Source organism: Candidatus Fusobacterium pullicola (genome assembly GCA_018883725.1).
Lineage (GTDB): Bacteria > Fusobacteriota > Fusobacteriia > Fusobacteriales > Fusobacteriaceae > Fusobacterium_A > Fusobacterium_A pullicola.
Genome location: JAHLFN010000012.1, coordinates 1 through 46,746, shown reverse-complemented (window position 1 = coordinate 46,746; position 46,746 = coordinate 1). Strand labels below are relative to the sequence as shown.

Genomic DNA, 46,746 nt, shown 5'->3' with positions numbered 1-46,746 from the left:
AGTATATTTGATTTATGCGAAATTATGTTACCAGTAGTTGAATAGAAAGGGAGCCTTCAACAAAAATGTTGAAAACTCCCTCTATTTGGCTATTTTTATTTTTTGTAAAAACTCATAGCTGAGTAGTTACCCTCTCCTTTTTAAATTATTTTATAAAGAATAACTTATTTTCTGTAGAGTTTTCTGGAGAGAATCTATAGCCATCTTCAGAGAATTTTTTTATTTTTTCTATGTCTTCAATAGAGTTTAAAGTCATATAATTAAGCATCATTCCTCTAGCTTTTTTCCCTTCAGTACTAATATTTTTTAATTTTTCATCAATTTTCTGCCTAAATTCAATATCAATAACCTTAAATTTTTTATAATCTAAAATTTTAGAAAACTCTTTAGAGGCAAGATTAATAAAAATTTCTGTGGAATAATTTTCAAGAAAATTATTAATATCTTTACTCCAAAATTTGTACATACTCTCTTCTAAAATATTTATAGTCATATCTAAACGATAAGGCTTAATTTTTGTATTTGGTGATATGACTCCATAAAGAGCTGAAAAAATAAAAAGGTTTTTATTTAGATATTCGATCTCTTTATCAGTAAATTTTTCTATCTCTAATTGTCTAAAGGTAACTCCTTCATAGAGAGAAAGAGCCTCACATTCAGAAAGAATTTCAAAATTTTGAATATTACTATATGTTTCTTCTAGAAGTTTACCTTTTAATTTAAAAAAACTACCAACCTCTTCTATTGAAAAAGTTTTTAATTTTTTAATCAAAGTTTCAGTATGATTAGAAAACTCAATAGCTTTAGTTACTTTAAAATTTATATTTTTATATTTCATTGTCTTACTAGGTGAAAAAATCATTTTCATAAATAACCTCACTTTTTTATAATATTTTATCTAATTTTAAAAAGAAGTTCAAGAAATTTATTTACTTGATATAAAATAGTTGGTACAATGAAAGAGAAAATAAAGTGAAGGAGTAAATTATGAATATAATTATAAGAAAAGAAGAAGAAAAAGATTATAGAAAAGTTGAAGAGATTGCAAGAGAAGCTTTTTGAAATCTATATTTTCCAGGAACAGATATACATATAGTAGTAAATAAGTTACGTAAAAGTCCAGATTTTATAAAAGAATTAACTTATGTTATTGAAGTAAATGGAGAAGTAGAAGGAGCTATTTTTTATAATAATTCTAAGATAGTAGATAAAATGGGAGTAGAATATCCTATAATTTCTTTTGGACCTGTATTTATATCACCACAATTTCATAGACAGGGATTGGGAAGAAAGTTAATAAATTATACAATAGAAAAAGCTAAGGAGATGGGATATAGAGCAATTATAACTTTATAAAGAAAAGGGATTTCAAGCAAGTCAATTAGAGTATGAAAAAGCTTGTACTGAATTAGATGAATAATAAAAAAAGAGTTTTTGAGTAATATATTACTTGAAAACTCTTTTTATTTTTTAAAGAGAATTAATTTCTAATAATTTCATCTAATACAATATTGGGATTATGATATTTTCTTCTATTTTTGATTGTAAAATTTTTCATTGAGATAGCTTCTTTTGGACACCAATGAAAACAGGATAAACAATGTGTACAATTAGAACCGAATAAAGGTCTCTTATTATTAAGTTCTATATTTTTACAGGGACATACTTGTTTACAGATTCCACACCCAATACAGTTACTATTTACTTTAAATTTTTTAGGTGAAAATTCCCATTCAGAAAAAAGTTTCATAAAGAATGTTTGAAGTATTTGAGTGTAAGTTGTAGGTGTATTTGGAGTAATAATTCTATTCTTAATATCATTAAGAATAGGTAAGATAGTTTTTTCAATTTCTTCAAGTTTTTCCTGATCTTTCTCTATAGGAAAAAGTATCGCATTATCAGGCATAAATAAAACATTTCTATAACTTATATTTTTATTTTTAGATTTTAAAAGTTTTTCAAAAGTGAGAAAAGTTTTTCCAAAGATACTATAGCAATTAGGAATAACAAAAATATAATTAACAGTTGAGAAATTAAACTTTTTTATTGTAGATTCTACAATCTTTGGAATATCTCCGAAGTATACAGGAAAAATAAAACCAACTTCAGAAGAGAGTGGCTTTATCTCATTAAGTTGTGAAACATTTTCGATAGGAATGAGTACAGAATTATCAATATATTTCTTTACTCTTTTAGCAATATACAAAGAATTACCAGTTCCAGAAAAATAATATATTTCCATAGTAACACCTCACTTATTATTTAATAGGTAACCATCCCTTATAGTACCAGTGTCTACCTTTTTTTACAAAATAGCTTCTTTCATGATGAATAATCTCTTCACCAGTAGCCATATCAATATATTTAGCCTTAAATTCGACAATTCCCTCTTTATCAAATTGAGTTCCAGCAATAGTTTCAACAATCTCAAGACCCAACCATTTAGAATTTTTAGACCACTCCTCTGCCTCTTTCCAATCTATTCCTCTAGCAGTTTTAGGGTCGTGAGTTTTTTTTATAAATTCAATATCTCCTTTGGTATATGCTTCATATCTAGCTTTCATAAGTTCAAGTGCTGTTTTAGGATTGCTCATTTTTACCTCCCAATTAATTTAATAAAATAAGAAAGAACCCTAATTTGGGGTTCTTAATAAATTTATTTTGCTTCAAATGTAGCAATCACAGGAAGATGATCACTTATAATTCTCCAATCTATTCCTGTTTCATTTCTATACTCTTCAGTTGACGGAACAAAAGCATTTATATTCCATTGTTTTTCAGGACTAACAAATATAAAATCAATACCTTTAAAAGGCTCAGTAGCAGAATAAGTATATGTTTTAGAAGTTTCTTCATCAAATACACATTTCCAATTATATTTAAGTAGTGTCATTGAATCAGAATTAATTCTATCATTCATATCACCAACCAAAAATTTAAGCCCTTTTATTTTAGTAGCATAATCATTAATAACCTTAGCTTGTCTAACTCTAATTGAACTATCTCTAGCTAATTCTTCATCAGTTTTAGCATTCAAAACTATTCCAAGATGTGTATTTATGAAATTCACAGGTTCTTGGATAGTAGGAACTTTTACTTGAGCCATTAAAGCAACTCTAGGTTCTTCATTTGGTTCATTTGGTAAATCAATTTTTTCTGCTTTTAAGATTGGATGTTTAGTTAGAATTCCTATTCCATATTCACCACCATCAAAATCAATAGTTTTTCCAAAAACAAAATTATATCCTGTTAAATCTGCTAATACTTTAATTTGATCAACATAACCACTACGTTTTGTAAGTCTATCAACTTCTTGTATTCCAATAATATCTGCATCCAAAGCTTTAATTGCATCCGCAGTTTTATTTAAATCTGCCTTAAAATTTTTAGCTCCAGCTGCAATATTGAAAGATACAACTTTAATTTTTTCTTCTGCAAATGTTATAATGGATAAAATTAATGTGAAAATAAAAATAAGTTTTTTCATACTTTCCTCCTAAGAAAATGTTTTTTTAATTCATATAATGATATTAACACGAATTTTTAAAATTGTCAATATGAAAATATGAATGTTATTTATTAAAAAAATATTAATATAATACATTTTAAACTGAAATAATAGTGTAAGTGTTATGAAAATAAAAAAGAAATAAATAGTTGAATATATGTTATAATAAAAAATATAAAATGAGAAAGGAAGTGAGGAGATGATATACAGTAAAATATATTGGCCATTGGAAAGTATTGAATTGGGGATAGATACTAAAAATATAAAGAGGTTAGAAAAATTAGGGATAAACTCCATAGCTGATATGCTTTACTACTTTCCAAGAGCTTATGATGATAGAACTAATATAAAAAAGATAGGAGAATTAAGAGGAGAGGAGTATGTAGTATTAAAGGCTACTCTTATGACAGTTTCAGCACCTCCTACTCGTAGTGGGCTTAAGATGGTAAAGGCTACAGCCACAGATGGAAGTGGAGTAATAGAGTTAGTTTGGTTTCAGATGCCATATCTTAGAAAGAGTTTAAAGATAGGAGAGGAATATATATTCATAGGACAGGTAAAGAGAGGGTATATATTTCAACTTGTAAATCCAGAGTTTAAGTTAAGTAGTAATCAAAAGAGAGTAGATGAGGGAGAGATTTTACCAATATATAGCTCAAGTAAGGAGTTACCTCAAAACTCTTTGAGAAAGTTGATGGAATTAACTTTAAAAAATACTCTTGCAATTATAGAGGAGAATATTCCAGAAGAGATTATAAAAAAATATAGGCTTATAGGGAGAAAAGAGGCCCTTAGAGAGATTCATTTTCCAAGAAATAATAAAAACTTAGAGGAGGCTAAGAGACGTTTTGCTGTAGAAGAATTATTAGTTCTGGAGATGGGAATACTTCAAAAAAGATTTGAAGTAGACAATCAAAATATAGAGAGATATCATCTTGAGGATAAAAAGACGTTAGTAAAACAATACTTAGCTTCTCTTCCCTTTGAACTAACAAATGCCCAAAAGAGAGTGATTACAGAGATATATAGAGATTTAGCAAATGGAAGAATAGTAAATAGATTGGTACAAGGAGATGTTGGGAGTGGAAAAACAGCAGTATCAATGGTACTTCTTCTCTACATGTTAGAAAACTCTTATCAAGGAGTTTTAATGGCTCCAACTGAAATTTTAGCGGTTCAACATTATTTATCTGTAAAAGATAAGTTTGAAAAACTGGGAGTGAGAGTTGAATTACTCACAGGAAGCTTTACTGGAAAGAAAAAGCAAAAACTTTTAGAGGATATAGCTAATGGTGAAGTAGGAATAGTTATAGGAACACATGCTCTTATAGAGGAGAGTGTAGTTTTTCATAAATTAGGAATGATAATTATAGATGAACAGCATAGGTTTGGAGTTTTACAAAGAAAAGCTTTAAGAGATAAAGGAGTACTAGCTAATCTTGTAGTAATGAGTGCTACCCCTATTCCACGTTCATTAGCTCTCAGTATATATGGAGATTTAGATGTATCTGTAATAGATGAGTTACCACCTGGAAGAAAACCAATACGTACAAAATGGATAGCTACAGATGAAGAGATAGAAACTATGTATGAATTTATAGAGAAAAAATTATCTCAGGGAAGACAAGCTTATTTTATAGCTCCTCTTATAGAAGAGAGTGAGAAACTTTCAGCAAAATCTACACAGGAGTTAATGGAAGAGGTGGAGAAGTTTCTACCTAGCTACAAGATAGGTGTACTACATGGAAAGATGAAAAATTCTGAAAAAGATGAGATTATGAGTAGATTTAAAAATAGAGAGTTAGATATTTTGGTATCTACAACAGTAATAGAAGTAGGAGTAGACGTACCAAACTCATCTATAATTGTAATCAACAATGCTGAAAGATTTGGACTCTCAGCTTTACACCAACTTCGAGGAAGAGTTGGAAGGGGAGAGCATCAATCTTATTGTTTTTTAGTTTCAAAGACAGAGAATGCTACTTCAAAGGCTAGACTTCAAGTTATGGAAGAGACTCAAGATGGGTTTAAGATAGCTGAAGAGGACCTAAGACTTAGAAAATCTGGAGAGATTTTTGGAACAAAACAAAGTGGACTTAGTGATTTGAAGTTTGTAGATATAGTACACGATGTAAAAACTATAAAGTTGGTTAAAGATATATGTTATGAGTATCTAAAGGAGAATAACGGAGAGATAAAAAATGAGTATCTAATTGAGGATATCTCACAAAAATTCAAAGAGGTAAAATAATATTAAGAAAATTAAAAACCTTTAGACAAAGTAAGAGACAATATGATAAAATATATAGTAAAATAAATTTTAATACGGAGGAAGAGATGAGATTCAGTAAGAGTTATATTAAGACACTTAAAGAAACTCCAAAAGAAGCAGAAATAGCAAGTCATAAGCTTCTTTTGAGAGCAGGAATGATTAAAAAATTAACTAGTGGAGTGTATACTTACCTACCATTAGGATTAAAAGCTCTTAAGAAAGTAGAGAATATTGTAAGAAGAGAGATGGATAGAGCAGGAGCTCAAGAGATATTCATGCCTGTATTACAACCAGCTGAACTTTGGAAAGAGAGTGGAAGATGGGAAGTAATGGGACCATTAATGATGAAATTACAAGATAGAGCAAAGAGAGATTTCGTATTAGGGCCAACACATGAAGAGGTAGTAACTGATGTAATTAGAAACGATGTTGCTTCATACAAACAATTACCATTAAACCTTTATCAAATCCAAACTAAATTCAGAGATGAGATAAGACCAAGATTTGGACTTATGAGAGGAAGAGAGTTCATAATGAAGGATGCTTACTCTTTCCACTCTACAAAGGAGTCTTTAGATAAAGAGTTTGATAATATGGAAGCTACTTATAAGAGAATTTTCTCTAGCTGTGGATTAAAATTCAGACCTGTTGAGGCTGATTCAGGAGCAATAGGTGGAAGTGGATCAAAAGAGTTCCATGTATTAGCTGATTCAGGAGAGGACGAAATCATCTACTGTGAGAGCTGTGATTATGCAGCAAACGTAGAAACTGCTGTAAGTAAAATATTCCATGCTGAGAAAGAGGAGTTAAAGGCTACTGAATTAGTAGATACTCCAAATGTATCAAAAATAGAAGATGTAGTTGAATATCTAAATGTCCCTGTAGAAAGAACAGTTAAAGCTATGATGTACAGAGATATGGGAACAGATCAAGTATATATGGTTTTAATCAGAGGAGATTACGAAGTTAATGAGACTAAACTTAAAAATGCTGTAGACGCAATAGAAGTTGAGCTATTAACTGATGAGCAATTAGAAAAATTAGGACTAGTAAAAGGGTTTATTGGACCATTTGGAAAAGATTTAGGAGATATAAAAATTGTAGCTGACGATACAGTTTTAGAAATCACTAACCATACAGCTGGTGGAAACAGATTAGATACTCACTATATCAATGTAAATTATGGAAGAGATTATAAAGCTGATATAGTAAAAGATGTAAAAACTGTAAAACCAGGACATGTATGTGAAAAATGTGGAGGAACACTTGCTTCAGCAAGAGGAATAGAAGTAGGACATATATTTAAATTAGGAACTAAATATTCTGAAAAGTTAGAAGCTACATTTATAGATGAGAAAGGTGTAACTCATCCAATTATAATGGGATGTTATGGAATTGGAGTTTCAAGAACACTTGCTTCTGCTATTGAGCAAAACAATGATGAATTTGGAATTGTTTGGCCTACAGCAATAGCTCCATATGTAGTTGATGTAATTCCAGCTAATATGAAGGATGAAGCTCAAGTTGCACTTGCAGAAGAGCTATATAATTCATTATTAGATAATGGAATAGATACAATGATAGATGATAGAGATGAGAGACCTGGATTCAAATTTAAAGATGCTGACTTAATTGGATTCCCATTTAAAGTAATTTGTGGTAAAAAAACTAATGAGGGAATTGTAGAGTTAAAAATAAGAAAAACAGGAGAAACTTTTGAAATCTCTAAAGATGAAGTTATCTCTAAAGTAAGAGAATTAATGAAGCAATATTAATAAGATAATTTAGTAAAAGTTATAAAATAGGCTCAAGAGTGGTGAGTTAATCATTCTTGAGCTTTTTATATTTAGTTTATCAACCTTCTAAAACTTTATTTACAGAGAAAATAAATTATGTTAATATAATAATATTAGTAAAACTTTTAAAAAACTAGAATTTAATAGTGGAAAGGAGTAAGATGAAGGATTACTTAACAATAGGAGAGATTTCAAAAATTACAAACTTACCAATTTCAACTTTAAGATACTATGATAGTGAAGGGATAATATCTCCTGATTACAAGGATGAGAAAACTAACTATAGATATTATAGATTTTTTCAAATACCAATTATTAAGATGATCGTACATCTAAAAAAATTGGGATTTAGTAATTTAAAAATAAAAAGTCACTTAGAAAATTTGAGTTATAGTCATACATTGGAATTAATGAATAAGATGATAGAACAGACTCAAGAAGAGATAGAGAGATTGAAAAAAATTGAGTTAGAACTTAAAGAGAATGCACTACAGATGAGATATTTAATAAATCTTGAAAATAATATAGATAAATTTTTTATAGAGGAGGAGGAGATAAGAGGAATATATGCAAAGATAGCTCCAAATACAAGAGATAATGGAATTTCTAAAGCTTTTAAAGAGATTGATAAATTTTTGATATCAGTTAATCAAAATAGTATTCCAATTGGAATGTTTGCATTTGCAATGAAGGAAGAGAATATTAAAAAAGAAAATTATGAATATGATAAACTGATATATCTAAAAGATTATATAAACTATGAAAAGAGATGCAACTATTCTAAAAGAGAGTACGCTAGTATGATATGCCAAGGTAAATTTGCAGAGATGGGGGATAATATTAAAAAAGTTATCAAATGGTCAGAAGAAAAGGGATATATTATGGAAGGAGATACAATTATTCATATTTTATCCGGACCAGCTTTTGAAAAAGATCCTTCAGAGGTAATGTACATACTAAGAGTTCCTATAAAAAGCATAAATTAATAAGATAAATTAGGATTTTAGAAATTTATTAAGGTGAATTTCAAAATCCTTTTTTCATTAAAATGAATAATTTTATTTTTTGTATTATTATTATAAATTTGCTATAATATTCAAGGAGGTATTATATTTTATGAATGATGGAAAACAATTTGAAACAGTAATAGATTTACTAGAAAAGGGTATGAAAATTACACAGAGAGCTGATCACTTCTCTTTTTCAATAGATTCTTTATTAGTAGCAGAGTTTGCTACAATCACAAGAACTACAAAGAATATTATAGACTTAGGGACGGGAAATGGTGTTATTCCTCTATTTCTTTCTAAAAGAACAAAGGCTAATATTATAGGGGTAGAAATTCAGAAAATTTCAAGTGAGTTAGCACAAAGAAATATAGAGTTAAACGGCTTAGAAGAGCAGATAGAAATAGTTAATGATGATATGAAAAATTGGAAAAACCATTTTAAAAAAGGTAGCTTTGATTTAGTAGTTACCAATCCACCTTTTTTTAAATTTCATGGAGAGGATAAACAATTAAATGATTTAGATCAATTATCTTTAGCTAGACATGAAATAACTATAAATTTAGATTCACTATTAGAAACGGCTTCTAGCCTTTTAAAAGATAAAGGATACTTTGTAATGGTACATAGAGTGGATAGATTGATTGATATAATAGAAACAATGAAAAAATACTCCATTGAACCAAAAAGAATCCAGTTTTGCTATACAAAATTAGAAAAAGAAGGAAAAATACTTTTAATAGAAGGAGTAAAGAATGGAAATTCAGGATTGAGAGTATTACCACCACTTATTGCTCATAATGAAGATGGAAGTTATTCAGATACGATTTTAGAGATGTTTAAATAAAATGGGGGAGCTATGGTCAACGAGAATAGAATTTTAACACTTGCCAATTTAACAGGAAAAATAGCTCTACAAAGTGGAGCTGAGACATATAGAGTAGAAGATATTATCTCAAGAATTTGTAAACATTATGGTCTCAATGCCCAGTGCTTTGTTTCTATAACTTGTATTATTACTTCTGTTAGAAATTATAAAGGGGAGCTATTTAGCTCTGTAGAAAGAGTAGCTTCAAGAACAACAAACTTAAATAAAGTTCATTCAATAAATCAGTTAGTTAGAGATCTCAAAAAGTATAGTTTTGAAGAGTTTTATAGTGCTGTAATTGCTATAGACAAAGAGATCCCCTATAATAAATTTATTTATTTTTTAGCATATAGTTTTGGAGCTTTTTTCTTTGCACTATTATTTAGAGGTGGAATTAGAGATGCTATTAGTGCTTTTATAGGTGGAGGGATTATCTTTTTAATCTCAGATTTTGCAAATAGGTTACAGACAAATACTTTTTTCTTAAATACATTGGGAGGTTTTTTCTGTACTTTATTTTCATATTTAAGTGTAAAGGTAGGATTTACAGAAACAGTTTCATACTCAACAATAGGAACTATTATGCTTTTAGTTCCTGGAATTGCTTTAACAAATGCAATTAGAGATTTAGTAGCTGGAGATTTACTTTCTGGGATGTCTAGGGCAGTAGAGGCCTTTTTAGTAGGTGCAGCCCTTGCTTCTGGAACAGGATTTGCCTTATTTATAATTTTAAAATTAGGAGAGATATAGTATGGAGCAGGTATTAATTGAAATTATTGCTGCTGCTGGAAGTACTTTAGCCTTTGGAATTATTTTCAATTTAAAAGGGAAAAAGCTTGTTTTTGCTAGTATAGGAGGAGCCTTAGGTTGGGCTATTTATATATTATTTAAGTATTATCAATATTCTGAGCCAGCATCTTTTTTCTATTCAGCTGTAGGGATTACAATCTATTCTGAAATAATGGCAAGAATTTTAAAAACTCCTGTAACATCGACACTTATAGCTAGTCTTATTCCATTGGTTCCCGGTAGTGGGGTATATTTTACTATGTCTTATTTTATAGAAAATAAGAGTGTTGAAGCAGCACAAAGAGGTATTGCAACATTGATGATAACAATAGCTATAACTTTAGGAATAGTTATGGTTTCAACATTTTCTCAAATATATTATAAATTTAGAAGATATCAGACTATAAAGAAGAAATATAAAAGTAGAAAAAAAGGATTGCTGTAATTTTAGCAATCCTTTTTATAAAAATAAAGATTAAGCAGATGGTTGTATATATTTACTATTTGCAAAGTAATTTTCATCATTTCCATTAATATATAAAACTGTACCACCCTTTATATAATCAATAACCTCTTTTGAAATCTCTTCTGGAATAGCAGGGCATCCAAGACTTCTTCCTAAAAATCCATATTTATCCATAAACTCCTTTGTAGCATAATTAGCTCCATGTACTACAATATGTCTATCCATAGCATTAGAGTTTATTCCAGGTTCTAGTCCTAATAATCTCAAAGAGTAACCATTACTTCCTTCATAGGTATTTTTAGTGACATAAAATCCTAGTGAACTTTGATAGGAATTTATATTGTTAGAAAATTTTACTGCTGTTCCAAGTCCAGTATTTTTTCCATGACTTACATAAGTTGCATAGTCTACTTTTTTATTTTCAAGGTCAATTACAAAGAATCTCTCTTCATTAGATGGTTTAGAAAAATCTATGATAGTTATATATCCAGGTTTTTTATCTTCAATTTTATTATAACCTTGAATAGCTTTAAAAAAAGTAGAGTACTCTAACTTATTTTCTATTCCTAAATTTTTGTATATCTCTTTTATATCTTCTTCAGTACTTAAGTCAGCTCCAAACAGTATACTACCACATAGGGTAAGTCCAAGAAATAACTTCCTTAACATCTTTTTGAATCACTCCTCGTATAATATTTATATAATATGAATTATAGTTACTTTTAATCAAAAAGTCAATGAAAATAGAAGTTATCATATCTTTTTCAATATTATATGATATAATAAAACTACTAGAATAGGAGGGTTAAGATGTATTTAAAAGAATTAAAAATTAAAAATTGGCAATGTATAGAGGAAACTGATATAAAATTTGAAAACTTAATGCTTTTTATTGGACAAAGTAATAGTGGAAAATCAAGTATAATGTCAGCAATTATGTTTTTTTTAAAATATAGAAATTTTAGAAGTAGAGATTTAAGAAATGGTACTAACTTTTTATCAATAGAAGGATCTTTTTATAATTATTATAAACAAAGTTTTCAAGTGGCAGATATGACTATTACAGGAAAAAATATTCATTTGAAAGTAACTAAGACATACGATGGGGATATCTATTATTTTGTATTTTATAATAATATTTGGAATAGAATAACAGAAGAGGAATATCAGAGTATAACAGAACATGTTTCTATTTTATTTATTCCATCATTTTCAGAGAAGGAACAAACAGAATTTTTTATTTTATCTCTTTTAAAAATATTAGAGAAGAGGAAGATTAATCAACCGAAAGCTTTAAATAAAATAGTAGCTACTTTTAATGAATTACAGAGTGAGTATACAAGTAGAGGATTATACAGAAATTTACTATTTGAGATTTTTGGAGTATTAGCTCAATATTCAAGAGATACAGGACATTCTGTATTAGATAATACCTTGATATTATTTGAAGAACCGGAGCTGTATCTTCATCCTCAAAAACAAAAAGAGCTATTTTTTAATATCTGTGTATTAACAAAACTCGGAACTCAAATATATGTAGCAACGCATTCAAATAATTTTATAAATTTACATATGTATAAATCTATCTGTATAGTAAGAAAGAGTGAAAATAGTGGAAGTAAAGTATTTCAATTTAAAGGCTATCTTTTTTCTGGAGACGAGATAAAAAATTTTAATATGAACTATTGGATAAATCCAGATAGAAGTGAGTTATTTTTTGCTAAAAAAGTTATACTTGTAGAGGGACAAACAGACAAGATAGTATTGGGATACCTTTCAAAAAAATTAGATATTTACAAATATGATTACTCTATTTTAGAGTGTGGAAGTAAAAGTTTAATTCCACAATTTATAAAATTATTAAATGTTTTTAAAATCCCTTATGTAGCTGTATATGACAAAGACAACCATCTTTGGAGAACTCCTGAAGAGATAGAGAATTCAAACCAAAAAAATAGAATAATAGAAAATAGTATAAAGAAGGATATTGGAAGTTGTATAATGTTTGAAAATGATATTGAAGAGGAGATATATCAGGAGAATAGAGAGAGAAAAAACTATAAAAATAAACCATTTTATGCCTTGAAAACAGTAACAAATAAAGAGTTTATTATTCCTGAAAAACTGGAGGAGAAAATCAGATTTATATTTAAATAAAAATGGGGGTTATAGCCCCCATGGAACAACTCTTATTTCAACACCTTTAGAATGCTCTATAATTTTGTTGATTACAGATCCCTTAAAAAAAGTAGTTAATTTATTTCTCTTACTATGACCTAAAACTATTTGAGTAATTCTTTTTTCTTCTGAAAACTTCAAAATCTCTTTTACAATATTTTTACCTTGTAATCTGATTGTTTCTGCTCCTAAACTTCTAGCTAATTCCTCATGTTTTTCAATGACTTTCCAATCTTCTGGAGAGTATCCCTTAGCCAAAAATCCTATTTGTTCAACACAGATTACATAGAATTCACACTTATATTTTTGAGCAATTCTAGCTCCATATCTTATAACTTTATTAGCTTTTGGACTTGAAGAGATAGAAACAAGTACTCTTTCAGCTGTATACCAGTTAGTTTTGATATTTTTATTATTCAAGTACTCATTGAGATTATTATCTACCTCCTGTGCTATTTGACGTAAAGCAATCTCTCTTAAGGCACTTAAATTTCCTTTTCTAAAAAAATTTCGTAAAGCTTGAGAAGCTGTTTTTAAATTGTATATCTCTCCCCTTTCTAATCTTTCTTTTAAACTTTCAAATGAGATATCAATTACCTCCACCTCATCAGCTTCTGCCAAAATAGTGTCAGGAACTGTTTCTCTTACAGCTATTCCAGTGATAGTCTGAACTACATCATTTAAGCTTTCAAGATGTTGGATATTAACTGTGGTATGCACATTTATACCAGCATTTAAAATTTCAAGAACATCTTGATATCTTTTCTCGTTTTTGCTGCCTTTTATATTTGTATGGGCTAGCTCATCAATTAGGACTATTTCTGGTCCTCTCTCAATAATTTTTTCAATATTGACTTCTTTATATATTTTACTAGCATACTCAATCTCTTTTACAGGAATTTGTTCCAAAATTCCAATTTGTTCAGTAGTAGCTTTTCTATCATGTGGTTCTATATATCCTATACAGATATCTTCTCCTCTTTTGACTCTAATATTAGCCTCACGAAGCATTGTATATGTTTTTCCTACTCCTGGAGCATATCCTAAATATATCTTTAATCTTCCTTTTTTCTCCTTATTATATATTTTTAATGCTTCTTCAGGTGTAAGTCTCTTTTCTTCTGACATAGATATCTCCCTAAATTAAAAAATTTAAATAAAACTTAGTTTTTAAGCTAAGATAGGAGTAAAATAAACAAACTCTAAAACATTTAAATAATATCATAAATTACCTCTAGACTTTGTAAAAAAATAACACCATAACAAAAAGTCATGGTGTTGATACTATACAAAACCAGGCTCTTTTCAATGCTGACGAGGTTAGCTGTCGGGCTCGGATTGAAAAGTATCCTATTCTCTAAAAGAGAAATACGCCCCAAGAAGGTTGGGTCCCCCGCTCTATTTAAAATAGATTAAGCGAATCGGTAATATTCTTTTACAGGTAGATTATACTCTTAAATAACAAAAAGTCAAGTATTATTTTTTTTTAAAATTTTGTTGACAAAAAAATAAAAAAGTGATATGATTCAAAATCATAAAACAAAACCTCTAGACATTTAAGATATATTACAAAAAAATATAATTTTGATATATTTTATAAAAATTAAGTTTATTCAGATATTTATTTATCCGAGTTAATTTATGAAGGGGATTTATTCTGAAAATTTATACCTATGTAATAAACTGTTTTTTAATATTCTTAGAATAAGGATATTAGGAGCAGTTTTTATTTTGCTTTTTTTTAAGTTAAAAGCCTAAAAGTTGAATAATTTAGGAGGGAGAAATGTTAATTTTAGGAATTATTGTATTTTTACTTTTTATTTATTTAATTTATGCACTATTCAATCCAGATAAATTTTAAGGAGGAAATTTTATTATGAATTTATTAAGTTTAATACTTTTTTTATGTGCGTTCATTATTTTAATAGTTCCAATCGGAAAGTATCTATCTAAGCTAATAGCACATGAAAAAACATTAGGAGAAAGATTATTTACAACTATAGAGGTTCCAATTTTTAAATTATTAAAATGTAAAAATGAAAATATGGGACTGAAGAGCTATATTGTATCATTTTTAAGTGTTAATTTTATTATGTTTATCTTTACATATATAATTTTATATATACAAGGTGATTCTCTGTCTCTAGCTTTTAACACAGCAATAAGTTTTATAACAAATACAAATTTACAACACTATTCTGGCGAGGTCTTAAATAGTACTATTTCAAGATTGATATTGATAAACCTTATGTTTACCTCAGCAGCAACTGGGATGGTAATTTGTATGGCTGTAATAAGAGGAATTATGGGAATTAAGCTTGGTAACTTTTATGAGGATTTAGTGAAGGTGGTTATAAGATTATTACTTCCTATCTCATTAGTAGTGGCAATACTTTTAGTAATTTGTGGCTTACCTCAAACATTTGATAATCAAGTAATAGTAAGAACTTTAGAAGGAAAATATCAAGCCATAGCTTTAGGACCTGTAGCAGCATGGCAAGCAATAAAGCATTTAGGAAATAATGGAGGAGGATTATTCACAGCTAACTCTGCTCATCCATTTGAAAATATTTCAATATGGTCTAACTATATAGAGATGTTATCTATGATGGTATTTCCAGGGGCAACAATAATAGCTTTTGGAATTGTAGCTAAAAATAAAAAGCAAGGTTGGTATATTTTTATCTCTGTATTTATTTTATTTATATTATCATTCTTTATGATATATCATTTTGAAAAACAAGGAACACCAATTTTAAAAGAATTAGGGATATCAGGAATAAATATGGAGGGAAAAGAAGTAAGGTTTGGATTATTTGCTTCTACACTATTTACTAATATAACAACTTCATTTACAACAGGAAGCATAAATAATATGCATGATTCACTTACACCATTAGCCGGTATGTTTGCACTAGGAAATATGATGCTTAACTGTATTTTCGGTGGTAAGGGAGTTGGATTTATAAATATACTAATGTATATGATTTTAGGAGTATTTTTATGTGGACTAATGGTAGGAAGAACTCCAGAATTTTTTGGTAAAAAAGTTGAGGCTAAAGAGATTCAAATTATAACATTTTTAATACTATTACATCCATTAATTATATTATTACCAAGTGCGATATCATTGATGGTGAGATATGGATATGAGGGGATATCAACTGCAGGTTTTCACGGAATAACTCAGGTATTGTATGAATATGTATCAAGTGCAGCTAACAATGGTTCTGGATTTGAAGGGTTAAAAGATAATACTTCTTTTTGGAATATTATGACAGGAATAGTTATTCTCTTAGGAAGATATGTAAATATGGTATTAATGACAATCGTTGGATACTCTTTTTATAAGAAAAAAGTTGTACCTACAACTGAGACAAGTTTCAGAACAGATAATATAATATTTTCATTGGTGTTAATATTTATAATATTAACAATAGGTGCTCTTACATTTTTACCAGCTTTAGCATTAGGACCTATTGCAGAGCACTTAAGTATTTGGAGGTAATTAAATTATGAGTAAACAAAAATCAAAAAGTATAGATAGTACTATTTTAAAGCAGGCATTTATAGAAGCTTTTAGAAAATTAAATCCCAAAATTCTTATGAAGAATCCAGTTATTTTTATAGTTGAAGTAGGTTTTTTCTTAACACTTCTTTTAAGTATAAAACCTGATATTTTTAGTGAGAAAGAAGCAAATTTAAGATTATTCAATATAATAATTTGTTTAATATTATTTGTAACAGTTCTTTTTGCTAATTTTGCCGAAGCAATAGCTGAGGGAAGAGGAAAAGCACAAGCAGACAGTTTAAAGAAAACAAGAAAGAGTACAGTTGCAAATCTGTTGAAAGAAGATGGAACAACTGTTCAAGTTGACGCAAGCTCATTAAAGAAAGGTGATATTGTAATTGTAAATACTGGAGAGATAATTCCAAATGACGGGGTTGTAATAGAGGGAATAGCTTCAGTAGATGAGTCGGCAATAACAGGTGAATCAGCACCAGTTGTTAAAGAGGCTGGAGGAGATTTTTCAGCAGTAACTGGAGGAACACGTGTAGTAAGTGATAAGATAAAAATAGAGATATCTGTTTCAGCTGGAGAATCATTTTTAGATAAGATGATTAACTTAGTAGAGGGAGCAGAGAGAAAGAAAACTCCAAATGAGATTGCGTTAAATACTTTATTAGTTGGCTTGACATTGATTTTTTTAGTTGTTATAGTTACTTTACTTCCAATGGGGCTTTATGTTGGTATACATCTTCCACTTTCTACTTTAATTGCTTTACTTGTGTGTTTAATACCTACAACAATAGGAGGTCTACTTTCAGCAATAGGAATAGCAGGAATGGATAGAGTTAATAAGTTTAATGTGATTGCTATGTCTGGAAAAGCTGTTGAAAATTGTGGAGATATTAATACTATAATTTTGGATAAAACAGGGACAGTTACATTTGGAAATAGATTGGCGAGTGAATTTATTCCAGTGGAAGGAGTAACTTCTGAGGAAATAATGGAGTACTCAGTTATTTCATCTTTAAAAGATTTAACTCCTGAAGGACGTTCAATAGTTGAATTAGGAAAGAGATTAGGGTATATTGCAGATGAAAGTAAATATACAAAAGCAGAATTTTTAGAGTTTTCTGCTCAAACAAAAACAAGTGGAGTTAATTTAGAAGATGGAAGAAAGATTAGAAAAGGTTCTGGTTCATCAATTAAAAAATTTGTAGAAAATGAAAATGGTGTAATACCAAGAGATTTAGATGAAAAAGTAGATAGAGTTTCTAGGTTAGGAGGAACACCATTAGTTTTAGCTGTGGATAATAGAGTTTTAGGAGTTATCTATTTAAAGGATACAGTAAAACCAGGATTAAAAGAGAGATTTGATAATATAAGAAGAATGGGAATAAAAACTATAATGTGTACAGGAGATAATGCTCTTACAGCTGAAACAATAGCTAAAGAGGCTGGAATTGATGAATTTGTTGCTGAATGTACACCAGAAAATAAGATAGAAGTAATTAGAAGGGAGCAGGAACAAGGAAAACTTGTAGCTATGACTGGAGATGGAACAGATGATGCTCCAGCTTTAGCCCAAGCTGATGTAGGAATAGCTATGAATAGTGGAACAATAGCAGCTAAAGAAGCAGCTAATATGGTAGACTTAGATTCAGACCCAACTAAAATTTTAGAGGTTGTAGAGATTGGAAAACAACTTTTAATAACTCGTGGAGCTTTAACAACATTTAGTATAGCTAATGATATTGCAAAATATTTTGCAATAATACCAGCAATATTTATAATTGCTATTCCTCAAATGGAGATTTTAAATATTATGAAACTATCATCACCAACAACTGCTATTATATCAACTTTGATATTTAATGCTATCATAATTCCATTACTTGTACCAATCGCCTTAAGAGGAGTAGCATATAAACCTATGAAGGCAGAATTAATGTTGCTTAAAAATCTAGCTATTTATGGAATTGGTGGATTAATAGCTCCATTTATAGGAATTAAATTAATAGATATAATTATTACTCCAATATTAAGAGTTCTAGGAGTATAGAATAGGAGGAAATATAGATGGAAAATTTAAAAAAAGGGATACTTATAACATTAGTATTATTTTTAATAACAACTATTTATACCTATATGATAAATGGTTTTGCTCAAGTATTTTTCCATGAAAGTGCAAATGGAAGTATTATTTTAAAAAATGGAGAAGGGATAGGAAGTAAATATATAGGTCAAAATTTTGAAAGTGATAAATATTTCCATGGAAGAGCTTCAATTTTGAACTATAATACATATTCAACATTGAAAGAAGCTCAAATGATCCCAAGTTCTGGTGGAAGTAATTTAGGAGGAAGCAATTTGGAATATAATAAAAATATAAAGGAAAGAATAGAGAAGATATTATCTGAAAATCCAAGTATTGAAATAAAAGATATTCCAGTAGATATGGTTACAGCTTCAGCCTCTGGACTTGATCCACATATTACTACACAGGGAGCCTTAATTCAAGTTGAAAGAGTGGCTAGAGTAAATAGAATTACAAAAGAAGAGGTTATTAATCTAGTTAAAAAAATGGAGAAAAATGGAATAATAAATGTATTAGAACTTAATTTAGCTTTAGAAAATTTAATTAAATGAGCAATAATAATATAAATATCTGAGTTTATTCAGTTATTTATAAGTATTCATGAGTATTTTATTTTAAAAAAAAATTATCCATTAATAAAAATTAATAGCGGAGTAGTTACAAAGATTGTAACTATTCCGCTAAAATTTTAGCTAACTCTTTTTCTAATTTTTTTAAAGCATTAGCTCTATGACTTATCTTATTTTTAATTTCTGGCATTTCAGCTAGAGATTTTTTATACTCAGCTACATAAAAATATGGGTCATAACCAAATCCATCTTTACCTTTTGGTTCATATAGCAACTCTCCTTCAATCTCCCCTCTAAAAGAATATACCCTTCCATCTGGCTTACCAAGAGTAATTACACTTACAAAGTGACATTTTCTATTAGGTTCATCTTTCATTACTTCCATAAGTTTAGCGTTGTTTGATTCATCAGTAGCATTTTCTCCAGAGTATCTAGCTGAATATACCCCAGGAGCTCCATTAAGAGCATCTACACATAGTCCAGAATCATCAGCTATAGTTATCATTCCAGTAAATTTTGCTATCTCTAAGGCTTTTTTAGCTGAGTTAGCTTCAAAAGTTTCACCATCTTCTATAACTTCTGGAATCTCAATTCCATCTTTTATAGAAAGTATCTCTACATTCTCAATATTACTAAATATAGCTTTAATTTCATCAATTTTATGTTTATTTCCAGTAGCTAAAAATATTTTCATAGTATCCACTCCTATTATCCCTCAATTATTCTATTTTGTAGCTCCATTATCTCTTTTAGTCCTTTTTCAGCTAAATCGAGCATATCGTTTAACTCTTTTCTAGTATAAGTTGCTTCTTCACCAGTCCCCTGTACTTCAACAAATTTTCCTTCACCATTCATTACAACATTCATATCAACTTCAGCAGCAGAATCTTCAGTATACTTAAGGTCTAATACAGGAGTACCATTTACAATTCCAACACTTATAGCAGCAACATTAGAGATGATTGGATTTTCTGCTAACACTCCATCAGCTACAAGTTTTTTCATAGCAAGGGCAAGGGCAATAAATCCACCAGTTATAGAAGTAGTTCTAGTTCCACCATCAGCTTGAATAACATCACAGTCGATAGTGATAGTTCTTTCACCTAGTTTTTCTAAATCTACAGCTGTTCTTAAAGTTCTTCCTATTAATCTTTGAATCTCCATAGTTCTACCAGTTAATTTTCCCTTGGCAGATTCTCTTTGGTTTCTTTCACCAGTTGCTCTAGGTATCATAGAGTACTCAGCTGTAAGCCAACCTTTACCTTGATTTTTTAAGAAAGGAGGAACTTTATCACTGACAGTAGCAGTACATATTACTTTAGTATTTCCACATTCCATAAGTACAGATCCCTCAGCATATAGGTTAAAATCTTTAGTAGCTTTTAAAACTCTAAGTTCATCAACATCTCTACCATCTTCTCTAAGTTTTCTTGTCCTCATATCAGCTTCTATTATCATCTCTTTTATCATATTCATACATCTCTCCTATATCTTCATTTCATCTCTTTGTTTTACTTCTTTTCCAAATTGGATATCATAAAAATGTTTATATAGACCATTTTTATCCAATAGCTCTTGGTGTCTTCCAACCTCTTTTATTTTACCATTTTCCATAACAACAATCTTATCAGCATTAATGATAGTAGAAAGTCTGTGAGCTATTACAAAAGTAGTTCTATTAACCATTAATCTATCAAGAGCATCTTGCACCAATCTTTCTGATTCGGTATCCAGTGCTGAAGTGGCTTCATCAAGGATTAATATTTCAGGATTTTGTATCAATGCTCTAGCAATAGCAATTCTTTGTCTTTGTCCTCCTGAAAGCATAACTCCTCTCTCTCCCACTTCTGTTTCAAATCCTTCAGGTAAATTTTTTATAAATTCATAAGCATTTGCCATTTTAGCAGCTTTTATTATATCATCTATAGTTACATTTTCTTTACCAAAAGATATATTTTCAGCAATTGTTCCAGAGAAAAGGAAGCTTTCTTGAGGTACAATACCAATTAAATCTCTATATTTTTTAAGAGATATATTCTTAATATCTTTTCCATTTATAAGAAGTTTTCCTTCAGTAGCTTCAAAAAATCTAGGAATAAGGTTTACAATAGTAGTTTTTCCACTTCCACTCTTTCCAACAAAGGCAACAACTTCTCCAGCTTCAATATCTAAATTTATATTTTTTAAGGCGTTACTTTTACCATCAGAATAAGTAAATGAAACATTTTTAAAATTAATATTTTGTATTTTTCCACCTAACTCCTCTTCAGGTTCACAGTGATCTACTTCAACTGGGATATCTAATATCTCAATAACTCTATCAGCAGAAGGGATAGCTTCTTGTACATCATTATTTTTAGAAATCAATCTTTTTAAAGGTTGGCTCATAAGCCCCATAGCAGTTACAAAGGATATCAAATCTCCAGGAGACATAGTTTTTGTAACAACGATTTGATAACCACCATAAGCAGCTACTAAAACTACCATAAGAGTAGTTATAACTTCGTTTATAGGTGATACCTTGGCTTTAATCTTTGTACTTTTATAAGACTTTTGAAATTCATCCATACTAATCTCTTTGAATCTATCAATAATCATATCACTATTATTGAAAGCTTTAATTACAAAAATACCAGATAAACTCTCTTGAATAAAAGCAGTTACTGCTCCTGATGTATCCTGTCTGATTCTACCAGATTTTCTAATTTTCTTAGTATATTTCTTCACCGTTGAAATAATAAGTGGCATAACTGTTAAAGATATTAATGCTAACAACCAATCAACTTGAAACATTCTAAAAATAAGAGCTACAACAGTGATGAACTCTTTTAACATATCAAATAGCATAAACCCTATTCTTCCCAATGTAGAAGAATCTCCAGAAAGTCTAGCCATAATATCTCCTAATTTATTTTTTCTAAAATATGAGATAGGAAGTTTTTGTAGATGATTAAAAACATCAATTTTGATATCTCTTTTTATTGTTTCAGTTACATAGTTTGATGAAATACTAGCATAGTAAGCTGAGATCACCTTTACAACTGTAGATAAAAAGATAGCTGATATTACAATAACCATCATTTTGGGATCTTTTTTTACAAGTACATCATCAATGAGATACTTACTAAGCCATGCTGGTACAGCTCCCATTGTTGAAGTTAATATGGACATAAGTATTACTGCAACCATAGCCCATTTATATTTAAAACTATATTTTAAGAATGTATTTAATGATTTATTTTTAAATATATTTAGTTTCATCTCTCTCCTTTTACAAGAAAGTCTCCATAACTTTCTACCACATTTTTTCCTGAAAGTTTATCTCTTACCTCTTGAATATCTCTATCTATTCTTTCTCTCTCTTTATCCAATTTAATAAGATATTTTTTTATCTCCTCTACATTACATCTCTCTTGTAGAAGTTCTGGAAATACCTCTCTATCCAAAGTAAGATTTGGAAGAGAAACAAAACCAATTTTTAAAATATGTCTAGCGATAAAAGCATTGATAAATCCAGTTTTATATATCACTATTGTAGGAAGTCCCATAAGAGCTAACTCTAAAGTTACAGTTCCAGAAGCAGCTATTGCAACTTTGGAGTTTTTAACACACTCTGGAAGCTTTTTTTCAAACTCTAAATAGAGATTAGGATATTCACATAGATTTTCAGATATCCACTTTAAATGCTCTTCACTAGAAAGTTTTAGTAAGAACTTACTTTCTTTACTCTCTTTAACTAATTCTAACATAATTGGAAGAAGAGTTTTTATCTCTTGTTTTCTACTTCCAGGTAAAAGGAGTATATACTCTTCCTCTCTTTTTTCTACAATATATTTATCCACAAAGGGATTACCAAAATATATTGCATCTACTCCATGTTTTTTATAAAATTCAACTTCCCAAGGAAAGATAACCATAATATGGTCAGCTTTGACTAATTTTTTTATTCTTTTTTCTCCCCAAATCCATAATTTAGGAGGAATATAGTAAAAAACTTCAATATTTGGTATCTCTTTTTTTAAAAGTTCTAAAAACTTTAAATTAAATCCACCATAATCAACAAGAATAACCTTTTTTATATTCTCTTTTTTTATAAAATCTATATACTCATTAGCTTTCTTTTTAAGAAAACTATATTTTTTCAACACTTCAGTAAATCCCATAATTGCAAGTTCATTAATATCTTGGATAACTTCTACTCCAGCACTTTTACTATGTTTACCTGCAACTCCATAAAACTTAACATCTTTATATTTTTTATTAATAGCTTCTACTAAGTAGGAAAGATGTAAGTCTCCAGAAACCTCTCCAGTTGATACAAAAAATTTCATAATAATCTCCTATCAAACTTTTATTCCAAGGATAAATAGAGAGTTTTCTTCTGCTAATTTTATAGCTTCATCTCTATTTAGAAAAAGCATTCTACCTGCTTCTCCAACAATTCCTTTAGCTCCTATCTCTATAGCTCTTTTTATTGTTTCTATTCCTACAGCTGGTATATCAACTCTCATATCCTGTTGAGGTCTAGACATTTTTACAATGATACAACCTTTACCAGCAAGCTCTCCAGCTCTTTTTATTGTTTTATCAGTTCCTTCAATTCCTTCTAATGCAACAACAGATGAGTCTTTACAAACAACAGTTTGTCCAGCATCTACTTCACTTAGAGCCTTAGCAGCTTCTATACCTATTTTTATAGTCTTTTTATCCTCTTCACTAGGTTTAATATTTGTATAACACTCCTGTTGAAACATAAAATTTTTTAGTAAATGATTTTGAGGAAGAACCTTTATTCCATTTAATCTAAAAAATGCTATAACTGCAAAAAGGAGAGTTTCATCTTTTCTATCTGGTAATCTTTTCAGAAGTTCCTCTCCATATCTATCAAATTTTATATTTTTAAATATTATATCTTTTTCTACCTTTCCCAACATAACTATCTCTGTAATACTATTGAGAAGGAAGTATTTAACAATACTTCCTACCTCTCCAATATTAAAAGCTATAAAATTTTTATGAGCTTTTATTTTATCATCTATAGTATCAAATAGTCCTAAGGGAAAAACTTCTATATTTTGTTTTTCAGCCTCTTCAAGAAAATAGAGGGGTAATTTTCCATTACCAACTATTATACCTATTTTTTTCATTATCTAGCTATACCTCTATCACTATTTTTTATAAAGTCTACAAAGTATGATACATTTTTATCAAGTTCTATTTCAGCCTCAATCTGTGCTAAGGCATCTTTTAGGGATAATCCACTTCTAAAAACTATTTTATAAGCTTTTTTAAGTCTGCTTATCTCTTCATCTGTAAAACCTCTTCTTCTAAGTCCAACACTATTAAGTCCTCTAGGAATAGCTTTATTTCCTTCAGCTAGTATAAAAGGACAGATATCTTGGTTTACAGCACTAGCTCCTCCAGTCATAGAATACGAACCTATTCTACAGAATTGGTGTACAGGAGTTAGTCCACCAACTATTGCGTAACTATCAACTACTACGTGTCCAGCTAATGTAGCATTATTTGAAAAGATACAACCATCTCCTATGATAACATCATGAGCTACATGAACATAAGACATAATAAGATTTCCATTTCCTATTCTTGTTTCCCATCTATGATCAGTACCTCTATGAATAGTAACAAACTCTCTGATTGTATTATTATTTCCAATAATAGTTTTAGTTGGTTCACCTTTATATTTTAAATCTTGAGATGCTTTTCCAATAGAAGCAAAAGAGTAAATAGTATTGTTTTCTCCAATTTCAGTAATACCCTCTATTACAACATGAGATTGAATTGTAGTATTTTTTCCAATTTTTACATCCTTACCAATTATACAGTATGGACCTATTTTAACTCCATCTTCTATGATAGCACCCTCTTCAATTATAGCAGTATTATGAATATCTATCATAATTGCCTCCCATCTCTTATTTATCTGCTATACAGAAAGTAAAGCTTGCTTCACAAGCAACATTTCCATCTACTAAAGCTTTTCCATGAGCTTTTACAAAGTTTCTTTTGATTTTTTCTACTTCAACTTCATATATTATTTGGTCTCCAGGTCTTATAGGGCTTTTAAACTTAGCACTTTCTACTCCAACAAAGTAAGGAACTTTTCCTTCAAGTCCTTCCATAACAAGTACACCTAAACATTGAGCCATTCCCTCTACTATTAATACTCCTGGCATAATTGGGTGTCCAGGGAAGTGTCCATTAAAGAACTCTTCATTTATAGTAACATTTTTAAGACCTCTTATTTTTTGCTCCTCTTTATTTACCTCAATGATTCTATCCACTAATAAAAATGGATATCTATGTGGTATTCTTTCCATTATTTCTAAAGTATTTAACATTCTGTTTTCCTCCTCAAATAGTATTATCTATATTTTACATGTTTTTTAATAATTTTGCAAACTCTATATCTAAAGCATGTCCAGCTTTTATAGCTATGATATGTGCTTTTATTGGTCTATTTAATATTTTTAAATCACCTATTATATCAAGCATTTTATGTCTTACAAACTCATCTTCAAATCTGAGACCATCTGGGTTTAAAACACCATCTTTTTTTACTACAATAGCATTGTCAAGAGTTCCACCTAAAGCAAGATTATTTTTCTTTAAGTATTCAATCTCATAATCAAATCCAAAAGTCCTTGCAGAAGCAATCTCTTTTTTATAATTTTCTAAATTTACTTCAAATTCTGCTAGTTGTGATTTTAAAAATGAGTGTTCAAATCTTATAGCATAAGTCAGTTTATAGCCATCATAGGGAAGAGCTACAATATTTTTTTCTCCTATTGTTAAGTAAATAGGCTCTTTCACTACTAAAGGCTCAATATCCATATCTAACTCTCTTAATCCAGCTTCTTCAAAAATATCAATAAATATTTTTGCACTTCCATCACAGATAGGAAGCTCATTACCATCTAGCTCAACTGTTAAGTCAGTGATATCTAAAGCATAAAGAGCAGATAAAAAATGTTCTATTGTATGTACTTTTGCCCCATACTCATTCTGTAAATTAGTACCACGAGTTAAATCAAAAGTATTAGCTATATCTAGTGTAATCTCATTTTTTCCCTCTTCTAAATCAACTCTTTTAAAGATTATTCCATTTTCACTAGGAAGTAATCTCATTTTTATATTTTCACCTTTATGAAGTCCAATTCCGATATATTCAATCTCTTTAGCTATAGTTTTTCTTTTCATACCTACCTCCTAACACTTTGTAAGAAATTTTTCAGCTACTGCCATAGCTATCTCTCTTTTTCCATCTACAAAGTTTATTTCAACTTTCTTATCATTTACAGATTTTACTACCCCAAGTCCAAATTTTTTATGCATAACTTTTTCACCAATAGAGTATGGGAAATTTTGAGCAGTCTTATTTAAATCCTCAATTGTTATCATTTTTTTGAAGGCTCTTTCTGTAATGAAGCTACCCTTTTCATTTTTAGGGATATATTCAATGATAGTATTAGCTTTCTCTATCAATTCTTTAGGAATTTCATTTAAAAATCTTGAAGGCTCTCTATACCAGTCATCATTACCAAACATCATTCTACTTTTAGCATAGGTCATATAAAGTTTGTCTTCAGCTCTAGTTATAGCTACATAACATAATCTTCTTTCTTCTTCTAGTTCGTTGTTATCAAAGTCAGCTCTATTACTAGGGAATAGGCCCTCTTCTACTCCTACAACAAATACAGTAGGAAACTCTAATCCTTTGGAGTTGTGTATAGTCATCAATTTTACATAATCCTTTTCATCTTCAAGATTATCTGTAGCACTAACTAATGATATATTTTCAAGATATTCTCTTAAAGTAAGTGTCTCAATAACTTTTTCTAACTCAATAATAGAATTTTTTAACTCATCTATATTCTCTTTTCTTGTTTCATAATCTTCATAGTTAGCTATTAGATAGTCACTATATTTTATCTCTCTAACTATTGTATCAAAAAGTTCAGAGACTGGAGTTCCCTCACTGATTTCAATGAACTCTTTCATCATTTTATAAAAATCTAATATAGTTATTTTTAAATTTGCACTAAGTCCAGATATATCATCTGCTTTACCTAAAGCCTCAAAAAGAGATAGATTTTGCTCTTTAGCGAATTCCTCTATTTTTTCAAAAGTTTTATCTCCGATCTTTCTTTTTGGAACATTTAAAATTCTTGCAAGATTAAGGTTATCAGTTGTATTATTAATAACAGCCAAATAAGCCACTATATCTTTGATTTCAGCTCTTTGGTAGAATTGCATTCCACCAAAAATCTTATATGGAATATTTTCACGTAAAAGTTTCTCTTCAAACATTCTTGATTGAGCATTAGTTCTATATAGAATTGTAAAATCTTTATATTTAGCTCCTTTAGCTTTTCCCTTAATAATTTCACCAATTACAAAACTTGCTTCCTCTCTACCATCAGCACATCTCTCAACAGTAATTTTTTCTCCCACTGTTTTTTTAGTCCAAAGTTTTTTATCCCTTGCACTAGAGTTGTTTCTAATAACTGAGTTAGCAGCATCTAGGATAACAGATGTAGAACGGTAGTTTTCTTCTAATTTAACTACAGTAGCATCTGGATAATCTTTTTCAAAATTTAAAATGTTTTGAATATTGGCTCCTCTAAATCCATAAATACTTTGATTTTCATCTCCAACTACACAGATATTTCCATATTTTTTTGCTATTTTATTAACTATTTTATATTGTATATTGTTTGTATCTTGGTATTCATCAACCATAATATATCTAAATTTATCTTGAACTTTATCAAGAATATCTGGAATATCTAATAATCTATCTGTATTAACTAAAATATCAGAAAAATCCATAGCATTATTATTTTTAAAAACTGAGTTATATCTTCTATAGACTTCAGCTATTATCTTTCCATTTTCATTGTATTTTTCAGTTGTTTCATATTCATCTGGAGATATGCTCTCCTCTTTTAATTTAGAGATAATAGAGGCAATAATTCCCTCTTTTAGATTTTTATCTTTAATAACTAACTCTTTCATTATATTTTTAACAACTCTTTTTTGATCATCTGTATCATAAATTGTAAAGTTAGCACCATATCCCAATCTGTCTCCATACACTCTTAAAAGTCTAAGTCCAAATGAGTGGAATGTAGATACCATAACTCTTTTGGCATCTTCACCAATAAGAGATTCAACTCTTTCCTTCATCTCTCTAGCTGCCTTGTTAGTAAAAGTAACAGCTAGTATTTTATAAGGAGAGATTCCAATCTCTTCAACCATATGAGCTATTCTATAAGTTATAGTTCTAGTTTTTCCAGATCCAGCACCAGCAAGAATTAAAAGAGCACCATCTATCTTAGAGGCAGCTTCTCTTTGCTTATCATTTAATTTATCTAATATACTCATTAAATTTTCAACTCCTTTTCAGTTAATAATTATACCATAATTTTTGTTAATGTGTCTACTTTCCACATTTTAGAGTATTAAATTAAAAATGAGATTTTATTAATTTAATATAGGTAATCAACATGAATCATAACATCTTTGACATTTTCAAAATCTAGAATTATCCCTTCTCTAATACTGTCTATTAAATGATGAGCTTCATACACTGTCATATCTTTAGGAACTCTAATATGCATAGAAAGAAATATTTTATCTCCAGATTTTCTCATAAATATATCATGAACATTCTTTATACTATCATTTTCGGCTAGATAATTTTCAAGTTCTTTAATAAACTCATCATCTTGCTTATCAAGAATAAGATTGGATGTTTCAAAAATTACTGATATTCCCTCTTTAAAAATTAATAGAGCGACAATTAAACTCACAAGGATATCAAAGATAGGGGATATCCAAATAGATAACAGTATTCCTATAATAACTCCACCGGAAGAATATACATCACTTTTACTGTCTTTAGCATCAGCTATTAAGGCACTATTATCAGTAGCTTGCCCAACTTTTAATTTATATCTATACATAAAAAACTTTACAACCATTGATATAAAAGCCCAAATAATAGTAGTGTATGATGGAGTAGTGGTATATTCACCTTTAATTAAAAGTTCTACACTACTTTTTCCCAACTCAAAGGCAGTAAGAAGAAGAAAAACTCCTAACATATTTCCAATGATACTCTCTATTTTTTCATGACCATATGGATGCTCTTCATCAGCTGGTTTATTACTAAAATATATTCCTAATAAGATTGCAAAGGAACTACCAACATCTGCTAAAGAGTTAATTCCATCAGAAATTAAAGCTCGAGATCCACCATAAATTCCACCTAAAATTTTAATAGTTGCTAAAAATATATTCTGTAAAATAGATGAGATTACAACTTTTTTTCCCTCTTTCATTCTCAAGGTTTCTCTTTGAATATTATTTATTTCAAGTGTATCTCCATTTTCTTTGAATCCATTCTTTTTAAAAAATTCCTGTTTTGAGAGATCTTTACATAAAATCTTTTCCTTTTTCTGCTCCACTCCATGATTGACTAGGAACTTTATAAGCTTCATTCCATAAGATTTATATCTCATATCACTTTTTACAAAAATTCTTCTAATTAAGTAGTTCTCTCTACTTTCATTTACTAATATATAACCAATAAGTGTATCTTGAGATTTTATCACAAAATATAGTCCATTTTTATCTTCTATAAACTCATTATCAATATTTGAAAGATTCCCAAAATTATTTTTTAACTCATCTAAATTATAGATTATATACATAGAAATTCCCCCTGCTTATAAAAAAAGCCATGAAAACCAAAGAAGTATATCCTATACCCGCAATAAATACCTTAGTGCTGCTTCCTTCCAGACCTGACACGGTTCGATACTATTACGCCATAAGACTCCTCTATGATTTCCATGACAATTCATTATATCAATAAATTCAAATTACGTCAATAATTTTTTCTAAATATTATTTGAATATTCCATCAATATTAAATTTATCTATTATTTCTTGAACTTTATTTAAGTACTTAGATTTTTCATCCAAATTATTTTGTAACTCTTTTAAAGTATCTTCATTGTTTTCATCAAGAGTAGCTTTATAATTTTGTATTTGAGCTTTTCCTTCGTCTACCATATTTTCAATAATTTTTTTCTTAACACTACCATTTCTATCATTTAAAACTTCCATTATTCTTTCAGAAAGGTCACTTTTAATAACCAATTTTTCGTCTAAAGAGTTATAACCATAGTTGATATTTCCACTTCTTAATTCTTTTAGTAATGGAGAGATCATTGTTCTTAGAAGAGGCTCTTTTATATTAAGTTTGTTAGTAATCTCTTTTTCATTGAGTGTCATTTTCTGTACTTCAACATTACCTTGAATATCTATGTTATCTCTGCTTAGTAAAACCTCTTTAACAAGAGCTGCTTCTCCATTAGTTACATAATTATAAAGAACATCCATATCTTCTAAATCTTTAAAGTTAAAATTAGATATTTTTATATCAAATTTACCTTGGATTTTGCTAAGGTTGATATAACCATATGCTTCTCCATGACTAAATTGAGAGTCAGCACTTAGATATAGATCAATATTTGTCTTATTTCTAGAAAGTCTACTTGAGATATTTTTAATCTGACCATTTAGTTCAATACCATATATATTAGATGTGATATCTATCTCTTCAGCAAAAATTTCCCATTTATCTTGAGCTTTTTTATCTTCTTCCCTTCTTAATTCAATTTCTCTCATAATATTTCTATATTTGACAACCATATTTTTAATTTTTTCACCATAAATTTCATTAAGATAATAGTTTATAATAGAATCAAGATCTGTGATTACAAATTCACCTCTACCAACTAACTCATTAACTGTATCTTCAAGATTAATATTCATATTATTAACACTTACAATACTGTTAAAATCAGATTTCATATTTTCTTTATCTTTTAGAAACTCTTTACTTAAAGTTTTAAAAGAGGTAATCATATTTTTAATCTCTTTCTCCATTCTAATTATTTTCAATGGATTCTTTTCTTGAGATATTTTTTTATAATTTTGTTTAAGAATAATGTATTCTGGTTTTTTCTCTAATCTATTTATTCTTTTTTCCCAGTATTCCTTTTTTTCTTTAAGATTATTTTCTGCTATCTCATATTGAGATTTAAGGATATTTTCAAGTGTCATTTTATTTACAAGAGCTCTAGCTTTTATAAGTTCCTCTAAATCTTGAACGTTATCATCCTTATCTTCCTCTGTACTTGAAGGTTTTACAATAACTTTATTTTCCTCTTCTACAACAAATCCTGTGCTTCCATTCTCCTCTCTTGGAGTCATAAATTGTACATTTTCAAAATCAGCCTTACTTACAAGAATTTTTTTCTCTTTAAAGTAAATGTCATAATCTGTTTCAAACTTTCCAATTGATACAAAATTTTTCATTCCATCTTTTCTACTAGTAATATCTATATTATTGATAACTATTTTTTTAGAAAATGGAGAGAAATCTACTTTTCCAATATCTACCTGTCCTTTGTTGATCTCTGTAAGTTTATTTTCTAAAACCATTTTTATAATATAATTTCTAGATAGATATACTCCAGACAGAATAATAAAAATTACTCCAAATATTATACCTATTTTCTTTTTCATAAAACATTTCACCTCTTAATAAATTATACAAACTTTTTTATTAAAACTTTGTATTTCCCCTTTTTATTTTCTCCAATCAGTTTATCAAAAATAAATTTTCCTTTCTTTTTTACACTTATGATATCCCCTTCTTTTAATAATAAACTTTTATCTTTAGAGACAGTATAATTAATAGAAACTTCTCCAGCTTCTATTAACTCTAAACTTTTACTCCTTGAATTATTAATAGCTGCAGCTATTATATTATCCAATCTCAGCGAGCTAACACTATCGGTAATCTCTTGAAATTTAAATTCTGGGATCTCCTCTTTATCACTCTCTTCAAAAGTAACTGGATTTTTAGCAATCTCTGTAAGGTTTGTAGAGAGAAAATTAAAAATCTCATCATCAGCTATTCCATAGCAGATATTACCTTCTACAATTAGATCACCAATAAGCTCCCTTTTAACTCCAAGTGACATTATAGTTCCTAAATAATGCTTATGTTCAAGAGGTTTAAATTTAGATTTATTAGTAATTTTGAAAAATTTTACTGGGAACATCAACTCATCTTTTGGAAAAGATTTTGGCGTGATAGCTACCATATTTTTTTCACAATTTTCATTTAATCCACATAAAATAAATTCTATATTTCCTAAATTGAGTTCAGATAATTTTTTACATATTTGAGGTGGATAAAAATACTTGCTATATACAGGATATTCAATCTCCTCACAGAGTTCAATATCATCACAAATAGCAGCTATTAAAAATTCATCAACCTCTGTAAACATATTTTGAAATTTTTTTCTATCCAAAAATGTATCTCCTTTCAATAAAACGTCTATATGATGATTTTATAGGATTTTTATCAAAATATCAAACTATTTTTACAAATTTATTCTTTTCTTTTAATATTGAAAAAAATTTTTTTTTATGCTAAAATTTACAGATAATAGTTTTTAAGGGAGATGAAATAAAATGGTAAAAAGAAAATATATTGCTCCTAATGCAATTACAGCGGCTAATATGTTTTTAGGATATTTAAGTATTACTGCTTCTATTAAAGGAAACTTTATACAAGCAATTTGGTTCATTATATTAGCAATGGTTTGTGATGGATTAGATGGAAAAACAGCAAGAAAGTTAGATGCGTTTAGTGAATTTGGAAAGGAGTTTGACTCATTTTGTGATGCTATATCTTTCGGTTTAGCTCCAAGTATCTTAGTTTATTCAATCTTAATGCAATATGCATCTGCTAGTGCCTTTATTGTACCTGTATCTTTTATCTATGCACTTTGTGGAGTTATGAGACTGGTAAAATTTAACATTATAACTGTGGCTTCAAACGAAAAAGGAGATTTCAGTGGTATGCCAATTCCAAATGCTGCGGCAATGGTTTGTTCATATTACTTAATTTGTTACTATTTACAAAAGAATTTTGATATAAATCTTTTTCATTTAGATATTTTTATGGCAATAACTATAATAGCTGCAATATTAATGGTAAGTACAATAAAGTTTAAAACTCCAGATAAATCATTTTCTTTTATCCCTAAAAAGTTTGCTGGATTATTTATTGTAATAGTTATAGTGACATTAAAATATAGTCTTTTTATTGTATCATTCTTCTATGTTATTATAAACTTAATGAGTTATGTAACTAAGATATTTGACAACTCAAATGATGATAGTGATGAAGAGTTAGTAGATGTAGTCGAAGAAAAAGTTAAAATTGAGGAAGATAAGAAATAGATAATAGGGTTGTTACAATTAGTGGTTTGTAACAACCTTATTTTTATGAAAAGATAGAGGGGGATTTTATTTGGATTTTTCTTTAAAGCTTAAACAGGAAACAAAATTAGTATTGACACAAGAGATGAAAATTTCAATGAACATATTGCAAATGTCTTCATCACAGTTAAGGGAGTACCTAGAGAAAGAGGCTACTATCAATCCAGCTATTGAGATATCATATAGTACTTTCTCAACTAAAGGGGTATCAGAAGAGGAGTATTCACCTTTAGATTTTGTAACTAAAGAGGAGACTTTGTTTGATTATCTAGAGGAACAAATAGGATATTTGCAACTTTCAAAAAAAATTAAAAAGATATGTATATTTATAGTTAATAATTTAGATTCAAGAGGTTATTTGGCTATTTCAAAAGTGGAGTTAAAAAAATTATTAAAGATAAATATGCAAGAATTAAATGAAGCATTTGAAATTATATACACTTTAGATCCAATAGGAATTGGAGCTGAAAATTTAAAAGATTGTTTAAAAATTCAATTGAGAAATAAAGGGATATATGATGAAAAACTTTTTACTTTGATTGAATATTATTTGGAAGAAGTAGCTAATCAAAATTATTCAATAATAGCTCAAGAATTAAAGATTGATGAAAATAAAATACTAGATTATATAAGGTTGATAAAGACATTAACTCCTATACCTGCTAGAGGGTATAGAATAGATACAACTAGTAACTATGTTGTGCCAGAAGCTAAAATAGAGGTAAAAAACGGAGAGTTAGTTTTTAAAATAAATGAGGGAGTTATTCCAAAAGTAAGTGTTAATTCATATTATTCAGAAAGCTTAGCAAGTGATAAAAAATTTATAAATACAGCTATTAATATAGTAAAATGTTTAGAAAAAAGATATCAAACTCTAACTAAAATATTAGAATTTCTTATAAAAAAACAAAGGGATTACTTTTTTAGAGGGGAAAACTTTTTACATACTTTAATATTAAAGGATATAGCTACAGAATTAAACTTACATGAATCTACAATATCAAGAGCTATAAAAGATAAATATTTAGACACTCCTCAAGGTATTATTTCAATAAAATCTTTATTTATAATTGATAGTAAAAAAATAAAAATAAAAAAAATAATAGAAGAACTTATAAATAAGGAAAACAAAAAAAATCCAATATCTGATGAAAGAATTTCGATTTATTTAAAAGATAAGGGCTATATAGTAGCAAGAAGAACAGTTACTAAATATAGAGAAGAGTTAGGTTTTGGATCAACAAGAGATAGAAAAAAGTAAATATATGGAGATAAAAGCTGGAAAAAATAATACTTGACCAGCTTTTTTTTATCAGTTATAATAGAACACAGCAGGAGATTAAATTTAAGAGCGCCAGAGCTTATTTAGAGAAGAAATTTTATTTTAAAAGTTCTTTCTAAAGTAAGTTGACGAGGACTGGAGTTTATCGAAAATTCGGCGGATACTCCAGAGGTGGTTACAGCCATTACCAGTACAAAACTTTAAGACAACTTAAAGGACAAAGGGGTAATAAGTAGCAATCTCCTATGAACATTGAAAATTAAATATATATAGGAGGATTCGTATGTGCGGAATAATTGGTTATGTAGGAGATGAACAAAGAGCAATGGAGGTAATCCTAGATGGGTTAAGTAAACTTGAATATAGAGGATATGACTCTGCAGGTTTAGCTATCATTGAAAATGGGAAGATCTTTATTGAAAAGAAAAGTGGTAAATTGGAAAATTTAAGAAACGCATTAAAAGGAAAAGAGGAGAGTGCTTATATTGGTATAGGTCATACTAGATGGGCAACTCACGGAAATCCAACTGATGGAAATTCTCATCCTCATTTTAGTTCAGATAGGAAAGTTGCTGTAGTACATAATGGTATTATTGAAAATTATTTAGAGTTAAAAGAGGAGCTAACTAAAGAGGGATATATATTTACCTCTCAAACAGATAGTGAAGTAGTAGCTCACCTATTTTCTAAACATTATGATGGAGATATGTTATCAACTTTAAGAAAAGTAACTGAAAGAATAAGAGGAAGTTATGCTTTAGGAATAATTGAGAGAGAGAATCCAGATAGATTGGTGTGCGTAAGAAAAGAGAGTCCTCTAATTATTGGCTTAGGAAAAGGAAAGAATTTTATTGCTTCAGATGTTCCAGCTATTTTAAAATATACTAGAGAAGTTATATTTTTAGATAATAGTGAAATGGCGATTGTTGAGAAGGATAGAGTGAGTGTTTATGATTCTCAAGGAAAAAAATTAGAAAAGGCAATATCTAAGATAGAGTGGGATATGGAACAAGCAAATAAGGGAGGATATCCACACTTTATGTTAAAGGAGATAGAAGAGCAACCAGAGGTAATTGAAAAAACTTTAGATGTGTATATGAATACTAATGGAAAAGTTGATTTCTCTTCATCTTTAAAAAAATTAGATATATCAAAAATAAAAGAGATCTATATTGTTGCTTGTGGAACTGCTTACCATGCTGGGCTTCAAGGAGCTTATTTCTTCAAAAAAATATCTGGGATAAAAACAGAGGTAGATATAGCTTCAGAATTTAGATATAGTGATCCTTTTATTGATGAAAGTACTTTAGCGATCTTCATAAGTCAATCTGGAGAAACTTTAGATACATTGATGGCTATGAAGATGGCAAAAGAAAAAGGAGCTACAACATTAGCTATAACGAATGTATTGGGATCTACTATCTCTAGAGAGGCGGATATGGTAATATATACTTTAGCTGGACCAGAGATATCGGTTGCTTCAACAAAGGCATATACAGCTCAAGTAACTTTATTTTATCTTCTAGCTCTTTATTTTGGGGAAAAGAAAATGTTAATTGATGGTAATAAATATGAGAGTTATTTAGATACAATACATATGCTATCAGATCAGGTGAAAAAAGTAATTGATAAAAAAGAGCAAATAAGAGCTATAGCTAATAAGATAAAAGATAAGAGAAATGGATTTTTTATAGGTAGAGGTATAGACGATAAGTGTGGTAGAGAGGGATCTCTAAAAATGAAAGAGATTACATATATACATACAGAGGCTTTCTCAGCTGGGGAGTTAAAACATGGAACGATAGCTTTAATAGAAGAGGGAACAATGGTAGTTGCTATTGCAACACAAGAGGATATGATTGAAAAGATAATATCTAATATTAAAGAAGTTAAAGCAAGAGGAGCATATGTTATAGCATTAACAAAAGAAAAATATAAGAATGTAGCAGATATTTCAGATGAAATTATACTTATAGATGATGTGGAAGATATATTGGCTCCTACAGTTGCAAATATTTCTTTACAACTTTTAGCATATTATACGGCAGTAGAAAAGGGATTAGATGTAGATAAGCCAAGAAATCTGGCAAAATCTGTTACAGTAGAATAAAAGAGGTGGTACTGTGAAAATTACAGAAAGAATTGCAAAGTTAAAAGAGTTAATGAAGGAGAGAGGTATAGATTATTACATTATTCCTTCAGCTGATTATCATCAAAGTGAATATGTTGGAGATTATTTCAAAGGTAGAGAGTGGATATCTGGGTTTACAGGATCAGCTGGAACAGTTGTAGTTACTCAAAATGAAGTTGGACTTTGGACAGATGGAAGATATTTTATTCAAGCGGAAAAACAATTACAAGGAAGTGGAATAACACTATTTAAAATGGGAGAAGAGGGAGTTCCAACTTTTATACAATACATTGTTAATAACATTCAATCTGGAGAAACTTTAGGATTTGATGGAAAAGTTTTAGCAACAAATACGGTATTAAATTTTGAAGCAAAATTTAAGGATAAAAAAGTTAATTTTAATTTTGAGTTTGATTTAGTTGGAGAGATTTGGAGAGATAGACCAAGTTTACCAGCTAGCCAAGTTTTTGTTTTAGAGGAAAAATTTACTGGTGAAAGTGTTGAAAAAAAATTAACTAGAGTAAGAAATATCTTAGAAGAGGAAAATTGTGATGTAAATATAATCACTTCATTAGATGATATAGCATGGATATTTAATATAAGAGGAAATGATGTAAAAAATAATCCTGTAAATTTAGCTTATGCTGCAATAACTGTAGATAAGGCAGTACTATATATAGGTGAAGAAAAATTAAATAGTGAGGTTGAGAAATATCTTTATAAAAATGGAGTAGAGGTAAGAGATTACTTTGAAATATATGAGGATATGGAAAGAGTTTCAAACTCAAATATAATTATGATGGATTTAAATAAGGTGAATTATACTATTTTCAAAAAATTAAATCCAGAGATAAAAGTTATCAATAGATCAAACCCAAGTACGATAATGAAGGCTTGTAAAAATAAAGTAGAGCTTGAAAACTTAAGAAATTCACACGTAAAAGATGGGGTAGCTGTAACGAAGTTTATGTATTGGTTAAAAAACAGTATTGGAAAAGAAGAGATTACAGAGATGTCAGCAACTCAAAAATTAGAGAGTTTTAGAAAAGAGCAAGAACTATATATTGAGCCTAGTTTTGACACTATTGCAGCCTATGAGTCTAATGCTGCAATGATGCACTATAAATCAACTCCTGAGACTGATAGAAGATTGGAAGCTAAAAATTTATTTTTAGTGGATTCAGGGGGACAATATTTTGATGGAACTACTGATATAACAAGAACTTTTGTTTTAGGAGAGTGTTCAGAAGAGTTAAAGAAACACTTCACTTTAGTATTAAAGGGAATGATTAATTTATCAAAAGTAAAATTTTTATATGGAGTTACAGGAACAAATTTAGATATATTAGCAAGACAAGCTTTATGGAATATAGGAATTGATTACAAATGTGGAACAGGTCATGGGGTAGGGTTTTTATTAAATGTTCATGAAGGACCACAAGGGATAAGAGTTCAATATAATCCACAGGTACTTGAAGAGGGAATGAATGTAACAAATGAACCAGGAGTATATATAGCAGGTTCTCATGGAATTAGATTAGAGAATGAATTAATTGTTCAAAAGGCTGAAAAAACAGAGTTTGGTCAATTTATGAAGTTTGAAACAATGACATATGCTCCATTAGATCTAGATGGGGTAATAAAAGAGTTACTTTCAAAGGAAGAGATTGAGTACTTAAATAATTATCATCAGATGGTATATGAAAAAGTATCACCATATTTAACTCTAGAGGAAAAAGAGTGGTTAAAAGAGTATACGAGAGCTATTTAATATAGTAAATAAGAAGAGAAATTTGTATAGTTGTTTATGACTATGGAATTTCTCTTTTTTTATGTAAAATAATATTAAAAAATTAACTATTTTAATGATAAACATATAAAAGAAAAAAGTAAAATAAGTAAAGTTCAATGGAAAGACAAAAAAGTCTCTAGAATAAAAACAGCTATTTTTGATAGTAAAGACGAAAAATTTACTAAAAAAATAAAAAATAGTAAAAATAATATATTTAATATAAGATAGAAAGTATTACTATATATTTATTTGATGTTTATAACTTCTTATTTTGTTTAGTTATTGTTTTAAATTTGACTAAATTATAACAAAAGAATATAATTATATCATAATAAGAGTGGTTGAAAACTTTTTTAAATGTATAGAACTAAGGGAGGAATTAATATGGAAGTTACATTAGAAACTATAAAAAAAGCTAAGGAAACAATTCAAAACTCAATAAAGAGAACACCATTAGTTGAGTGTCCTACATTGGAAAAAGAATTAGGAGGAAAGGTATTTTTTAAATTAGAAAATTTACAAAAGACAGGTTCATTTAAAATAAGAGGAGCATTAAATAGAATAGCAAATTTAACTGATGATGAGAAAAAAAGAGGAGTAATTGCTTCATCAGCTGGAAATCATGCTCAAGGAATAGCTTTGGGTGCTACGGCTCAAGGGATAAAATCTACAATTGTTATGCCGGAAACAGCACCAATAGCTAAAGTTACAGCAACAAAGGGATATGGAGCTGAAGTTGTACTATGTGGATCTGTATATGATGATGCCTTTGCTAAGGCATGTGAAATACAAAAGGCTACAGGAGCAGTATTTTTACATCCATTTGATGATGAATATGTAATAGCAGGTCAGGGGACTATAGGATTAGAAATTTTAGAAGACTCTCCAGATATAGATACAGTTGTAGTTCCTATTGGAGGAGGAGGTATTTTAGCTGGAATAGCAATAGCTATAAAATCAATTAATCCTAAAATAAAAGTTATAGGAGTTGAATCTGAGAATGCAGCTTCAATGACGGAAGCTCTAAAAAAAAGAGAGTGTTGTGAAGTATGTGCAAAGCCTACAATAGCAGATGGAATAGCTGTAAGAAAAGTTGGATGTAAGACTCTAGAATTAGTAAAAAAATATGTAGATGAGGTAGTAACAGTTTCAGAAGCTGAAATAGCAGATGCAATACTATTTTTAATGGAAAAGAGTAAGGTTGTAGCAGAAGGGGCAGGAGCTACTCCATTAGCAGCTATTTTAGCTGGAAAAGTTAATTGTAAGGGAAAGAAAACATGTGCAGTTGTTTCGGGAGGAAATATTGATATTAATTTAATTGAAAGAGTATTAAATAGAGCCTTAATTAATAAAGGAAGAAGATACCAATTTAAAGTAAAAATTCAAGACAAATTTGGAGAAGTAGAAAAACTTTTAGGATTATTAACATCTTGTAGAGCAAATATACTTCACATAACACAAAGTATGTATAATGGAGATTTAGGAATAACTATGCAGGAAGTAACACTAGTAATAGAATGTAGTGATATGGAGCATAGAGATGAGGTTATTAAAAAAATTAAAGAAGCAGGATATGAAATGAAATAGTAACTACAAATATTAAAAAATAAAAGGGAAGTGGACAACTATGAAAAAATTAGGATTATTACCAAGACTTATATTAGGATTAATTGTGGGAATTATTTTAGGAAAAGTGGGGTTTGTACCATTACTGAGATTAATGATAACCTTTAATGGAATATTTGGTAACTTTTTACAATTTGTAATACCATTGATAATTATAGGTTTCGTAGCTCCAGGTATTGGAGATCTTGGGAAAAAAGCTGGGAAATTATTAGCTATAACAACTGCATTGGCATATGGTTCAACAATTATATCAGGTAGTGTTGCTTATTTTGCTAACTCTGTTTTATTAAAAAAAATACTTCCAAGTACATTAGGGACAATAGCAGAAAATAGTCCTGAAGCTGGACTATTAAGTGGGTATATTACTGTAGAGATGCCACCTATTATGGGGGTTATGACAGCTTTATTAATGGCTTTTATTTTAGGGATAGGAATAGCAATTGTAGAAGGAACTACAATAAAAAACTTCATGAATGAAATACAAACAATAGTAGAAAAAATCATAACAAATATAATTATTCCATTTTTACCACTATATGTAGCAGGAATATTTGCTAATATGACTTATGCAGGAGAAATTGTAAAAATAATGTCAGTATTTGCCAAAGTATTTGGAATAATTATAATATTACACTATATAATTTTATTAATTCAATATACAGTAGCAGGGACTTTAAGTAGTGCTAATTCTATAGTTTTAATAAGAAAAATGTTGCCTGCTTATTTTACAGCAATTGGAACACAGTCATCAGCAGCGACTATTCCAGTAACTTTAAGACAAACTAAAGAAAATGGGGTTAATGATGGTATAGCAGACTTTACAATTCCTTTATGTGCAACAATTCACTTATCTGGAAGTACAATTACTTTAGTAAGTTGTTCTATGGCTGTGATGATGTTAAATGGAATGCCAATAACATTTTCAGGAATGTTTGGCTTCATATTAATGTTAGGAGTAACAATGGTTGCTGCTCCAGGAGTACCAGGAGGAGCAGTTATGGCAGCTCTTGGATTATTAGAGAGTATGTTAGGATTTGGACCAGAGTTACAATCTTTAATGATAGCTCTTTATTTAACACAGGATAGTTTTGGAACTGCATGTAATGTAACAGGAGACGGAGCAATAGCTATAATGGTAAATAAAATAGCTGGATTTAAATTAGGGAAAAAAGTAGAGAATAGAACAGAATAGAATAAGAAGTAGGATAACAATAATAAAAGACATTATTAGGTAGATTGTAAGTATGAAATTAGATAGCTCCTAATAAATTTGGAGCTATCTAAGATGAAAGGAAGGTAGGATATGAGAGAAATATTTGAAATTAGATGGCATGGAAGAGGTGGACAGGGAGCTAAGACAGCCTCTTTGCTTCTTGCAGATGCTGCATTTAGTGGTGGTATGTATGTACAAGGTTTTCCAGAATATGGACCTGAAAGAATGGGAGCTCCAATAACGGCATATAATCGTATTTTTAAAAATCCAGTAAGAGTCCATTCAAATATTTATGAACCAGATTTTGTAGTTGTAGTTGATGAAACACTTATAGAAAGTGTAGATGTTACAAAAGGATTAAAGGAAGATGGAGCTATAATTATTAATTCTTCTAGATCAGCTTCAGATTATATCCCTTTTTTAAAGGGATATAAGGGAAAAGTATTTACTTGTGATGCTAGAACAATATCTGAAGAAACATTAGGAAAAAATTTCCCAAATACACCAATGCTTGGAGCAGTTGTAAAAGTGAGTGGAGTCATGGAAGAGAAAGAGTTTTTAAAGGCTATGGAGGACTCATTTAAACATAAAAGATTTACATGAAAAGGCAGAAAAAGCTATCTATACAGAAGGGGCAGCTTTTTTAAATATATTAGCTCCTTGCCCAAGAGGTTGGAGATATGAGAGTGAAGATTTGATGGAAATTTGTAGATTAGCTGTGGAAACTTGCTATTGGCCACTATTTGAAGTTATAAATGGTGAGTGGAAATTAACATATAGACCAAAGAAAAAACTTCCAATCGAAGAGTTTTTGAAAAAACAAGGCAGATTTAAACATCTATTTAAACCAGAAAATAGACATATAATAGATAGAATACAAGCAAATGTAGATTTGAAATGGGAAAGATTATTAAAAAGATGTGGAGAAGAATTAGATAGATAATACTATTTATATATGAATTAAAAAGACACAACTATTTAAACGAATAGTGGTGTCTTTTTATTCAATAAGCTTCAATTAATAAATTTTATAGAATATAAAAAGGTAATTCTTAGTTTTGTTGTTTGTTTAAATTATTTTAAAAACAATTCTAATTTATATGGAAGTTCATTAGGTAGAATATTTTTGTAATAATTCAAAATCTTGAGAGTTATATTTGGAGTAGATTTAGATTTTATAAGATCTAAATATTCTAATTCAATACTTTGAGCGGAGTAAAAATCACTTTTGTCCAATACATCAAACAATTCTCCAATAATATTAATTCTTTCTTCTTCCATATTTTTAAGAGATCTTCCTATAACTAAGGCTTCCATATAGTAAGATTTAGCATCTTTTAATTTTCCAAGATTATGAGCTCCTCTTGCTAAAGTACAAAAAATATTTAAAAATTCTAAATCAGAATCTGTATAATCAGAAACAATATTTTTACATTTTTCATAATATTTTTTTATAAGCTCTTGATCTGAAATTTTTAAGGCAATTTTGATAATTTCACAGTATGCTAAACATTTTTCTTTATTAGTTTTTCTTTTTGCAAGAGAAGAGTATTCTTTAATCGCTTCTTCAAATTTATTTTCTTCTTTATAAATTCTAGCCATTAAATTTCTAATTAAATAAAGGGTTTCATCATTTTTAGTTTTTTTATATAGAAAATTTATAACTTTTAAAGCTTCTTCATATTCTTTAGCATCAACTAAAGATTTAGCATAAGAATACTTTAATTTTTCAGTTTCAGGATTTAGTTTTTCCTTAGGAAGCCATGATGAAAATTTTTTATATGTGTAGATAGAACCTTGTGGGTCATTAAGTTGCTCACAAATAAAGAACATATCATTTAATTTTTCTAAGAGATTTTTAACTTTTCTAATTCCATGAAATGATTTAAGTAGATATTCTCTTGCAAGTGTATATCTAGCTCTATTTTTAAATCTTATATAAAGTTTTTCACAAAATTCACTTCTTTCTCTAGGTTCAAGCTCATAAAGAGCCTCTTCTATTATCCATAGATTTTCATTACTTATATTTATTTCACTCATTAACATATTATTTAAAAATTCAAGAGCTTGTTCCTCTTTAGTTTTCATAAGTTCATCTAAAGATATTTTATCTTTTATTCCTCTTTCTTCGAAAATTTTATGAAAATTTTTACATAATAATTTAGCTGTTTTTTCTGTCAAGGATCTTTTTCCAATTTCAATCATTCCTAGAAAAACTCTAGTAATGTCATCTCCTACTAATTCTCCTTGAGTAATTTTATATTTTTTTCTTAGTCTTAACAGTTTTTCCTCTGGTGATAAAAACATAATATTCCCCCTGTTGATTTAAAATTTTAATATAGTAAATTTTAAGTATATCATAAATATTATATATTATTTTTTTAAAAATGTATAGTTTTTTAATATGTTTATGAAGTAAAATTTATAAAAAATAAAAAATAAAAATATTTTTTGAAGAATATATAAAAATATTAATAGAAATAAGTAAAAAATTTTATTGATATTTAGTATATAAAATATTATAATTTATTAAAAGGGAGTTTGTAAGTTTGTGAGGTGAATATTATGAAAATAAAAGCTATAGCACTAGACTTAGATGGAACATTACTTACATCAGAAAAGAAAATTTCAGATATTAACAAGACTGTGTTAAAGTATTTGGAAAATAAAGGAGTTAAAATATTTATAGTTACAGGAAGAACATATGTATCAGCAAAGCCTTTTGTAACGGAGTTAGGAATAGATAGTTATATCATAGCCTATAATGGAGCTAAAGTTGTAGACTATAAAAATGATGAAGTTGTTTTTGAATTACCACTAGAAGAAAAAATTTCTAAAAAAGTAATTGAATTAGGAAAGGAAAGAGGATTTCATATAAATTTATATCAAGATAATAAGTGGTATGTAGAAAATTTAGAAAGTCTTGAAACACAGCATTATGCAAAACATACAGGTTTAACACCTATAAAAAAATCTTTTGATACTTTTGAAGATTATAATATGACCAAAATTACTATTCAAGATATGAATAATTCAAAAGAGTTTAATGAGTTTTGTAATGAATTAAAAAGAGTATTTGGAAATAATGTATATACAGCAAAATCTCAAAAATTTTTATTTGAAATTTTGAATAAAAATGTAAATAAAGGTTTAATATTGGAAAAAGTTTTAAAAAATTATGATATTTCAGTAGAAGAGTGTGTAGCTTTTGGAGATGCTAATAATGATTTGGAGATGTTGACAGTAGTAGGGTATGGAGTGGCTATGGGTAACTCTGATTTAGAGTTAAAAAGTAAGGTAAAATATGTAACTGATACAAATGACAATAATGGTGTAGCCAAATTTTTAAAGAAATATTTCTTTTGACACATTTTCTAAATTATGATAGAATTTATAAATAATTAAGAGGTAAAAGAAGAAGAAATTTTAAGTTATTAATGGGCTATTAGCCCTTTTATTTTAAATATGGAGGTTAAAATGAAAAAAAATAGTATTGTTATACTAGACTTTGGTTCTCAATACAATCAATTGATTGCTAGAAGAGTCAGAGAAATGGGTGTTTATGCTGAAGTTGTTCCTTACTTTGAACCTTTAGATAAAATACTTGAAAGAAAACCAAAAGGAATTATTCTATCTGGGGGACCTGCTTCTGTATATTTAGAAGGAGCACCAACAATAAGTAAAGAGTTATACCATCAAGGAATACCTGTATTAGGAATTTGTTATGGAATGCAATTAACTACACACTTAATGGGTGGAGAAGTTGCTAGAGCTGATAAACAAGAGTTTGGTAAAGCAGAACTTATTATCGATGATGTAGACAGTCCTCTTTTTCAAGGAATACCAAATAATTCTAAAGTTTGGATGAGTCATAATGACCATGTAACAAAAATGGCACCTGGATTTGTTCAAATAGGACATACAGATTCTTGTGTAGCTGCTACATATAATAAAGAGTTAAACACTTATTGTATCCAATTCCATGCTGAAGTAACTCACTCTGAGCACGGAACACAAATGCTTAAAAATTTCGTATTTAATGTAGCTGGTTGTGAACAAAACTGGTCTATGGGTAACTATATAGAAGAAACTATAAAAAATATCAGAGAAACAGTAGGAGATAAGAAAGTATTATTAGGACTTTCTGGAGGAGTTGACTCATCTGTTGCTGCTACTCTTATTCATAGAGCAATAGGAGATCAATTAACTTGTATCTTCGTAGATACTGGACTTTTAAGAAAAGATGAAGCTAAAAAAGTAATGGAAGTATATGGAGAAAACTTCCATATGAATATAAAATGTGTAGATGCTGAAGAGAGATTCCTATCTAAATTAGCAGGAGTATCTGATCCAGAAGCTAAGAGAAAAATAATAGGAAAAGAGTTTATAGAAGTTTTCGATGAAGAGGCAGCAAAATTAACAGATGTTGAATTCCTAGCACAAGGAACTATATATCCAGATGTTATTGAATCTATGTCTGTAAAAGGACCATCTATGACTATAAAATCTCACCACAATGTTGGTGGACTTCCTGAAGATATGAAATTCAAACTTCTTGAGCCATTAAGAGAGCTTTTCAAAGATGAGGTTAGAAAAGTTGGAAGAGAGTTAGGAATACCAGATCATATGGTTGATAGACATCCATTCCCAGGACCAGGACTAGGAATAAGAATACTAGGAGAGGTAGACAAGCAAAAGGCTGATATTTTAAGAGAGGCTGATGATATATTTATCGAAGAGTTAAGAAAAGCTGACCTATACAATAAAGTAAGCCAAGCTTTCGTAGTATTATTACCAGTTAAATCTGTTGGAGTAATGGGAGACGAAAGAACTTATGAGTATACTGCTGTATTAAGATCTGCTAATACAATAGATTTCATGACAGCAACTTGGTCTCATTTACCATTTGATTTCTTAGAAAGAGTATCAAATAGAATTTTAAATGAGGTAAAAGGTATCAATAGATTAACTTATGATATCTCATCTAAGCCACCTGCAACTATTGAATGGGAATAGTTGCAATACCCTTATAAAAGTAATAAAATCAATGTGTTTTGAAAATGCTGGGCTCAAAATGGGCTTACAATAAAAATTAGAAAAATATTAAATTTTTTCGTAACTACTCAGGTCTATAATTAAAAAACTAAGACTTTCTTCAAAAAATTTGAAGAAGGTCTTTTTTTGTTGCCAAAAATATGATATACTATTTAAGTACTTTTTTGATTAGGAGGTGAACCATTATGAAA

The 46,746-nt window shown here is 28.9% G+C and carries 39 protein-coding genes, 1 other RNA gene and 2 pseudogenes; 22 read left to right on the top strand and 20 right to left on the bottom strand.

Translation table 11 applies throughout. The features are described from left to right. Nucleotides 1-145: 145 nt before the first annotated feature. Entirely contained in the window at nt 146-868 is a 723-nt protein-coding gene (locus tag IAA47_01160) for a YaaA family protein (protein ID MBU3841604.1), read from the bottom strand. Between the two features lie 218 nt (nt 869-1,086). Between IAA47_01160 and IAA47_01155 the strand changes: the two genes are divergently transcribed. Next, nucleotides 1,087-1,356: a GNAT family N-acetyltransferase gene (locus IAA47_01155; GenBank protein ID MBU3841603.1), complete on the top strand. Its 270-nt coding sequence runs from the start codon at nt 1,087-1,089 to the stop codon at nt 1,354-1,356. Between the two features lie 124 nt (nt 1,357-1,480). On the opposite strand, the gene IAA47_01150 is transcribed toward IAA47_01155, so the two are convergent. The 3 genes from IAA47_01150 to IAA47_01140 form a co-directional block, all read right to left on the bottom strand. Beyond that, a complete protein-coding gene (locus IAA47_01150; protein ID MBU3841602.1) occupies nt 1,481-2,242 on the bottom strand; it encodes an EFR1 family ferrodoxin in 762 nt (253 codons plus the stop codon). Nucleotides 2,243-2,258: 16 nt separating this feature from the next. After that, nucleotides 2,259-2,594 (bottom strand): zinc chelation protein SecC, encoded by a 336-nt coding sequence (locus IAA47_01145; protein ID MBU3841601.1) that lies wholly within the window; start codon nt 2,592-2,594, stop codon nt 2,259-2,261. 62 nt (nt 2,595-2,656) lie between these two features. Further along, on the bottom strand, nt 2,657-3,487 hold the full coding sequence (locus IAA47_01140; GenBank protein ID MBU3841600.1) for an endonuclease/exonuclease/phosphatase family protein: 831 nt from the start codon (nt 3,485-3,487) through the stop codon (nt 2,657-2,659). 220 nt (nt 3,488-3,707) lie between these two features. On the opposite strand from IAA47_01140, the gene recG reads away from it, so the two are divergent. From recG to IAA47_01110, 6 genes are all read left to right on the top strand, one after another. Next, nucleotides 3,708-5,759, top strand: a complete 2,052-nt coding sequence (gene recG / locus IAA47_01135) for an ATP-dependent DNA helicase RecG (GenBank protein MBU3841599.1) — start codon at nt 3,708-3,710, stop codon at nt 5,757-5,759. Nucleotides 5,760-5,845: 86 nt separating this feature from the next. After that, a complete protein-coding gene (locus IAA47_01130) occupies nt 5,846-7,555 on the top strand; it encodes a proline--tRNA ligase (protein ID MBU3841598.1) in 1,710 nt (569 codons plus the stop codon). 182 nt (nt 7,556-7,737) lie between these two features. Then, complete coding sequence (locus IAA47_01125; GenBank protein MBU3841597.1) at nt 7,738-8,562, top strand: MerR family transcriptional regulator; 825 nt, start codon at nt 7,738-7,740, stop codon at nt 8,560-8,562. A gap of 130 nt (nt 8,563-8,692) precedes the next feature. Then, entirely contained in the window at nt 8,693-9,430 is a 738-nt protein-coding gene (locus tag IAA47_01120; protein MBU3841596.1) for a tRNA1(Val) (adenine(37)-N6)-methyltransferase, read from the top strand. A gap of 12 nt (nt 9,431-9,442) precedes the next feature. Continuing rightward, the gene (locus tag IAA47_01115) at nt 9,443-10,201 is read left to right on the top strand and encodes a threonine/serine exporter family protein (GenBank protein MBU3841595.1); all 759 of its coding nucleotides are present in this window, start codon (nt 9,443-9,445) and stop codon (nt 10,199-10,201) included. Between the two features lies 1 nt (nt 10,202). Beyond that, on the top strand, nt 10,203-10,685 hold the full coding sequence (locus IAA47_01110; GenBank protein MBU3841594.1) for a threonine/serine exporter family protein: 483 nt from the start codon (nt 10,203-10,205) through the stop codon (nt 10,683-10,685). A gap of 30 nt (nt 10,686-10,715) precedes the next feature. On the opposite strand, the gene IAA47_01105 is transcribed toward IAA47_01110, so the two are convergent. Further along, nucleotides 10,716-11,375 (bottom strand): murein L,D-transpeptidase catalytic domain family protein, encoded by a 660-nt coding sequence (locus tag IAA47_01105; GenBank protein ID MBU3841593.1) that lies wholly within the window; start codon nt 11,373-11,375, stop codon nt 10,716-10,718. Nucleotides 11,376-11,516: 141 nt separating this feature from the next. On the opposite strand from IAA47_01105, the gene IAA47_01100 reads away from it, so the two are divergent. Then, nucleotides 11,517-12,863: an AAA family ATPase gene (locus tag IAA47_01100; GenBank protein ID MBU3841592.1), complete on the top strand. Its 1,347-nt coding sequence runs from the start codon at nt 11,517-11,519 to the stop codon at nt 12,861-12,863. A gap of 9 nt (nt 12,864-12,872) precedes the next feature. On the opposite strand, the gene IAA47_01095 is transcribed toward IAA47_01100, so the two are convergent. Continuing rightward, nucleotides 12,873-14,012: a universal stress protein gene (locus IAA47_01095; protein ID MBU3841591.1), complete on the bottom strand. Its 1,140-nt coding sequence runs from the start codon at nt 14,010-14,012 to the stop codon at nt 12,873-12,875. 655 nt (nt 14,013-14,667) lie between these two features. Between IAA47_01095 and kdpF the strand changes: the two genes are divergently transcribed. From kdpF to IAA47_01075, 4 genes are read left to right on the top strand one after another with little or no spacing between them, the layout of a single operon-like run. Next, nucleotides 14,668-14,745, top strand: a complete 78-nt coding sequence (gene kdpF, locus IAA47_01090) for a K(+)-transporting ATPase subunit F (GenBank protein MBU3841590.1) — start codon at nt 14,668-14,670, stop codon at nt 14,743-14,745. A gap of 15 nt (nt 14,746-14,760) precedes the next feature. After that, on the top strand, nt 14,761-16,392 hold the full coding sequence (kdpA, locus tag IAA47_01085) for a potassium-transporting ATPase subunit A (protein MBU3841589.1): 1,632 nt from the start codon (nt 14,761-14,763) through the stop codon (nt 16,390-16,392). Nucleotides 16,393-16,399: 7 nt separating this feature from the next. Further along, nucleotides 16,400-18,454, top strand: a complete 2,055-nt coding sequence (gene kdpB, locus IAA47_01080; GenBank protein ID MBU3841588.1) for a potassium-transporting ATPase subunit KdpB — start codon at nt 16,400-16,402, stop codon at nt 18,452-18,454. Between the two features lie 17 nt (nt 18,455-18,471). After that, entirely contained in the window at nt 18,472-19,041 is a 570-nt protein-coding gene (locus tag IAA47_01075) for a potassium-transporting ATPase subunit C (protein ID MBU3841587.1), read from the top strand. Nucleotides 19,042-19,162: 121 nt separating this feature from the next. Here the strand turns inward: IAA47_01075 and IAA47_01070 are convergent, their stop codons facing one another. From IAA47_01070 to IAA47_01010, 13 genes are all read right to left on the bottom strand, one after another. Beyond that, nucleotides 19,163-19,753 carry an XTP/dITP diphosphatase gene (locus tag IAA47_01070; protein MBU3841586.1) on the bottom strand — a complete coding sequence of 197 codons (591 nt, stop codon included), beginning with the start codon at nt 19,751-19,753 and terminating at the stop codon, nt 19,163-19,165. Between the two features lie 14 nt (nt 19,754-19,767). Then, nucleotides 19,768-20,499, bottom strand: a complete 732-nt coding sequence (gene rph, locus IAA47_01065) for a ribonuclease PH (protein ID MBU3841585.1) — start codon at nt 20,497-20,499, stop codon at nt 19,768-19,770. A 45-nt stretch (nt 20,500-20,544) separates the two neighbouring features. Further along, complete coding sequence (locus IAA47_01060) at nt 20,545-22,320, bottom strand: ABC transporter ATP-binding protein/permease (protein ID MBU3841584.1); 1,776 nt, start codon at nt 22,318-22,320, stop codon at nt 20,545-20,547. Beyond that, entirely contained in the window at nt 22,317-23,390 is a 1,074-nt protein-coding gene (lpxB, locus tag IAA47_01055) for a lipid-A-disaccharide synthase (GenBank protein ID MBU3841583.1), read from the bottom strand. The genes IAA47_01060 and lpxB overlap by 4 nt, the downstream gene beginning before the upstream one ends. A 12-nt stretch (nt 23,391-23,402) precedes the next feature. After that, nucleotides 23,403-24,206 carry a UDP-2,3-diacylglucosamine diphosphatase LpxI gene (gene lpxI / locus IAA47_01050; GenBank protein MBU3841582.1) on the bottom strand — a complete coding sequence of 268 codons (804 nt, stop codon included), beginning with the start codon at nt 24,204-24,206 and terminating at the stop codon, nt 23,403-23,405. After that, on the bottom strand, nt 24,206-24,979 hold the full coding sequence (gene lpxA / locus IAA47_01045; protein ID MBU3841581.1) for an acyl-ACP--UDP-N-acetylglucosamine O-acyltransferase: 774 nt from the start codon (nt 24,977-24,979) through the stop codon (nt 24,206-24,208). The genes lpxI and lpxA overlap by 1 nt, the downstream gene beginning before the upstream one ends. 16 nt (nt 24,980-24,995) lie before the next feature. Continuing rightward, complete coding sequence (gene fabZ / locus IAA47_01040) at nt 24,996-25,421, bottom strand: 3-hydroxyacyl-ACP dehydratase FabZ (GenBank protein ID MBU3841580.1); 426 nt, start codon at nt 25,419-25,421, stop codon at nt 24,996-24,998. Between the two features lie 34 nt (nt 25,422-25,455). After that, nucleotides 25,456-26,280, bottom strand: a complete 825-nt coding sequence (gene lpxC, locus IAA47_01035; GenBank protein ID MBU3841579.1) for a UDP-3-O-acyl-N-acetylglucosamine deacetylase — start codon at nt 26,278-26,280, stop codon at nt 25,456-25,458. A 9-nt stretch (nt 26,281-26,289) separates the two neighbouring features. Further along, the gene (locus tag IAA47_01030; protein ID MBU3841578.1) at nt 26,290-28,467 is read right to left on the bottom strand and encodes a UvrD-helicase domain-containing protein; all 2,178 of its coding nucleotides are present in this window, start codon (nt 28,465-28,467) and stop codon (nt 26,290-26,292) included. A gap of 104 nt (nt 28,468-28,571) precedes the next feature. Continuing rightward, nucleotides 28,572-29,798, bottom strand: a complete 1,227-nt coding sequence (locus IAA47_01025) for a GNAT family N-acetyltransferase (protein MBU3841577.1) — start codon at nt 29,796-29,798, stop codon at nt 28,572-28,574. Between the two features lie 35 nt (nt 29,799-29,833). Next, nucleotides 29,834-29,932: signal recognition particle sRNA small type (gene ffs / locus IAA47_01020), an RNA gene on the bottom strand. A gap of 62 nt (nt 29,933-29,994) precedes the next feature. Then, nucleotides 29,995-31,683: a hypothetical protein gene (locus tag IAA47_01015; GenBank protein MBU3841576.1), complete on the bottom strand. Its 1,689-nt coding sequence runs from the start codon at nt 31,681-31,683 to the stop codon at nt 29,995-29,997. Between the two features lie 23 nt (nt 31,684-31,706). Next, nucleotides 31,707-32,480, bottom strand: coding sequence for an RNA-binding protein (locus IAA47_01010; protein MBU3841575.1), 774 nt, complete (start codon nt 32,478-32,480; stop codon nt 31,707-31,709). A gap of 163 nt (nt 32,481-32,643) precedes the next feature. On the opposite strand from IAA47_01010, the gene pssA reads away from it, so the two are divergent. The 8 genes and pseudogenes from pssA (at nt 32,644) to IAA47_00970 (ending at nt 42,443) form a co-directional block, all read left to right on the top strand. Further along, nucleotides 32,644-33,417, top strand: a complete 774-nt coding sequence (gene pssA / locus IAA47_01005) for a CDP-diacylglycerol--serine O-phosphatidyltransferase (GenBank protein ID MBU3841574.1) — start codon at nt 32,644-32,646, stop codon at nt 33,415-33,417. Between the two features lie 70 nt (nt 33,418-33,487). After that, on the top strand, nt 33,488-34,717 hold the full coding sequence (rpoN, locus tag IAA47_01000) for an RNA polymerase factor sigma-54 (GenBank protein MBU3841573.1): 1,230 nt from the start codon (nt 33,488-33,490) through the stop codon (nt 34,715-34,717). Between the two features lie 304 nt (nt 34,718-35,021). Next, on the top strand, nt 35,022-36,848 hold the full coding sequence (glmS, locus tag IAA47_00995) for a glutamine--fructose-6-phosphate transaminase (isomerizing) (protein ID MBU3841572.1): 1,827 nt from the start codon (nt 35,022-35,024) through the stop codon (nt 36,846-36,848). A 13-nt stretch (nt 36,849-36,861) separates the two neighbouring features. Next, on the top strand, nt 36,862-38,640 hold the full coding sequence (locus IAA47_00990; GenBank protein ID MBU3841571.1) for an aminopeptidase P family protein: 1,779 nt from the start codon (nt 36,862-36,864) through the stop codon (nt 38,638-38,640). A gap of 405 nt (nt 38,641-39,045) precedes the next feature. Then, complete coding sequence (locus tag IAA47_00985; GenBank protein ID MBU3841570.1) at nt 39,046-40,248, top strand: threonine ammonia-lyase; 1,203 nt, start codon at nt 39,046-39,048, stop codon at nt 40,246-40,248. 40 nt (nt 40,249-40,288) lie between these two features. Continuing rightward, nucleotides 40,289-41,479 (top strand): dicarboxylate/amino acid:cation symporter, encoded by a 1,191-nt coding sequence (locus IAA47_00980; GenBank protein ID MBU3841569.1) that lies wholly within the window; start codon nt 40,289-40,291, stop codon nt 41,477-41,479. Nucleotides 41,480-41,590: 111 nt separating this feature from the next. Further along, nucleotides 41,591-42,091: pseudogene (locus IAA47_00975) on the top strand (2-oxoacid:acceptor oxidoreductase family protein). Then, a pseudogene (locus IAA47_00970) lies at nt 42,090-42,443 on the top strand (pyruvate ferredoxin oxidoreductase). Before IAA47_00975 ends, IAA47_00970 begins: the two co-directional pseudogenes overlap by 2 nt. 131 nt (nt 42,444-42,574) lie before the next feature. Here IAA47_00970 and IAA47_00965 read toward each other — a convergent pair. Continuing rightward, a complete protein-coding gene (locus tag IAA47_00965; GenBank protein ID MBU3841568.1) occupies nt 42,575-43,807 on the bottom strand; it encodes a hypothetical protein in 1,233 nt (410 codons plus the stop codon). Nucleotides 43,808-44,065: 258 nt separating this feature from the next. On the opposite strand from IAA47_00965, the gene IAA47_00960 reads away from it, so the two are divergent. Together IAA47_00960 and guaA are read left to right on the top strand one after the other, a co-directional pair. Next, nucleotides 44,066-44,866, top strand: a complete 801-nt coding sequence (locus IAA47_00960; GenBank protein ID MBU3841567.1) for a Cof-type HAD-IIB family hydrolase — start codon at nt 44,066-44,068, stop codon at nt 44,864-44,866. Between the two features lie 111 nt (nt 44,867-44,977). After that, entirely contained in the window at nt 44,978-46,516 is a 1,539-nt protein-coding gene (guaA, locus tag IAA47_00955) for a glutamine-hydrolyzing GMP synthase (protein ID MBU3841566.1), read from the top strand. The last annotated feature ends 230 nt before the right edge of the window (nt 46,517-46,746 follow it).

Excerpts from the sequence above, each read along its gene's own strand:
- IAA47_01160 (MBU3841604.1), bottom strand. The coding sequence starts at position 868 with ATGAAAATGATTTTTTCACCTAGTAAGACAATGAAATATAAAAATATA.
- IAA47_01150 (MBU3841602.1), bottom strand. The coding sequence starts at position 2,242 with ATGGAAATATATTATTTTTCTGGAACTGGTAATTCTTTGTATATTGCT.
- IAA47_01145 (MBU3841601.1), bottom strand. The coding sequence starts at position 2,594 with ATGAGCAATCCTAAAACAGCACTTGAACTTATGAAAGCTAGATATGAA.
- IAA47_01140 (MBU3841600.1), bottom strand. The coding sequence starts at position 3,487 with ATGAAAAAACTTATTTTTATTTTCACATTAATTTTATCCATTATAACA.
- recG (MBU3841599.1), top strand. The coding sequence starts at position 3,708 with ATGATATACAGTAAAATATATTGGCCATTGGAAAGTATTGAATTGGGG.
- IAA47_01130 (MBU3841598.1), top strand. The coding sequence starts at position 5,846 with ATGAGATTCAGTAAGAGTTATATTAAGACACTTAAAGAAACTCCAAAA.
- IAA47_01125 (MBU3841597.1), top strand. The coding sequence starts at position 7,738 with ATGAAGGATTACTTAACAATAGGAGAGATTTCAAAAATTACAAACTTA.
- IAA47_01120 (MBU3841596.1), top strand. The coding sequence starts at position 8,693 with ATGAATGATGGAAAACAATTTGAAACAGTAATAGATTTACTAGAAAAG.
- IAA47_01115 (MBU3841595.1), top strand. The coding sequence starts at position 9,443 with ATGGTCAACGAGAATAGAATTTTAACACTTGCCAATTTAACAGGAAAA.
- IAA47_01110 (MBU3841594.1), top strand. The coding sequence starts at position 10,203 with ATGGAGCAGGTATTAATTGAAATTATTGCTGCTGCTGGAAGTACTTTA.
- IAA47_01105 (MBU3841593.1), bottom strand. The coding sequence starts at position 11,375 with ATGTTAAGGAAGTTATTTCTTGGACTTACCCTATGTGGTAGTATACTG.
- IAA47_01100 (MBU3841592.1), top strand. The coding sequence starts at position 11,517 with ATGTATTTAAAAGAATTAAAAATTAAAAATTGGCAATGTATAGAGGAA.
- IAA47_01095 (MBU3841591.1), bottom strand. The coding sequence starts at position 14,012 with ATGTCAGAAGAAAAGAGACTTACACCTGAAGAAGCATTAAAAATATAT.
- kdpF (MBU3841590.1), top strand. The coding sequence starts at position 14,668 with ATGTTAATTTTAGGAATTATTGTATTTTTACTTTTTATTTATTTAATT.
- kdpA (MBU3841589.1), top strand. The coding sequence starts at position 14,761 with ATGAATTTATTAAGTTTAATACTTTTTTTATGTGCGTTCATTATTTTA.
- kdpB (MBU3841588.1), top strand. The coding sequence starts at position 16,400 with ATGAGTAAACAAAAATCAAAAAGTATAGATAGTACTATTTTAAAGCAG.
- IAA47_01075 (MBU3841587.1), top strand. The coding sequence starts at position 18,472 with ATGGAAAATTTAAAAAAAGGGATACTTATAACATTAGTATTATTTTTA.
- IAA47_01070 (MBU3841586.1), bottom strand. The coding sequence starts at position 19,753 with ATGAAAATATTTTTAGCTACTGGAAATAAACATAAAATTGATGAAATT.
- rph (MBU3841585.1), bottom strand. The coding sequence starts at position 20,499 with ATGAGGACAAGAAAACTTAGAGAAGATGGTAGAGATGTTGATGAACTT.
- IAA47_01060 (MBU3841584.1), bottom strand. The coding sequence starts at position 22,320 with ATGAAACTAAATATATTTAAAAATAAATCATTAAATACATTCTTAAAA.
- lpxB (MBU3841583.1), bottom strand. The coding sequence starts at position 23,390 with ATGAAATTTTTTGTATCAACTGGAGAGGTTTCTGGAGACTTACATCTT.
- lpxI (MBU3841582.1), bottom strand. The coding sequence starts at position 24,206 with ATGAAAAAAATAGGTATAATAGTTGGTAATGGAAAATTACCCCTCTAT.
- lpxA (MBU3841581.1), bottom strand. The coding sequence starts at position 24,979 with ATGATAGATATTCATAATACTGCTATAATTGAAGAGGGTGCTATCATA.
- fabZ (MBU3841580.1), bottom strand. The coding sequence starts at position 25,421 with ATGTTAAATACTTTAGAAATAATGGAAAGAATACCACATAGATATCCA.
- lpxC (MBU3841579.1), bottom strand. The coding sequence starts at position 26,280 with ATGAAAAGAAAAACTATAGCTAAAGAGATTGAATATATCGGAATTGGA.
- IAA47_01030 (MBU3841578.1), bottom strand. The coding sequence starts at position 28,467 with ATGAGTATATTAGATAAATTAAATGATAAGCAAAGAGAAGCTGCCTCT.
- IAA47_01025 (MBU3841577.1), bottom strand. The coding sequence starts at position 29,798 with ATGTATATAATCTATAATTTAGATGAGTTAAAAAATAATTTTGGGAAT.
- IAA47_01015 (MBU3841576.1), bottom strand. The coding sequence starts at position 31,683 with ATGAAAAAGAAAATAGGTATAATATTTGGAGTAATTTTTATTATTCTG.
- pssA (MBU3841574.1), top strand. The coding sequence starts at position 32,644 with ATGGTAAAAAGAAAATATATTGCTCCTAATGCAATTACAGCGGCTAAT.
- glmS (MBU3841572.1), top strand. The coding sequence starts at position 35,022 with ATGTGCGGAATAATTGGTTATGTAGGAGATGAACAAAGAGCAATGGAG.
- IAA47_00985 (MBU3841570.1), top strand. The coding sequence starts at position 39,046 with ATGGAAGTTACATTAGAAACTATAAAAAAAGCTAAGGAAACAATTCAA.
- IAA47_00980 (MBU3841569.1), top strand. The coding sequence starts at position 40,289 with ATGAAAAAATTAGGATTATTACCAAGACTTATATTAGGATTAATTGTG.
- IAA47_00965 (MBU3841568.1), bottom strand. The coding sequence starts at position 43,807 with ATGTTTTTATCACCAGAGGAAAAACTGTTAAGACTAAGAAAAAAATAT.
- IAA47_00960 (MBU3841567.1), top strand. The coding sequence starts at position 44,066 with ATGAAAATAAAAGCTATAGCACTAGACTTAGATGGAACATTACTTACA.
- guaA (MBU3841566.1), top strand. The coding sequence starts at position 44,978 with ATGAAAAAAAATAGTATTGTTATACTAGACTTTGGTTCTCAATACAAT.